Below are 57,671 nucleotides of genomic sequence, written 5' to 3' on the forward strand. Positions count from 1 at the left end.
CTTTGCGGCACTTTTTTTCTAAGGAGGAAATCATTTTTAAACTTCATCAGAACGTGACAGTGGTATCTTCATTGGTAATTAGTTGAATAACATGAGCCAAAAATTTTTCAGGATCTTCTCCTGTTAATTTTTCCTCACGTTTCCCATCGAGTAAATGATACATCTTTTGATCATCTTGTAAGAGATAGTAGTCATTTTCACCTTCAATATGGAATGCTTGAAGATCATCTGGAAATTCAATATGGATGTCAATTACGCTGATACCACCCAAACGACTGGTCAAATAATCTTCTACTTCTTTTGCTGTTACAGTTTTCATATTTTTCGCCTCTTTGTTTTAATAATTTTATTATATACCTATCAAAAAAGATTGGGGTAAAAAACGTCTTGCTGAAATTGAAGCATAATGATCAACGAAGTTCATCTGTTATGCTAAACTATGAAACAGTACGAAGAAGAAAGGACGTAATCGTGATGAAGACATTAGTAATTGTCAGCCATCCCAATCTTCAAGAATCATTGAATCAACAATTTTTTAAAGAGGCATCCAAATCGCTTGCGATTACATGGCATCATTTAGAATCTGTCTATCCAACCGGAGAAATCAACTTAAATGACGAATTAGCGTTGTTAGCGATGCATGATCGAATCATCTTTCAATTTCCTCTTTATTGGTATAGCGCGCCTGCACACTTAAAAATATGGCAAGACACAGTTTTGGCTAAAGCAAGCAAAGTATTGAAAGGGAAAGAATTTGGTGTCGTAGTAACGACTGGTGTGGCGGAAAAAGAATATCAAGCAGGTGGTAAAGAAGAGTTCACCTTGTCTGAATTTTTGCGCCCGTATCAGCGAATTGCTCACAAATTTCAAATGAACTATTTACCTCCATTTATGTTAGCACAATTTATGTATCAGACTTCTGAGGTACGATTTGAACGCTTGATTGCTTATCAGCAATATCTTTCTTTAACTAGAAAACCAAGTCTTGTTCAGCGAATCAACTGGTTTCTTGAGCAGATAGAAAAAAAATCGTATTTTTCAGAACCGCAAAAGTCCTATCTCCTAGATGGCTTAAAAGAACAACAAGAAATGATCGAAGACTTGACTTTCACACTGAGGGAATTAAAGGAGGAAAATGAATGAATAGTGAGTGGTTACAACAACAAATTGATGAGCTCAATGAAAAAAATGTTCATTATGAAGATGCTGCTTTGTTATTTGAATTGAAAAAATTAGTCAAAGAAAGCGATGAGCGTATCACTCAACTTCAGGGAGAAATTGATGGGAAATCATGGAATCATCGTGAATGGTAAAAACGATTAGAAAATTTTAAGAAAAAAATGTGCATAACTATTGTTATTTGTTACAATGAAGATAAGGCATAACACTATTTTTAACATAAATTATTGGTGGTGAACTTATTGAAAAATAAAAATGAACGAGAAGAAAATGTTCGGATGTCTAGAAGACGTCAGCAAAAGCAACGAATGCAAAAAAGATTATTGATTATTGGTGCTTGTTTGGCAGCAGTCTTGGTGATTGGTGGCTCAGTTTGGGGATTGACGCAGTTCGGAAAATCAAATTCTAGTGCCAAAGAAACGCTTGAAACAACTGTTTCTTCGACGCCAAAAAATGAAAAAAAAGAGAAGAAAAAACAAACCAAACAAGCGACAAAAACAACGGATAGTTCAACAAAAGTATCAACAGGAACAAGTAGTACAGGCAAAGAGTCAGCTGATGAACTACAAACGATTCTAACGACTTACTCAAAAAAATTAGCGGAACAAACACCGATCTTGATTGATGAATACCAAACAGAAATCCAATCAAATCAAAATGGGGTTGCAGGATTATCTTCGATTGCGAATCAGAAAGCATTAGCGCTGCAAGCAATTTCAAATGAAGGAATCAGCAAATTAAAAGCTGCACACCAAGCAGATACTTCTTCAACTGTCGATATCAATGCTTTAGTTGATCAATTATCAAGTAAATACACAACTGAAGTAGCAAAAATATCAGATATTTATTTACGGACAAGTAGCGCGCTACAAGCTGAAGAAGCGAACAAGCAAGAAACAAGTAGTTCAACTTCAGAAGAAACAATGACTTCAGCAGACGAACCGACGGCTGAAACAATAAATAGTCAAACGACCGATACCTCAGAGACTGGGACAAGTCAAGCTGCAACAACTGTTGTCTTAGCCGGTGAAGGCCCTAATCAAGTCGCACAACGTACGGGTGTACCAGTGGAAACGATCTTAGCGCTGAATGGGATGACGATGGATGATTACTTCTTAACTCCGGGCGCTGTCCTTCAACTGCAATAAGTAAAAAAACTGCGAGATGTTACTACCTCTAGAAAATTTCTTTTCAAGAGTAGAACAGACTCGCAGTTTTTTTGTTTAAGCTTTCTTCACTCGTTTTTCACGAAGAAAGTAATGAATCGTCATGAAAAATAAAAAGGCTAAACCAATCAGCAAGGAAATTCTTGTTTCAGGATTGATGAACATAAAACAAAGAATAATAGCTAAAAACAATAAAGTTAAATAATTGGTATAAGGGGATAACGGCATTTTAAATGGATGCTCAGTCATCTGTTCCGCATGGATTTTACGGAATTTGATTTCACTGATCAAAATGACAATCCAAGGAATCATTCCTGGTAAAATACTTGAACTATAAACAAAGACAAAAATATTTTCAGAGTGAGTAACAAACATTGGTAGCAAATAATTGATGACCAAGCCAATCAAGATACCTCCTGAAATTGCAACAACTGGGTAAAAGGGAACTCCATGTCGAGACAATTTTAAGAAACGTTTAGACATTTTTCCATTAACTGCTAAGGTGTAAATCATGCGACTTGCGCTGAAAATGCCTGAGTTACAACCAGACAAGGCAGCAGTTATTACAACAAAGTTGATCAATCCAGCGGCAAAAGTGATCCCAATTTTCGCGAATGTTTGAACAAAGGGAGACCCAATCTCACCAAGTTGATTCCATGGATAGATACTTACAATAATAAAAATAGCACCGATATAAAAAATAAGAATGCGTCCAATTGTAGATTGAACAGCTTCAACGATTGTTTTTTGTGGATTTTTTGCTTCACCAGCAGTCATCCCAATTAATTCAATTCCTTGATAAGAAGCAATCACGATGGATAAAGCAAAAAAGAAACCTTTCACGCCACCGGTAAAGAAGCCACCATTTTTCCAAAGATTTGAAATACCAATAGGTTGACCGTGATTACCAAAACCAAAGAAGATAACGCCTAAACCAGCAACAATCATTAAAATGATCGTTACGACTTTGATCATCGAAAACCAAAATTCTAATTCACCGAAGGCTTTTACTGAAAACAAGTTAGCTAACATCAAGAAAAGTATCACAGTGATACCAGGAATGATGGTTGGTAAATTCGGCCACCAATAATTCATATACTCACCAACGGCAATGACTTCACTAATTCCAACTACGACATATTGAAAAATATTGCTCCAAGCCGTTAAATAACCAGCAACTGGATGGATATAATCACTTGCGTAATTAGCAAATGAACCTGTAGAAGGGTCGACATAAAGCATCTCGCCCAGTGCACGCATGATCAAGTATAGGAACAATCCGGCAACAGCATAAGCAATCATTACAGAGGGGCCAGTCCAGCGAATGGTTGAAGAGGCACCCATAAACAATCCAACGCCGATTGTCCCTCCCAACGCAATCATTCGAATATGACGTGCGCTAAGACTTCGATTTAATTTTCCTTCTTCCATACAAAAACTCCTTTCATAATTTAGAGAATAAGCCAATATATTTGATTAGATTTATCAGTTAAAAAAATAAATTATTGATAAATAAAAACAGTTATTAAATTAATCTCTTGATGTGATTTTACAGAAAGGATTCAAAAAACGCGAGAAGAATTTTAATTTAACCACAAATTTTTTTGTTGAAAATGTTTTCTTAATAGGTTAAACTATCTTTAAATAAAAAGTTAGGTAAACCTAAAAAAGGAGTGCTTGGAATGGTGAAACCAACAATCAGCGTACAAAATCTTTCCGTGGCCTATCAAGGAAAGATTGCTTTGAAAAATATATCTTTAACAATTCAATCAGAAAAAATGACAGGAATCATTGGACCAAATGGTGCGGGAAAATCAACTTTTATGAAATCTTTATTAGAATTGATTCCCAAATCTTCTGGCACTGTGACGTTTTCAGGAAAATCAGTAAAAGAAGTACGAAAAAAAATTGCTTATGTAGAGCAACGAAGTGCAATGGATCTATCCTTTCCGATTGATGTTTTTGGGGTTGTGTTACTTGGAACATATCCTTCGTTAAGAATTGGAAAAAGACCCGGAAAACGAGAAAAAGAGCGAGCAGCACAGGCGTTAGTCAAAGTAGGTATGGAAAAATATGCTGATCGACAAATCAGCGAATTATCTGGTGGCCAATTACAACGAGTATTTATTGCACGAGCGTTAACACAAGGTGCGGAATGGATTTTTTTAGATGAGCCATTTGTGGGAATCGATGCTGTTAGCGAGAAAAAGATTTTTTCAATTTTACAAGAATTGCGTGCAGAAGGTAAAACGATTTTGATCGTTCATCATGATTTGCATAAAGTAAATGAATATTTCGATGAAGTGATTTTATTAAATCGTGAGCTAATTGCGGCTGGGACGGTCCAAGAGACCTTTACTTCAAATAATCTGCAGCTAGCTTATGGTGAAGTAATTGGTCAATTGGTAAAGGGGGAGTAAGCATGATTCAATCGTTTGTTGATGGTGTGTTAAACTATCAGTTTTTACAATATGCACTGATTACATCTATTTTAGTCGGATTAGCTTCAGGAGTGATTGGTTCATTTATTATTTTACGTGGGATGTCTCTGATGGGTGATGCGATTTCTCACGCAGTTTTACCCGGAGTGGCAATTTCTTATATGTTTGGGTTTAGTTATATTTTGGGTGCAACTGCTTTTGGGGTGCTGACTGCCGCATTGATTGGTTTCGTCACACAAAAGAGTCGCTTAAAAAATGATACGGCAATCGGAATTGTTTTTAGTTCATTTTTTGCACTAGGGATCATTCTTATCTCTTTTGCTCAAAGTGCAACTGATCTTTACCATATTCTATTTGGTAATGTTTTAGCTGTTCGCGAGAGTGATTTATACCTCACGGCAATCGTTAGTGCTGTTGTCTTATTATTTATTTTTGTTTTTTATAAGGAGTTGAAAATTACTTCCTTTGATCCAATGATGGCAAAAGCCTATGGATTAAATACAACATTTATTCATTACGCATTGATGTTCTTCTTAACGTTAGTTGCTGTAGTAAGTCTTCAGACAGTAGGAACGATTTTAGTGATTGCCATGTTGATCACACCAGCTGCAACAGCGTACTTGTTAACGAATCGTTTATCAACAATGATTGCTTTATCTGCGAGTTTTGGTGTGTTGAGTGCAATCGTTGGTGTATTTTTCAGTTACAGTTATAACTTACCTTCAGGGGCAACTATCGTGTTAGCATCAGCTGTCTTTTTTGCCCTAGCGTTTTTATTTTCACCAGCAAAAGGTATTTTGTTTCAAAGAAAGGAGCAGACAAATGAAAAAATCTAAATTACTAATCTTGTTATTCGCACTAGGGATTTTCCTGGTAGGTTGCTCAACAAAGAGCGAAAAAGCAGAACAAACAAAAGAAGGAAAATTGACGGTTGTTGCGACAAATTCCATTCTGGCAGACATGGCAAAAGAAGTTGGCAAAGACAAAGTAACGATTCATAGTATCGTACCCGTGGGAACTGACCCACATGAATATGAAGTTTTGCCAGAAGATATCAAAAAAGCCAGTGATGCAAAAGTTATCTTGTATAATGGGCTGAATTTAGAAACAGGCAATGGTTGGTTCAATAATTTGATGGAAACAGCTAAAAAAGTCGAAGAGGAAGATTATTTTGCTGTTAGCCGTGAAGTAGAGCCACTTTATTTAACAAGTACTGGTCAAGAAACACAGGCAGACCCACACGCATGGCTAGATTTGTCTAATGGAATCAAATATGTTGAAGAAATTACTCGGATTTTGAGCGAAAAAGACCCAGAGAATAAAGAAGTGTATGAAAAAAATAGTCAAGAATATCGCCAAAAACTTGAATCATTAGACCAGCAAGCAAAAGAGTCATTTGCTACGATCAGTGAAGAGAAAAAGTTATTAGTCACCAGTGAAGGCGCATTTAAATACTTTTCCAAAGCGTATCAATTACCAGCGGCTTACATTTGGGAAATCAACACAGAAAGTCAAGGAACGCCTGATCAAATGACCGCAATTATTGACCAAGTCAAAGCGTCAAAAGTCCCCGGTTTGTTTGTAGAATCGAGTGTGGATCCTCGAAGCATGGAACGTGTATCGAAAGAAACTGGTGTCCCGATTGCTGAAAAATTATTTACAGACTCAGTCGCTAAAGCAGGTGAAGAAGGCGATTCGTACTATGGAATGATGAAATGGAATATTGACGCAATCCATAAAGGTTTATCAAAATAAATGGATCTCAAAGTTGGGCTGAAACATTCTTTTGTTTTGGTTCAACTTTTTTCTATTTTTCTGAATTAGTTGTTAAAATAATGTGTCGATAGCAGACAACGAGTTGAAATAAAAAATGTCTTACAAAAAATGTATTTTTAATTCAATGAGATGATTATTTGAGAGCATAATTTTTCACGTTTTTTTAGGCTAATAATGTTTTTTTGTTTCGATTTCCGTTATAGTTAAAGGTAAGAAGGAGAGGTGTAGCTATGAATTTCACACGTAAAGATAAGCAACAAATAAAAGAAGAAGTCTTTCGTTTGCTTGACCAACAAGAAGCAACTGAAAAAGACCAAGACCTTCAATTTCTTGAAACTGAGATGGCAAAATTATTCATAGCGAATGCAGCAGATGATGTAGTTGAACCAGAACGTTATGTTGGAAAGTGGATTTTTGATGAGTTTCAGCCGCTAGATGAAATGACTGGAATTGGTTACTTTGTTTTCATTTCTGCAGTTGGATTCATACCGGGAGTCTTAGTTAAACAGAATCAAGAAATTCAAACTAAAGCTTGGCCAGCACTTTTTTCTGTCATTGGAACTGAAAATGTTATTCAGAAAATCCAAGCAGCTTATTACAAGAGCTCATTTATTGCCCACAGTAAATTAATGAATAGCTATTATAATCAGTTGATGTTAGTGGCACGACCAGGAAAAATCCCACAAACATTTACTTATACACAACAAAAAAATTTACATGAAGATGTTTTATACTCTCGAGATTTATCGGAACTTTCTCAAACAGAGCAAGTACGTTTGCATCAATTGTTGAATACAAAACCAGTTTCTTGGAACTTTTTTCAAGCGTTGGATGATAAGAAAAAGCTGATTTCAACGAATTATTGGGAAGTTTTTGTCACTCGTAATCGTTGGTTAAAGGAAAAGAAAGTCGCCGATCAACAAATTGAGTTTGTTCAATTGAAAAAAGATAAATTATATTATGGGTTATATAGTCGGTAATCTTGATACCAATAACCTATTACTTATTTACAATAGAAGAAAAATGAAATAAGCGAGGCAATTTATGACTTTAAAGGAAGAAATCATTCGCGAAAGTAAACGACTAGGCATTGATAAAATCGGGTTCACGACTGCGGAACCGTTTGATCATTTAAAGGAATCTCTGGAAGAACAAAAAGCCGCAGGTCATACTTCGGGCTTTGAACATCCAGTGATTGAAGAACGACTTTACCCAGAAAAAACATTTGATCACCCCCAATCAATTATTTCCATTGCCTTAGCATATCCTACAAAAATTCATGAGGAAATTCCAAAAGATGAAAAAAGAGGACAGTTTGCCCGTGCTTCTTGGGGAATCGATTATCATGATATTTTACGAGATCGTCTAAATCGTTTGATTGAATTTATTACGACCCGTGGGAAACAGTGGCAAACGGAGGAAGAGTGGCGCTTTGCTCCACAAGTGGACACGGGAGAATTGATTGATGTAGCAGTCGCACAGCGGGCAGGTTTGGGTTTTATTGGGCGCAATGGTCTATTGATTACGGAGGAGTTTGGCTCTTTTGTTTATTTAGGCGAAATTGTTACAAATATCGTTTTCGAACCGGATGAACCTGGTGTATTTGGTTGTGGCGACTGCACCCGTTGTATCGACGGGTGCCCCACGAAAGCATTGCTTGGTGATGGACGAATGAATGCCCAAAGATGCTTGTCTTATCAGACCCAGACAAAAGGGATGATGCCAGAAGAGTATCGAAAAAAAATGCGTAATGTCATTTATGGTTGCGATATTTGTCAGTTAGTTTGCCCATATAATAGAGGTAAAGATTTTCATTTCCATGAAGAAATGGAGCCGAAAGTTGATGAAGTATACCCAAAACTAAAACCAATGCTTTCCATTTCGAATAAAGAATTCAATCAGCAATTTGGACATCTAGCTGGCTCGTGGCGTGGGAAAAAGCCACTTCAAAGAAATGCACTGATTGCCTTGGCGAATCTAGGGGATCGAGAGTCATTACCAGAAATTGCTAATTGTCTAAAAGATATTCGTCCTGTGATTCGTGGGACAGCGGCTTGGGCAATTGGACGCTTAGGTGCAAGAGACCCAGAAGAATGGCTAACTATTCTGCAAGACGCATTGGTGAAAGAAATAGATGAAGAAGCGAAGCTAGAATTTGAAAAAGCAATTGAAACTTTACAAACGAAACAAAGAAAAAAACGGAGATAGCTAAAAAGTGTAAGGTTTTTCCTAATTTTTGCTAATTCACTCATTTTTAGTCAGTAATTGTTGTAACAATTGCTGACTTTTTTGCTGCTTTTGGGCTTTTTTGACTGAAATTTGTTATTTAAGCAAAAAAAAATCGTGTTTTTCTTCTAGATTTTTTGTTCTAATGTTACAAAATGTCAATTTTTTGTGAAAAAACATATTACTTGTTGAAAATGTTTTCTCCTTTGACGCCAAAGGTTTCTACGACTTTAGACTGAGATGATAGACTGGTGAAATGTTACAAATATTAAAAAAATTGTCATTTTGTCATCAAATGTCATCATTCTTTTACCTATGAAATATTTTCAAATGTTAAAGTTAATGACGTTGAAAGAAACTAAGAGGACATGAGGGAGTTTAATATATGAATTCAATGAAGAAAATCGTTTTAGGAACAACTTTTGCTGCAGGTGCTGCAATGTTTGTGGGAGCTACAGAAGCTCATGCTGACGAAACTTACACAGTTAAATCAGGTGATACTTTATCTACAATTTCACAACAATTTGCAGGTGACAATACTTTAATTGACACAATTGCAGAAAAAAATTCTATTTCTGATATTAATCGTATCTACGTTGGTGAAGAATTAACAATCCCAACATCAGGCGAAGTTTCAACTAAAGCAGAAGTAAAAACTGAAACTAAACAAGAAACAGCAACAACTGAACAAGCAACTCAACAATATACATACGTTGCACCAGTTGAAACTGTTGAACCAGTAGTTGCAACACCAGCAACTCCTGCAGCTTCAACAAGTGATGCAAAAGAATGGATCGCTCAAAGAGAATCAAGCGGTTCTTATACAGCTACTAACGGACGTTATATCGGACGTTACCAATTAGATTCATCATACTTAAATGGTGACTACTCAGCTGCCAACCAAGAACGTGTTGCTGATGAATATGTATCATCACGCTACGGTTCATGGGACGCTGCTAAAACATTCTGGTTAGCAAACGGCTGGTACTAAGCCGAGCAACCAACTGAAACCAAAATAGTTGAATCCAAGAAGATCACTTTTGAGTGATTTTCTTGGATTTTTTTTTAAAATTGTAAATTTCTCATATCAATTGCTGTAGAAGAATCGATAAGGGATGCCGTAAGACAAAAAAATAGTGCTGAGATATAATATTTATAAAGCGTTCTCTATTTTTTGACTTAAAAGGAAGGTGAGCGAATGAGTACGATATCAGGACATTCACAAGCGACAATCAACTTGAATAACAATTTATTTTCGAGTATTCGAGTAATTATTGAAACAGCATTTTATGGTAATAATGTACAATTGATTGATCATTTAGCACAGGCATATCAGTTAGCAACCAAGAGTCCTGGAACGATTGTCACAGATTTAGCTGTATCTCATACCGAAGAGTTAAAACTACCAAAGGATAGTAAAGTATTAGTTTTTAATGATGGTGAAATCATTGGACGAACAGCGGCAGCTCGTAGAGTGATCGGTGAACCAGGAATTAGTCAAGTGAAGTATGAAAAAATTTTGCGGGAAGCAATTTATCAAAGTAGAATACGTCAGTTTTACCATGGCAAAGTCATAGTTGGATTGGATCAGGAATTTTCGGTGAAAGCACATGTGTTGGTTCCAGAAGGATTTGAGAATAATTTATACTCTTATTTATTAAATTTTGAAGTGCTAACAGCAGAGAGTGAAACTGACTATCAGCATTCGCAAACATATAATGAGGGGGATCTGTACATTTTTGCTGATCCAGAATGGCAGCATCCAGCGTTTCCTGATGGTCTGGTGTTGATTGATGCTATGCATAATGTTGCAGCTGTTTTGGGTCTGCGTTACTTTGGTGAGCTAAAAAAAGCTACGTTGACTCTTGCTTGGGCGTTAGCCAATCGGAATGGTTTCATTGCATGTCATGGAGGATTGAAGCAATATCAATTTCCAACACATCGTTACACAATGGCAGTTTTTGGCCTATCTGGTTCTGGGAAATCAACGATCACTTTAGCGAGAAGTGCAGATGATGTAGTCACTGTATTGCATGATGATGCATTTGTCATCTCAAAAAAGAAGGGATCGACCACAGCATTAGAACCAGCATATTTTGACAAAACACAAGACTATGCTTCAAATGATCCAACAGTTTCATCATTTTTAACTTGTCAAAATGTAGGCGTTACGTTGAATGACTCTGGGGAAAAAGTATTAGTGACTGAAGATATTCGGAATGGCAACGGTCGAGCAATCAAATCAAGGTTTGTTACGCCAAATCGTGTGGATCATTTGGACGATAAAATCGATGCAGTTTTTTGGATTATGAAAGATGATGTTTTTCCACCGGTTGTTAAAATCAATGATCCTATCTTAGCTGCAATTTTTGGTGCAACTTTAGCGACAAAACGGTCAAGTGCAGAAAATATCCGGAAGGAAGAGGTCGATCAATTAGTATATGTTCCATATGCTAATCCGTTTAGAGTATATCCATTAGCTGAGGACTATCAGGCTTTTAAAGAACTATTTGAAAAACAAGATACTGATTGCTATATTTTAAATACAGGATATTTTGACCAAAAAAAAATTACGCCTGAAGTCACTTTGAAAAGTGTAGAGGCTATAGCTAAAAAACAAGCGCAATTTCTGCCACTAGGAAAGCTATCAGAGCTGTCTTATTTGCCGGTGACTGGGTTTCCTGAGCCATTCAATGAAGCAACTTATCAAGAATGTTTGTATCAGCGGTTGACTTCAAGATATCAATTCATTCTGGAACAAGAAGAATTGTTGAGTGGTTATCATGAACTTCCTGCTGAAGCAATAAAATCATTGAAAGGATTGCTAAAAAAGTTGAAGAAATAAAGGATGTTGATAAGAACCAAAAAGTTATTTTTAGTGTGAAGACAGTGATTCACAGATAATGTATTCAGGCGAACTATTTCCAACAGCTTTTTTCGGTGGGAGGAAAGTTAAATAATCGATCAAATGAAAAAAGAGCGAGACAGAAGTCCGCTCTTTTTTGTGTTTACAATCAACCAACCGTCTTTGAAAGATAAGTTTTTATTTCTTTTTGATATTTTTTTTTCGACCAATTTCCTGTGTTTAGGTAATCTGCTAACAAATACCCGATGTAAGGACCAGTTGTTAAACCGGATGATCCTAGTCCGCTTGCCACTAGTAAAGTAGGATCATCTGGTACTAAGCCAAAAAATGGTGAAAAATCAGACGTATAAGCACGAGTACCCACACGGAAATGGTAACGCCAAGCGGTAAGTTGTTCTGGATTGGCTAGAAAATCTTTCGTGTGAGTAGTAAGCATTTCATAAGCAGTTTCGGTAGGGGATAAGTCCCAACCACCATCGTTTTCGTGTGTTGCACCAATCAAAATTTTACCAGACATGAATGGAATAAAATCGGCTTCGCCATCCAGCATCGCTACGGGCCATTTGCTACTATTTTGATAAGGAGAATCAAAAACTAGAAGTTGTCCTTTTTGAGGTCGAATATCAACTGTATAGCCAATAGTTTCCAGCAAAGGTTTTAATGCGGGGCCAGGTGTAAGGATGATTCGATCAACTAGTTTTTCGCCAAACGCACCTTGAACCAACCATGCATCACCTTTTGGCTGAAACGCAACACGGTCATTGATGATTGCTACTTGCTGATGTGTTAAACGTTTTGCTAGTTGTGTTAAATAAGCTTTGCCATCAAGCTTTCCACCACCACTAATGTGAAGTGAAGGTGCTGGTTTAAGTAGTTCAAGTTTAGCAGTTGTTTGAGCGGGTGTTAATAGTTCAATGTTACCGATTTCTGGTGCTTCTTTTTTACGCTCCTCCGCTAGTTCGGCAAGTGAAATCAATTCATCTTGCGGTCGTAATAAAAGTGTTCCTGAACGATCATAAATGGTTGAATCTAATTGGAAATCTTGAATCAATTTATCGAAGAAAGCAGCACCATCTTTAGCTAGTTGATACCACTGTTTGTTTCGTCTTTTTGAAAGCCAAGGAGAAATAATTCCCGCACTGGCTTTGGTTGCTTGACCAGTGGAGTCATCAAATAATGTGACTTCAAACTTGGTTGTATCTAAATAATTTGCAAGGGTCATACCGATGATGCCACCGCCAATAATGGCAATTTTTTCCATAAAAGAGCCTCCTTTTTCGTTTTCATTCTTACACAAAAAGAAGATGGATGCAAACACCCATCTTCTTTTTGTTTATTGTTGTTTTTTCTTTAAATAGTAAGGCATAAACTGGGCAAAGCTAATAATCAGTAAGATAAGTAAAACACCCAATGCTGCTTTTGAACCTAAAGTAGTAGCTGCTTCGTAGTGCAACGTGGAGTGGTCTTGCACAAGGTTGATAATGATCGCTACTAGCGAGGTGGCAATCGCACCAGAAAACTGTTGAAGCGTGTTGAATAGTGCATTTCCATCGCCTTGGAACTCTTCGCTTAATGCATTCATTCCAGTAGTCATCATATTACTGTAAGAAAGACCAATACCAATCATGTAGAAAACATGACAAGCTACTAACCAAATCAAGGATGCATGACCAATCAATAAAACGAGAGCTAGCCAACCAATCGTCGATAAGATTAAACCAGCTAAGATTGGTTTTTTAGGTCCATGTTGATCGAGTAATTTTCCGGAGAAAGGAGACAAAATCGCACCAATTGCGGCTCCCGGAAGCATGGACAAACCAGCAATAAATGCGGTATCTCCTTGAACGATTTGAATGAAGTTTGGCAAGACAAATGAAACACCGAGTAGTAAAAATTGATAAACTAAGAAACTAAATAAAAATAATCGGAAGGTTTTATTAGATAGAATCGATAAGCGAATCAAGGGTTGATCAATTGTTTTTGAACGTTGATAGAACACTAAGAAACCAATGATTGCAATAATCAAAGAAACCCAGCTAATTAGTTGACCAATCGTGCTCAGGAATGTTAAAGCACCACTGAAAAGTAAGCATAACCCTAATACGCTAAGTAAATCTAAATGACCACCCTTTGCTACATTTGTTTCAGGGATGGCAAATAGACCAATCACTAGTGATACCAGTAAGACTGGCACAAGAAATAAGAAAATATGATTCCAAGTAAAAGCGGAGGTCAAAATCCCACCATAGGTTGGTCCAATAGCTGGCGCAATCGCTGTAGTCAATGTTCCGACACCAATCATCGCACCGCGACGATTCATAGGTGCATACGTCAAAATGATATGAAACATCAATGGAAGTGCGATACCAGTTGCAATCCCTTGTAATAGTCGTCCCATTAGAAGAAACATGAAAGTTGGTGAGAAGAAATCAACTAAGATGCCGGCAAGAAACAGAAGATTTGAAAACAAAAATAATTTTCGAATACTAAAATTGCGGTTTAGATAGGTTGATAATGGTACGATGATTGAAATCATCAATAAGTAAATCGTTGTTACCCATTGGACTTGAGCAGTTGTCAAATCAAATTGCTTAATCAACGTTGGGAAAGTTACATTCATCGCAGTTTCAATCAGAACACCTGCGAAGGACATGATCCCAGTCGCAATCACTGCGGGAACAAGTAGTAGTTCTTTTTGTTTTGTCATACATTTCACCTCTTAAAAATTTCGCAAAAAAAGAGAGAAGATTTCTATTGTCAATAGAAATCGCCTCTCTCTCGACACGCATTTACGTGTTATCTGTACGATTGTTTGCTGGAGTTATTTTAGCATAGACTCAAATTTTATGTCAATAAAATTAGTCAAGACATCTCAAAAAGGTTATGATTAAATGGAGTTTAAAAATGGAAATAAAACAAGAAAAAATCGTAAATATATAAATAGGCTAGGAGAAAAAGAAAATGGATAAAATTGAATGGCGTAAAGCTGAATCTGGCTATCGAGTAACAAAAAAACCACAGATTTTAGAATTGCCAGCACAAAATTTTTTTACGATCAAAGGTGTAGGTGATCCAAATCAAGAGGATTTCCAAAGACGCATTGGAGTGTTATACCCAGTGAGTTATGCAATCAAAATGTCACCGAAAAATAATTGGGCTATTCCTGGTTACCAACCATACACAGTTTACCCACTAGAAGGTCAGTGGGGATTACAAGAAAAATATTTGCAGGAAAAAGTGATGTTGAAGGAACACTTTGCTTATCAACTGATGATTAAACAGCCTGATTTCGTGACACCGGAGATTGCCCAACTTGCAATGAAGCGTTCAGCAAAAAAGATTCCTGAAGAGTTACTTGCACAATTACAATTTGAGACAATCGAGGAAGGATTAGTTGGACAAATTTTACACATTGGTTCTTACGATGAGGAGCAAAAGAGTTTTGATAAATTAGCAGTCTTTCTCGGAGAAGAAGGATATCAGCGGATAGGAAAAGAGCACAAAGAAATTTATTTAAGTGATCCTAGAAGAGTAGCGCCAGAGAAACGAAAAACAATTTTACGTGTGCGCATTGCCAAAAAGTAAAGGATCAAAAGTAATTTTCAAAGTAAACACGCCAATAATTGAGTAAATTTGTTATAATTATGGATGAGAGAGGTGTCCAGGATGAAAAAAAGTCAACGACAGGCATTGATTCGCCAAATAATTACAGAATATCCAATTAGTACACAAGAAGAATTACTTGCACGCTTAGAAGAAGCAGGTGTTAGTGCAACTCAAGCAACAATTTCTCGAGATATTCGTGAAATGAAAGTAATCAAGGTTCAAGATGAAGAGCAACGAGTTCGTTACTCTCTTTTTAGTCAACCATCTGTTTCATTGAATGAACAACGTTTGCGTTCAGCTGTTAAGCGGGAAGTTTTACGAATTGAGACCGTTCAATTTATGGTTGTGGTGTTGACTGAAAAAAATGGCGCAGACGTGGTGACAAACTGGTTAGATGAAGTTGCTTATCCAGAAGTTGCAGCGACAATTGCAGGTTTTGATACATTTATCGTTGTTTGTCGTTCAGAAAGTGAAGCTCAAGCATTCGCGGAAAAATTAGAAAGTATGCGCGAATAAATAATTAGTGAATAGCTAAGACTGTTTTTAACACAAGGATTGTGGATTTGGATTTTTGGTAGTTATTTACAGAATCCATTTATGAAAGCGTTCTACAAAGAACCTGAGTTGCTGAAAGTTCTATCTGAGTGTTATGGTAAGTATAAAGTCAAGAACGGGGAAGTTTCGTAGTTTTCCAGTAATGGAGGAGGAAGAATGATGACGGGAATGATTATTTTTTTAACTGTGTTGGTGTATGGAGTAAATTTTTTAGTATATATGTATCTTAAAATCAATAAGATCAAAGATTATTTAGAAAAAATAGCTATTTATTTTGGAACAAATATGACGCTGTTATTTACAAGTGGCATTTTTATGTTTTTTGGTAAATTAGTTGAAGATGGTATTTTAGTATTTGAATGAGCAGATTCTTTGAATAAACCGCTCCACTAGGCTTACACTAGAAATGTAGTAAGAAAGTCGAAAGGAGTAGTACAATGAAAAAATTATACGAAACAGCGATGATTAACCACGGCGGACGAGAAGGTTCAGTCGAAGCACCAAATGGTTCGATGCACATGAAAATTACACCACCAGGAATCCATGCGGAGGGAACTAATCCTGAACAATTATTTGCAGCAGGATACGCTTCATGTTTTAATGGTGCATTACAACATATGGTCAAAGAAGCAGGCTTAGATGCTGACTCAACAGTTAAAGCACGCGTTTCACTTTACACATTAGATGACGGTGGCTACCAGATTGGTGTCATTCTAGAAGCTCATGTCGAAGGCGTTAGTGAAGAAGAAGCACGAAAATTAGTTGATGATGCACATGAATTCTGTCCGTATTCTAAAGCAACTAAAGGAAATATCGAAGTACAAGTAGACCTTGTCTAAAAATACAATGAAGTAATACTTAAGCGTAAGAGCTGACTTAGCTGTCAGTTTTTACGCTTTTTATTTTTGTTCTAGACAAACATTTATAATCAATTATAAAGAAAAGGAAACCATAGTTGTCATGGGCTGTGGGGTTTGCTATTGTAGATGCAAGAAGAAAAACTAGGAGGAGCAGTCGATGGCAAAAATCATGGTAGTAGAAGACGAAGAAGTCATCCGTCAACTAATTATGGAAGAGTTAGACAAGTGGCAATTTGAAACATTTGGAACAACTGATTTCAATCAGGTCTTTTCAGATTTTGAAGAAGAAGCACCGCAATTAGTGTTGTTAGATATCAATCTTCCAGTTTTTGATGGGTATTATTGGTGTCAAAAAATTCGCGAAGTATCAAAAGTACCAATTATTTTTATCTCAAGCCGCAATACAAATATGGACATGATCATGGCAATGAATATGGGAGCAGATGACTTCGTAACCAAGCCCTTTCAAGTAGATGTCTTGATTGCTAAAATCAATGCCCTATTGCGTCGTTCATATAATTATACAGAACTTTCTAGTGAGATGATGAGTCATAATGGAATCACGCTAAATGTAGATAATGGAAGCATGGAGATTGATGGAGAAATCATTGATCTAAGTAAAAATGAGTACCGACTATTGTTCATTTTGATGAAGCAACATGGAAAAATTTTGAGTCGTGAAAAGCTATTACGTGCTTTGTGGGATGATGAACGTTTTGTGGATGATAATACATTAACGGTGAATATCAATCGCTTGCGAAGAAAAATCGAGCAAGCTGGGATCATGGGATACATCGAAACAAAAGTTGGACAAGGATATATCGTTCCTTAGAAAGGGCGGAAAATAGCCAATGAATTTTTTTAGGTATTTAAAAGATCAATGGTCTTTGATTTTAGGCTGGCTTTTTTTTGTAGTATTAACGGCTTTTGTTATGTGGTTAGCCCCTAATATAGAAGTAGATTGGGAAACGATTGCTTATTTAGCTGTTATCCAGAGTGTTTTTCTAGCTTTTTATTTACTGGGTGGTTATCTTGGAAAACGTCGTTGGTGGGCACACTTGGCAAATGTGAAAGAGCATTCTCCATTGCAAAGTTATTTGGAGGGTGGTCATACGGAAGAAGAAAAGCTGGTTGAAGAATATATCAATCAACTGATCCGAGAACATCAGGAACTGATGCAACAAGCAATCAGTAATCAACAAGATCAAAAAGATTATATTGATTCATGGGTGCATGAAATCAAAGTGCCATTAGCAGCTTCAGAATTGTTAGTACGTTCGATTGAATTTGATATTGATGACAAAAAATATATGTTGTTAGAAAATGAACTGTCAAAAATCGATGAGTATGTCGAACAAGTTTTATATTATGCACGCTTAGATAGTTTTTCGAGAGATTATTTAATTCAAGAGTACAGTCTAAAAGGAATCATCCAACCGGTGATTCGTAGTCAAGCTAATTATTTTATTCAGAAACAAATCCATTATGAGATCGTTGGCGAAGATGCGATGGTATTAACCGACGCAAAATGGGTTGCTTTTATTTTTAAACAATTATTAAGCAATGCAATCAAATACACATCAAGTTATGGGGAAATCATCATTTTAATTGAAGCGACAAATCAAGGAGTAACTTTAGCTGTGAAAGATTCAGGTATCGGGATTCCTGTCGAAGATGTGAAGCGAATTTTTGATAAGGGCTTTACAGGAATCAATGGGCGATTGACACAGCAGCATTCAACTGGGTTAGGCTTGTACTTGGCAAAGAATCTAGCAGAAAAATTAGGACTGAAGTTAACAGCAGAATCAATCCAAAATCAAGGTACAACAATGACTATATTATTTCCAACTTTAAATTTCTACAATGAAGAACGTTAGAAAACCGTTAGAAAAGAAAAAATTTGCTTGTGTTGTTAACGTTTTCCCTGATAAGTTTCTTTACATGTGAAATAAAAGGAGAAAAGTTATGGAAATATTAATAGCATTAATCCCTATGCTTGCTTGGGGAAGTATCGGCTTAGTCAGCGGGAAAATTGGTGGCGATGCCAATCAACAAACGTTAGGAATGACAATCGGTGCATTCTTGTTTTCTTTAGTCTTGTTTTTTGTAGTAAACCCAGTAATCACCCCTTGGATTTTCTTGATTGGATTTTTATCCGGTTTAGCATGGAGTGTTGGACAAAATGGTCAGTTCCATGGAATGAAATTCATGGGTGTATCCGTAGGGCTACCATTATCAACAGGTTTTCAGTTGATTTTGAATACGATTGCGGGTGCGGTGTTCTTCCATGAATGGACACAAACAAAAGATTTTATTTACGGTTTCATTGCTTTAGCATTACTTGTAAGCGGTGCTTATTTGACTGCTCGTCAAGATGAAGACGGAAAAGTAAATACAGATAATAAAATGCTTGATTTTGGAAAGGGTTTTAGAGCGCTAATCTATTCAACACTAGGTTACGGCGTCTACACCATCATTATCACTTGGGCGCATCTTGACGCATGGTCGATCATCTTGCCACAAAGTGTAGGGATGATCTTAGGTGCAAGCTTTTTTGCCTTCAAAAAAGTTAAAGTCGATCAATTTGTTTGGAAAAACATGATTTCTGGTTTACTTTGGGGAATCGGAAATATTTGTATGTTGTTAACAGTTAAATCACTTGGTTTAGCAGTAGGATTTTCTTTATCACAAATGGGGATCATCATCTCAACTTTAGGTGGTATTTTCATTTTGGGTGAACACAAAACCAAAAAAGAAATGGTTTATGTGATTGTTGGTTGCCTTCTAGTCATTTTAGGTGGTATCCTTTTAGGGTATATGAAAACAGTTTAACCACTGTTTTCCAACCTAAAATGGGGAGGAACTTCAATGGATTTATTTCGTAAGAAAAAGATCGAGCTCAATCAAACGAGTGGTATGAAAAAAGAATTAAAAACAACGGATTTGATTATGCTAGGTATTGGTGCAATCATCGGAACCGGGATATTTGTAGTGACAGGAGTTGCGGCCAATCAAAATGCAGGCCCGGCGCTGTCACTTTCGTTCGTTCTAGCGGCAGTTGTTGTCATTTTGTCAGGATTAAGCTTTGCTGAATTCGCGTCACGTGTGCCAATTCTTGGTGGACCGTATGCATATCTATATGTTGTATTCGGTGAATTTATCGCATGGTTGACTGGTTGGTTACTGATTAGTGAATTTCTATTAGCTGTTTCATCCGTTGCATCTGGTTGGTCTGGATACGTTCAAGGATTTTTAGCTAGTCTGGGTGTAGAGTTACCTACAGCGTTGACTGGAGGATATAATCGTGAAAATGGCACCTATCTGGATTTAATTGCAGTCTTGGTTGTTGTGTTTGTAACGTATATCGTTTCACTAGAAGCAAAGAAAGCTTTGCGTTTAAATAACGTGATGGTATTTGTTAAATTTGGAATTATTGCTTTATTTATTATTGTAGGGATCTTTTTTGTGAAACCTGCAAACTGGACACCGTTTACGCCATTTGGTTTTTCAGGAGTCCTTGATGGTGCAGCATTGGTTTTCTTTGCCTTCTTAGGTTTTGATGCGGTAGCGATGGCAGCAGAAGAAGTGAAAAATCCGCAAAAAGATGTACCAAGAGGAATTATTGGTTCGATTTTGATTGCGACTGTTTTATACATTGTAGTGACGTTGATTTTGACTGGAATCGTACCATTCACAAAGTTAGGTGTAAGTGATCCGGTAGCTTTTGCAATGCGTTATGTAGGCCATGGAACTGTCGGAGCGGTTATTGCAGTTGGAGCGATTTTAACGTTATTAACAGTGACCATTTCAATGATGTATTCTTTGGCACGCTTATTGTTTGCAATTAGTAAAGACGGCTTATTGCCAAAATACATGACGAAGATTGATGAAAAACATCGGACGCCTAAAAAAGCAACTTACACAGCTGGTGTGGTAGCAGTCTTTTTTGCGGGGGCGTTTCCACTTGATGTTTTAGCTGAGCTGACAAATATCACCGCATTAACGTACTTGATTTTGGTGAGTTTAGGGTTATTGAAATTAAGAAAGCAATTTGGACAACCAAAAGCGGGTGAATTCAAAGTACCGTTTGTGCCAGTTCTACCGATTATCTCTATTTTGACTTGTGTCATATTGATGTTACGTTTACAGGCGATTACGTGGATCGTTTTTGTAATCGTTATGCTGATTGGACTGATCATTTACTTCACGTATGGTTATAAAAATAGTGTCATGAATCAAAAACAGGGTGAATCACATTTAAAATAAGTACGAAATAAAAGCTAGAACAAATAGATTACTATTTGTTCTAGCTTTTTTGATTTTATTGAGTTAGATCAAGTAATTTTTGTTTTAAGTCTTCTTCCATATTCGACAATTCAAGTTCGGCATGACGACGTTTTTCTTTACCTTCTTGTTGGATACGCAAGGTTTCTTGAATTGTTTCAACAAGGTCATTTTGTGTTTTTTGCAATGTTTCGATGTCCACGATTCCTCGTTCGTTTTCTTTCGCTGTTTCAATAGCAGAAATTTTCAACATTTCTGAGTTTTTCTTCAATAAGTCATTGGTTGTTTCAGAAACTTGGCGTTGCGCAGTGACTGCGTCCTTTTGACGAAGCAACGTCAACGCAATAACAACTTGGTTTTTCCATAAAGGGATCGCTGTTGCAACCGAAGCTTGGATTTTTTCCGCCAGTGCTTGGTTCGTGTTTTGGATCAACCGAATTTGTGGTGCTTGCTGAATCGTAATTTGTCGGGCTAAACGTAAATCATGCGTACGTTTATCTAAACGATCTAAAAATTGGGTGTAGTCGTTCGCAATTTGAACATCCATTTGATCGCCTGTTTCTTCAGCTTTTTTCATTGCTTCAGGAATCGTCGTTTTTTGCAATTCTTCCATTTTTAGTTCGCCAGCGGCAATATAAATGTTTAAAGCATCAAAGTAGTCTTTATTTTTTTGATAAAGTTGCTCAAGCATTAAATTATCTTTTAATAATCCATCCTTTTCCTTATCTAATTTGACAGCAATTTTGTCGATCTGTGCACCTATTTTTTGATATTTTGCGGTTACTTCATAAATGGATTGTTTTACTTTACCAAAAACACGTTGGAAAATATTTCCTTCGCCAGCTCGTAGCTCGTCGGGATTTGCTTCTTGTAAACGGTACATCAACTCTGTTAACGAATCTCCAACCGGACCAATATCTTGTACTTGCACATGATTCAGCATAGATTGTGAAAATTCACTTAGCTTAGTTTGCGCAGCAGAACCATAGCTGATAACAGATTGTGCATCGGTAGCATCAATCTTTCCGGCAAGCTGTTTTGCTTGTTCTTGTCTTTCTGGGGGTAATTTGTCAATCAAACGTGCGGCTACTTGTTGTTCTTGTAAAGCATTGATTTCTGCTTGTTGTGTTTGAGTTAAAGTATCTGTCGGTGTTGAAAAAGGATTGTTTAACAGGTCGTCTAACGTACTATCTACAGGTGTAACATTTTTTAGTTCATTTGGATTGTTCTTGTCCATCTGAATTCCTCCTTAGGGCTTGTGGTGAACTTTATAAAAAATCTGAGAGACAAAAAATGTGCAGCTAATTTTGAAAATAACTCGAAGCACACCGAAAAAGCGGCAACTGCTTCGAGTCATTAGCTGACAATTTAAGTGACTCAGAAAAGATTAGTTTTCTTCACTTCTATTATCACGTTTTAAGTTTTGTTTCGCAACTGATATCTCTAAATCTAAGTCATCTAGATCATCTGCTACAAATTGTTGATAATCTTGTGTAATCAAGCTAGCAAGTTGATCGATGATTTGCGCACTTTCTTCTAGTTTGGCATAAGTCTGCTTATTTTTGATTTCATGGTCATTGATCTCAATATATTTATCTGTCAAATCAATGAGGTTTGGCAGGTGTGTGTAAAGAAAGTGACTCGCATCATGTAAGCGATGTGGTTCTTTGACTAATTCTTTAAAGAGTGCCTTGGCAGCTTTAACTGTGTCATGACGAAGATCAATTGCTTTTAGTTTTGCTGTTTGATTTAAGTTTACTTGAAGTCGATTGATTTGTGTTTTTGTGTGATTCATTGTTTCTCGGAAAAAATTGATTTCGCTCGGCGTCATGCCAACTTCTGTATAGTGAACTTTTAAATCATCTGATAGTTCAGGAATTTCTTTTGAACGTTTCTTATTCTTTCCAGAACTAAATAGTTTCCATAAGACTAATAAAATTCCGGCTAAGATGATGATGCTACTAATTAGTGAAGAATCTCCACTAAATGAAACAAACATCAGGATTAGTCCGATTCCTAAAATCCATGGCCATTTTCGTTTTTTCATAATATGCCCTCCAGATCGTTCTTTCCATTGAGTATCTATCATTGTTTCTGTTGTCTCGGCTCAGTTCCCGTTTACATCTTTTATTTTAGCATATCCAACTTAAGAAAGAGTATCGGGCTAAGGATGGATTTTCATATTTTAGGAAAATTCTAAGGTTTTTCTATGGTAAACTAATAAGGAGTTTTTAGGAAAATTGAAAAAATAAAAAAAAGCGGTTATTATTACAAAAGAAAGCAGGGAGCAGAATGCTTAGTTATGACCAATTTGAAGAAAAAACAATGACGCGTAAAGAAATTTTTCATGGAAAAATTATTGACGTCGCTTTAGATGAAGTTCGTTTACCTGATGGAAAAACTGCTCAACGTGAATTAGTTTTTCATCCGGGTGGTGTAGGAATCATTGCCTTTGATGAACAAGAACGTTTATTGTTAGTCAAACAATTTAGAAAGCCACTCGAAAAAGTGATTTTAGAAATTCCTGCTGGGAAAATTGATCCGGGAGAAGGGCAAAAACCTGAACTGACTGCACGCAGAGAACTCGAAGAAGAAACAGGTTATCGTGCGCAGGATATGATTCACGTCACTTCAATGTATTTATCACCAGGATTTGCTAATGAATTGTTGCATGTTTATCACGCAACAAACATCGAAAAAGTTGTAAATCCACTAGCCCAAGATGAAGATGAAGTATTAGAACTTTATGCGTTGACGATGGCAGAGGCAAAACAAGCAATGACGGATGGAATCATTTGTGATGCAAAAACCATTTTTGCGATTCAGTATTGGGCATTATTTTCTAAAGGAAAGTAGAGGGATCGGCTGATGGCCAAGGGACCGCTGATTACGCGTTCAGAATTACGAAAACGACAAAAAGAACGGATGAGAGAACCAGTTGATGAAGCCAATTATCAGATAAGCAATCAGAGTGAGCCAGAGCCGGCTAACAGCTCAAATTTTTATCGTAAAGTAAGTAAGAATAAACAAAAGACAACCAAGACTCGAACAAGTGAGCGAGAAAAAACACATAAATGGAACGTTTTTTTGATGAAAGCATTAGGGATTGTGATCTTGTTGCTTTGCGTTGTGATCTTAGCAATCATATTTATTTAAGAGAGAAGGAAATTTTATGAAAATCGGTATTATCGGAGCAATGGAAGAAGAAGTAAAAATTTTGCGAGAAAACTTAAGTGAGCCTCTATCTTGGGAACGTGCTGGGGCATTGTTTATTTCTGGATCACTAGGGAAACACGAAGTTATTGTTGTTCGTTCAGGCATTGGCAAAGTATTAGCATCTGTCACAACTAGTTTGTTGATTCAACAATATGGTGTGAATATGGTTATCAATACTGGCTCTGCTGGTGGTATTGGTGAGGGCTTAGCTGTTGGTGATATTGTCATTTCAGATAAAGTTGCTTACTTTGATGCAGATGCCACAGGATTTGGTTATAAACCGGGACAATTACCAGGAATGCCTCTTTATTATGAAGCAAGCACTTATTTACGTTCAGAAATGGTGAAGGCAGCAAATGCAACGAATCTGAATGTAAAAGAAGGTCTGATTGTGACTGGTGATACTTTCGTAGATTCTCCAACAAAAGTACAAGAAATCTTAACGAACTTTCCAGAAGCACTAGCATGTGAGATGGAAGGGGCAGCGGTAGGGCAAACTGCACGTCAATTCAATATTCCTTTCTTGATTGTACGTGCAATGAGTGATACAGCAGATCATTCAGCTACACAAACATTTGATGAATTTATTGAAGATGCAGGTAAACGCTCAGCAGAAATGGTTATCCAATTTGTTAAACATCTTGTTTAAGGAGGAAACACATGAAAGCATTAGTGTCGATTGATTATACAAATGACTTCGTTGCAACTGATGGTAAATTGACAACGGGTGCCGCTGGACAAGCGATTGAAACAGCAATTACATCACATACCCGTGAATTTATGGAAGAAAATGAGTATGTGGTATTCGCAATTGATGCCCACGATCCAAAAGATTTATTTCATCCAGAGAATCATTTGTTTCCACCTCATAATGTGATTGGAACTGATGGTCGGAAATTGTTTGGGAAATTAGCACTGCTTTATCAAAAATACCAAGAACGGAAAAATATTTACTGGATCGATAAAAGACATTATTCTGCTTTTAGTGGGACAGATCTGGACATTCGTTTGAGAGAAAGAAAGATTACAGACGTATATTTAACAGGTGTTTGTACTGATATTTGTGTTTTGCACACAGCTGTTGATGCGTATAATTTAGGCTATAACTTATTTATTTATAAGGATGCTGTGGCAAGCTTTGATGAAATTGGTCATGAGTGGGCACTCAGACATTTTGAAAAGACGTTGGGGGCAACGATTATCTGAAAGTTTGTGAAAGAAGTGCTCAGCTCCTCTAGGGGTTACGCAATAAATAGTCAACTTTGAATGGATAATAAAAAGTTACGCTCACCAAGAAAAACAAAAAAGAGGACTGTTCAATCAGTCCTCTTTTTTTATTCTTTCGTTACCAAATATGCACACGTTTTTCTGGGGCACGATACATAGCATCATCTGGAGTAACGTCGAACGTAGCATAAAATTCTTCCAAATTTTGTGGTTGGATATTTGCACGAAGTTTTGCTGGTGCATGAACATCTACTTGCAATAGCAGTTGTTGATATTCTTTTTTTGCTTTGGTACGCCAAATGGTTGCCCAGTTAATAAAGAAAGCTTCTAACGAAAGATCTTCTTCGCCTTTTGCGGCTTCCAAAGCACAGCTTAGCCCGCCAGCATCCGCGATATTTTCTGAAACAGTGAGTTTTCCATTCACAGCGCCATCTGCAAATTCAATTCCATCAAATTCTTCGATCATTGCTTTTGCTTTTTCTTGGAAATGAGCCAAGTCGTCGTCTGTCCACCAATTGTTCAAATTTCCATACTCATCAAAAAGTGCACCGTTATTATCAAAGGCATGCGAAATTTCGTGTGCAATGACAGCCCCGATGCCCCCAAAGTTTGCAGAACTTGATTGGTCCAAACTATAAAAAGGTGCTTGCAAAATCGCTGCTGGGAAAACAATGATATTTCTAAATGGATGATAATAAGCATTGACTGTGTCAGCACTCATTTCCCATTCTGTTCGATCAACTGGTTTGTTCCATTTGCTGAAACGGTCAATCAACACTTTTCTACTAAAATCAAAGGCATTTGAAAGCAGCGTACCGCCTTCTTCAGAGGAGACTGTTTGGAATTGATCAAAAATCGCTGGGATTTTATCAGGATAACCAACTTGAATACCTAATTTGTTTAATTTAATGATTGCTTTTTCACGCGTTTCGTCACTAAGCCAATTGTTTTCTTCTAATCGTTTTTGATAAACAGCGATCATTTTTTCTACCATTTGTTCAACATCTTTTTTGGCAGCCTCACCAAAATATTTTTTGCCGTAATAATCTCCTATGACTTGGTCGAATTGACCAGAAGCTAAATAGAAGGCTGCCTTCTTTTGTGGCATTGCTTCATCAGCGCCAGAAAGGGTACGAGAATAGATGCTACCGATTTGTCGAAAGTCTTCTGAAAGATAGCCACTTAAAGAACGTACCGTTTTAACCAATAACCAACTTTTCAATAATGAAAAATGGGTATCAGTTAGTAACTCATTCAAATGTTCAAAGTAAACGGGATCCGTTACGATTACTTTATCTGGCTGTGTGCCAAGCAAACCAATTGTCAATTTTTCTAAGTCTAATTTTTCGCTGTAACCGATAAATGTTTCAAATGATTTTGGATTATACATTTTGCTGTAATCGGCATTTTCTTCTGCACTTTTTACGTGTGGAGCAATCAGTTTATCAAATTGGATAGCTTGTTCCACGATTGCTTCGGCCTGTTGTTTTTCTTTACCAGTAAGCTCTAATAATTGAACCATCATGTCAAAAAATACCGACAAAAGTTGTGCACCGTTTGGATGTTCAGGTGTGTAATAGGTTTTATCAGGCAAAAATAATGAAGGAGAATAAGCAAAATAAGCATTTGTTTGTGCATTTTTCATATCTGCATCAACATCAACTGTGAATGGCAACGCAAAGCCTTCCAACGTCCAATCAGGAAACAACGCATTTAAATCAGAATAAGAATGGAGAGCTTCGATTTTTTCTAACAAAGGCAAGAGTGGCGTTGCGCCTAAGTCGTTTCGTTTGGCATAATCGTTTGCCAGTTGATAGTAGGCTAGAAAGTTTCTCATTTTTTCGGAAGAAACTTTTTTAGGATGTGCGAGCAAGTCGTCTACTTCCCCCATCAAAAGCTGATCGATTCCTTCGACTAAATCTTGAAATCCACCTGTAGCAGGTTTGTCAGCTGGGATTTTTGCTGTCTTGAGCCAGTCCTCATTGACTGCTTCAAAGAAATCTTGTTTCAATCGTTCTTTATTCATTCTTCAGTCACTCCTTTTTTCTCGTGAACTCATTATCTAACAAAAAGTTTTTTTAAACAAATACTATGGTATGTATCGATTTTTTTTGTGAGAAGTGAACAATCAAAGTCATTTGTTTTTTAGTTGGCATCTATTATAATGAAAAAAAGGAGGCGAAGACGACTGAAATCAGAAATGAAAGAGTTTTCTTTAGCTGGAGCAACCAATCAAACAATGAAAGATCAGTGGGTTGGTTTGCCAGAAGAACGTTTTGAGAAGTACCAGAATTGGAAAACCCCATCAGGCTATTTATGTGGGACTTATGCGGCGGCAGTTTTGCTAGCTTATTATCAAGATTACCGACAAGACTTCACATTGCCGGAACGGATTCGTGTCAAAGAAAGCCCAGATGAAACTATACTAATTGATTTATTACGCGCCTATATCCAACCACTAGGAATGCCGACAATTCCATTACAAGTTAGTCATGGACTCTCTCAGTTTTTTAAAGCAATGGGAAAAGATCAGCGTGCTAGAGGAACCTTGCTTGGATCATGGCAACGTGCCACCAAACGGATTCGCCAAGGAAAACCAGTACTAGTTGGCTTGTTGAAAGGACTAGGGAGTACCTACGGAAACCATTGGGTGGTTGCTTACGCATATTTTGAGTCATCAACGGGAAAACGTTATTATAAAGTGCATGATAATTGGGGAAATACGAAAAAAATCATACCAGCAAACTGGACGAATGGAACTGTTTCACTTTCGTAACAATTTGCTGAAATTACCAGAAAATATGTTGAAAGTATGTTAAACTAACGTGGAATAGAAGTTTTAGGGAGGCCTACATGAGTAAAAAGTATCAGGATGACACGCTGAAAATATTTAGCTTGAATGGAAATCGGCCATTAGCTGAAAAAATTGCAAAAGTGTTTGGGACAGAACTAGGAAAAAGTGTAGTAAAACAATTTAGTGATGGCGAGATCGCAATCAATATTGAAGAAAGTATTCGTGGGGATCATGTTTACATCGTTCAATCGACGAATGCGCCGGTAAATGATTATTACATGGAACTATTGATCATGATTGATGCAATGAAACGTGCAAGTGCTAAAACAATCAATGTTGTTTTACCTTATTATGGCTACGCACGTCAAGATCGGACAGCAAAGCCTCATGAACCAATCACAGCAAAGTTGATCGCTAATTTAATTGAGGAAGCTGGAGCAACACGTGTTTTAACATTAGATTTACACACAGTTCAAGTACAAGGATTCTTTGATATTCCTGTAGATAATTTATTTACGATGCCGCTTTTTGCACATTACTATCGCGAACTCGGCTTGACAGGTGATGATATTGTCGTTGTGTCTCCGAAAAACAGTGGCGTCCAACGCGCACGTAGTCTTTCTGAATACTTGGATAGTACTTTGGCAATTGTTGATCATGCAGACGACGCTGACTTAGATAGCGGCTATGTGATTGGTGATGTTGAAGGAAAAACATGCATCATGGTCGATGATATCTTAAACACAGGTGCGACATTTGCACGCGCTGCGAATATTTTGAAAGAAAATGGGGCGAAAGATATTTATGCTTGTGCTTCTCATGGATTACTTTCAGTACCTGCAAAATCCATTTTAGATGGCGCACCGATCAAAGATATTTGTATCACTGATTCTGTTTGGACGAAGGACGAGTTCCATCCAGAAAACTTGACGATCATTACTTGTTCGGAACTAATGGGTGAAGCCGTGAAACGAATTCACGAAAACACACCAATGAGTCCATTGTTCAAGTTAGAAGAAAAAGCTTTTGACTAAATCAATCGAAAGGTTGCTAATCAAAATGTGAGAAAAGTGAGTAGTTTCCTCAAGTTGTTTGAGGCACTACTCGCTTTTTTTATTCAGAGAACTGGGCGCCTTTTGCGAGAAAAAAGGATTTATTTTTGGTAAGTAAGCTATTCTGTGCTAGAATGTGCCTAGTTATAAGTGGAAGGGATGAAACAAGGTGGAAAACATTTATTTGGATCATGCGGCGACAACACCGATGCATCCTCAAGTAGTCAAAGCAATGACTGACATCATGAATGAAACATTTGGCAATCCTTCAAGTATTCATGGCTTCGGAAGAGTCGCACACGAAAAACTTGAAACAGCACGTCAAATGATTGCGGACACATTGCAAGTGAAGTCGCACGAAATTATCTTTAATAGTGGTGGAACTGAAGGCGATAATACAGCAATTCTTGAAACAGCTTTTGCAAGACAAAATGAAGGAAAACATTTGATTACCACTGCAATCGAGCATCCTGCAGTATTGAATACGATGAAATATTTAGAAACGCAAGGATTTGAAGTGACTTATTTGCCTGTTGATGAAAACGGGAATCTTTCAATCATTGACTTCCAACAAGCGTTACGTGAAGATACAATTTTAGTTTCAATTATGTATGGGAATAATGAAATTGGAAATTTAATGCCAATCAAAGAAATCGGTGAGTTGTTGGCAGATCATCCTGCTTATTTTCACACTGATGCTGTCCAAGCCTACGGAAATCAAACGATTCGTCCCGAAGCTTTGGGAGTGGATTTGTTAAGTGTTTCTGCACATAAAATCAATGGACCAAAAGGTGTCGGGTTCTTGTACAAACGTGATGGTGTAATGATTCCAGCCTTGCTTTTAGGAGGAGAACAAGAAGAAAAACGACGCGCAGGAACAGAAAATCTAGCAGGTATCTGGGGCATGGCAACAGCTGCAACGATTTTAGATGAGGAAGAACGCCAAGTTAGAAGTGAAAAATATCAAACATTCCAACAAATGATTTTAACAGCGTTAGGAGATCACGGAATCGCGTATCAAGTGAATGGTGATTTAGCGAATAAATTACCTCATGTTTTGAATTTGAGATTACCCGGTGTGACGAATGATTTGTTGCTCATGAAGTTGGATCTTAGAGGAATCGCTATTTCAACAGGATCGGCATGTACAGCAGGAAATATTGAACCTTCTCACGTGTTAGAAGCAATGTATGGCGAAAACACACCGATTTTAAAAGAATCCATTCGAATCAGCTTTGGTTTTGGGAATACGGAAGAAGAGATTCAATACTTTATCGAACAATTGATTTCAATTTTAGCAAAATAAAAAAAGGACGGAAAACGGGAGTTCGTTTGACCGTCCTTTTCTTCTTTGCTCTTTTGTAAATATTTTGTCAAAGAAGCTAGTAAATTAATTTAGAACCTTTTATAATTGAGATAGAAAATAATTTTATCGAGGTGAAAAACATGGCATTTGAAAAGACAGCGACAGTTCTTGGTGCAAAAACTAGTTATCGCATAGCACCAAGTGCAAAACGATATACACTGAGAGATAATGGTTTTATTGAAACAAATGGGGGAAACTACCAATTGATCCGCCCTTTAGATGCAACTCCACAAAGTAAAGAAGGATTTAAATTAAAAATAACTGTCTCAAAGGACATTCAAACGTTAAAGATGTCGATCACGACAGCTAATGGTTTAAAGGCTGTGAATATTTTTAAAGATCCGAAGCAAAAAATGAGTCAAGATAAGTTTTACTTCTTGATGGACGGAATGATTAGCCGAGGCCTATTTGAAAAAATTGAAGATTAAAAAAAGAAATAACTCACCTCTTAGATGAATGAGAGGCGAGTTATTTCTTTTTTTATAACAAACATATCTATAATTAGATTATTCTACCCTATTTACAAAGCTTGGATACTCAATATTTATCTAGAAAAATAATTTACGTATTTTTGGTAAAAAAACACCCCAATTTTTTGTGGTTTTTATGTTTTTCTTGACTACTGGATACGCTATCAGTATTATAAGTGGCAGATAGAAACAGCCAAATAAAAAAGGCACCTCAGCAAATGGTGGCAGCCAAATGCTGAGGCCTTGAATCAGTCAACCAAACGGACCAATCAAGTTTGCCATAGTCAACGCAATGCATCGACCTCGTTCATTGTAACGAATCTGGAAGTATAAATCTAGTTTTTTTAGAGAAATTTTCGAGGGAATGTATTCGTTTTATTTGCTATGTTGAAAGGTATTGGACTGATTGGTGTCCGATGCCTTTTCTTTTGTCTTAAAATACGCGTAAGAGACAAAAACGACTAAGACATAGCATGATTTTTGCTACAAAATTACAGTAGTGAAGATTTTTTTATGATTTTGTTGTCTTTTTTCATTATTTGGAATATAGTCTGCGTATTAATTTACGAAGGCGCATTTCAATGTGGCTGTTTCTGTCATAAAAAGGAGGCATGCAGGTGCAAGTGATTTTGATATTGAATCATAATGCAGTCGTTGCAAAATCGAAGAAAGGAGAGTGGGTGCTCATTAGACGAGAAATCGGATTTGGTAAGAAGATCGGTGATATCGTCGAACCGAAGAATGTGGAATGTATGTACCAAAAAATATCAACATGAAATCTAGGGGAGTTACTGTCTGGCAGGCTTGACCCATTCCAAAGTTTGGAGTGAGTCAGGTCTATTTTTTTTTAGGAGGATGATTGGTTGGAAGCACTTGATATTCGGGAAATTATTCATAAAGACTTACTTGTTGTAGATTCAAAAGCAACGACCAAAGGGCAGATTCTGAAAGAACTTGCTGATTTGCTAGAACGTAAAGGCTACGTAGCAAGTTCAGAAATCTTTTTAACAGATGTTTACCAGAGAGAAGCAGAGGGCACTACCGGTATTGGGCAGGGAATCGCGATACCTCATGGCAAATCAACTACTGTTAACCAAACTGTAATTATCATCGCTACTTTAGCACAACCAATTCCTTGGGAAACACTTGATGCTCAAGATGTCAAAGTTGTTCTTTTATTTGCAGTAAAAGCGGAAGATGCCAATCTTAAACATCTGCGTTTATTACAAAAAATTGCCAGTTTGCTTGCAGATAATGAATTTATCAATGAATTAAAAGAAGTAGAAACAGTTGAAGCTTTATATCAATTAATGATTAACAAATAAAAAGGAGTGTCGATCAATATGTTAGTAACAGGAAAAGAAATTTTAGCAGTGGCAAAAGAAAAAGGATTTGCAGTACCAGCATTCAATGCGGGCTCTGGTCAGTTGTTGAATGCAGTGATGGAAGCTTGTGAAGAAGCAAATGCACCTGTCATGATTGCGATTCACCCAGAGGAATTACGTTTTTTAACAGATAGCTTTGTTTCACAAGTAAAATATCTAGCAGAAAAAGCAACGATTCCTGTTTGTATCCATCTGGATCACGGAGCTAGTTTTGAGCAGGTCATCCATGCAATTCAATTAGGATTCACATCTGTAATGATTGATGCCTCCCATCATTCGTTTGAGGAAAATGTAGCGATTTCTCAAAAAGTTGTGGAAGCAGCACATGCAGTGGGCGTCTCAGTTGAAGCAGAATTAGGGACGATCGGTGATACAGGGAACACTGTTGAAGGTGGTGTTAGCGAAATCATTTATACAGATCCAAAAGTTGCACAGAAATTTATTGAAGAAACAGGTGTAGATAGTTTAGCTGTGGCAATCGGAACAGCCCATGGAATTTATCCGAAAGATGTTGATCCAGAGTTACGTTTAGATATTTTAGAAGAGATTGAATATTTGACGGATGTACCATTGGTTTTACATGGTGGTTCAAGTAATCCGGATGATGAAATTGCAAAAGCTGTAGTTATGGGAGTCAATAAAATCAATATTTCTAGTGACATCAAAATTGTTTTCGCAGACAAACTACGTGAAATCTTAAATGAAGGAAATCTAGAAATTCGTGAACCAAATGTTTTGTTCCCACCATGTATGGAAGCTACAAAAAAAGTTGTATTACAAAAAATCCACTTATTTAAAGCTGACAATAAAGCTAAATACTACACTATATCTAAATAGGAGAGGAGCTTAGTCTATGAAGATTGTTGGGATTGCTGCATGTACAGCGGGAATTGCGCACACTTATATTGCCCAAGAAAAATTACTCAAAGCTGCTAAGGAACGAGGTCATGAGATCCATGTGGAAACACAAGGATTGGCTGGGACGCAAGATGCCTTGCTAGCAAAAGATATCGAAGCTGCCGACATTGTATTGATTGCTGCAGATATCAAGGTAAGCGGTCGTAGTCGTTTCACAGGAAAACGTATCGTTGATGTGCCTACAAGTTTAGTGGTCAAATCACCAAATAAACTGATAGAAAAACTAGAAGAGATGCTCAAATAAATTTCAGGAGGACAAAATGGATAAAATCAAGACTTTAGGCATCAAAAAACATTTGATGACTGCAATTTCATTCTTTTTACCAATCGTTGTTGCTTCAGGTTTTTTATTGGCAATTGGGAATATGTTAGATGGTGTTTCCATTGAAAATTTTTCCGAGGGCTTTGAATTTGCAGATACCTTGACCTCAATGGGGAATTATGGGTTAGGTTTGCTGCCAATGATTGTTGCTTGCGCAATTTCTTATTCTATTGCTGACAAACCGGGAATCGCCCCTGGTTTGATTATTGGGATGGTTGCAAAAGGAATTGGCGCTGGTTTTCTAGGAGGAATGCTTGGTGGATATGTCTCGGGAATCATCGTAGTACTTTTGACGGCGGGGATCAAAGTACCTAAATGGATGGAAGGGCTGATGCCAACGCTTGTTTTACCATTTCTTAGTTCATTGATTGCGGGTTTAGTGATGTACTATGGGATTGGCACGCCGATCAATTGGTTTACGAATTTGATTACGAACTATTTGACTGGCTTAGATACTTCTTCACTTTTCTTATATGGTGCAGTAATTGGCGTGCTTTCTGCCATTGATTATGGCGGAGCAATCAATAAGGTCGTCTTTGCTTTTGTTTTTGCTTTATTCTCAGAAGGAATCTATGAACCAGTAACCGTTCTGATTTTAGCATCAATGGTAACTCCTTTTGGTTTGACGATGGCATTTTTCCTTGGAAAGATCATTCAAAAAGAAATTTTTAACCGTCAAGAAATCGAAACGTTAAAAACCGCTTTTCCGATGGGCATTTGTCAAATTACAGAAGGTTGTTTCCCTATTGTGTTGAATGATTTAGTCCGAAATGTTATTGCTACTGGTGTTGGTGGTGGAATCGGTGGCGGATTAAGTATGTTATGGGGAGCTGATAGCCATATTCCTGCTTCTGGGATGTTCGCTGTCGCTACGATGACTAGACCTTGGGCGTTCATAGGTGCATTAGTGATAGGTTCGTTTGCTACGGCTGTGACGATTTTGGTTTTGAAGAAACGTGTGGATCCAAATGCAGAAGTTATAGTAGTCGAAAAAGCAGAAGAAGAAATTTCTTGGGATGATCTGACAATCAATTGAGGAGAATAATGATGGACTATCAAACAAAAGTAAAGCAACTTTTTTTGGATTCCGGAATGGTTTTTACAAATAAAGAGCTAGAAACAATTGAATTTGTTGACTTTGGCTTAGGTGCTATCGAAATTGAAGGACTAAACTTATTTGTATATGAAAATAATGAGCGGTATTGTGGGAAAGAATTAGCTTTGTTACCTTATCAAACGTGTCCAGAGCATCGACATCCGCCGAGAAAAAATGATCTTGGTAAAAGAGAAACTTTTCGGTGTCGGAAAGGAATCGTTTATTTATATGTCGAAGGAGACGGACCAGAAGTTCTATCATGCAAATTGCCTGAAAACAGTCAAGCAACTTATACAGTAAGAAAAGAAATTGTTTTATACCCTGGTGATCAGTATACGATTGAGCCCAATATCAAACATTGGTTTCAAGCAGGTGAGACCGGGGCTGTAGTAACGGAATTTTCTTCTAGTAGCGATGATGCGAGTGATATTTTCACTAATCCGCTGATTCAACGGTAGTAAAAGGGAAAACCAAAATACTTGAAGAATGAAAAGATAGTTAGTTTCTTTTGTCAAAAAAAGATGGAAGAGGTCTAGAATTTTTCTGGCCTCTTTTTTTGCGTTTTGCGAAACATATTTATTTGGTGAAACATAACAAATAAAAAAATTTTTAGAGAAAAATTTGAACATAGGTTAATCAAGTGGAAGAGACGAAACAACCTGTGTTTTAAAAAAATGTGTTATTCTTTCACACAAGATAATAAATAAGCGAATGGGAAAGAAAGTCATTTCAATTATCTGTAAATATGTTATTTTTTTATCTTTTTCATGAAAAAGATAAAATAAAAGTTTTATAAACGAAGCACTATATATAGTGTGTTTTTTACTATATACCACTAAAAATGCACAAAATCTAGTCTTTTATTTTAAAAAAACAAGAGTAGAATGAAGATAGATTTTAAAGCGAGGAAGTGTTTTTTTGAAACTGACTGTTTTTTGCGGTTCCCGTTTTGGCGAAAAAGAAAGTTACAAATTTATTGCCCAAACGTTAGGAAAATATATGGCACAAGAAGAAATAGAGCTGGTTTATGGTGGTTCAAATGCGGGAATTATGGGAATCATTAGCCAAACTGTGCTGGAAAATGATGGAAAAGTTACTGGAATCTATCCAACTGGTTTATTCAAAGCAGAAACGCCAGCCGAAGAAGTAACAACGTTCATCTCAACAGAAACAATTGATGAACGAAAAGAGTTATTGTTTAGTGAGGGTGACGCTGTTTTAGTGTTTCCAGGAGGATTAGGCACACTAGAAGAATTTTCTCAACTGCTTTCTTGGATCGCTATCGGATTAGTGCCAGAAAAACCAATCGGAATTTTGGATATTGGTGGGTATTATGCAGGATTAGAGCAGCTATTGAAGAATTTTGCCAAAGAAGGATTTATGGAAGAAAAATGGCTGGATCAAGTCGTTTTTTCAAATAACCCATTAAAGTTAGTTGATTTATTAAGAGGGACGCATCATGAGAAACGTCCTTTAGTGAAGGAGATTTATTAATGAGCCAGATTTATTTAGCAGGACCATTTTTTTCAGAGGATCAAGTTGAACGTATTCAACGAATCGAACAAGCACTAGAAAACAATACAACCATTTCAACCTTTTATTCGCCACGACATCATCAAGAAAGCAATTATGAAATGTTTAGTGCAGGATGGGCACAGGAAGTGTATCAACGAGATATGACGGAAGTAACCGATGCTCAAATCGTAGTGGCTATTTTGGATTTTGAATATCAAACGATTGATCCTGGTACTGCTTATGAGCTAGGCGTTGCGACAATGTTAAACAAACCAATAATTATTTTTCAAGAAGAAACAGTATCAGTGAATTTGATGGTTACAGAAAGCCTTCATGCTTATTTAAAAACTGTCGAAGAAATTCAGCAATATGATTTTGAAAAAATGCCGAAACAAGCATATATTGGTGAGTATTTATAGAAAAGGAAGGGTTGTATGTCAGTGATTTTAATTTCAGGAACGATTGGTGCAGGAAAAAGTAGTTTAACAGATATGCTTGCAACTGAAATCCGCTCAAAACCATTTTATGAAAGTGTAGAAGATAACGAGGTGTTACCACTTTTTTATTCCAATCCAGAGCAGTACGCATTTTTATTGCAAATATTCTTTTTGAATAAACGATTTTTGGCGATGAAAAACGCGTTGATCAATGATGATAATGTTCTTGATCGTTCAATTTATGAAGATAGTTTATTGTTTCATCTAAATGCAGATCTTGGTCGTGTGACGGATATCGAAGTACAGCAGTATGATAACTTATTGGATACGATGTTGAATGAGTTAGATGACGTAGCACCTAAAAAGCGTCCTGATCTAATGGTTCATATCAAAGTTTCTTTGGACACGATGTTAAGTCGAATCAAAAAACGTGGTCGTGATTATGAACAATTAGAAAGTGATGAAACATTATACGATTATTATCAACAATTGAATGAACGTTATAACCAATGGTACGAAAACTTCGATGTGTGTCCTAAGATCCAAATTGATGGGGATCAATTTGATTTTGTTGAAAAACCAGAGCATGCGAAAGAAGTCATTGAACAAATCAAACAAAAATTGATTGATTTAGAGGGAGCGCCTGCTGGAAGTTATTACACAGATAATCATTTAGCAAAAGGACAAGAATTAGGATAAATAAAAGAGACATCGTGATTTTCTCACGATGTCTCTTAATCAATTATTGTGGCTTATTGCTCACTTTTTGAATGTTATCTGTAACATACGCATCAAAAGATTTGAACGAGTCTTGAATCAGTTTATGGCAGTTATCACAAATGCTTAAACTTCCTTGATCGCTAAATTCTGTATGGATATTTTTATTACTGGTGCATGTACAATAGTCATGACTATCAAATATATTCATTTTTTTCTCCTTAGTAACCAATCTAACTTTCCCAATATAACAGAAAAAAAGAAAATAAGGAGAAAAATTAAGATAATTTAACGTGTTATAGCTTTTTATTTTTTTATAAAAAAAGCAATGACGAATTATGGATTGTCATTGCAAATCATATGCTGGAACATTATTGTTCAAATACTATAAACGTTTCCATCTTCATCTTTTATCTGATAGTTACCAATTTTAGTAAAGACAATGGAAACTTCTTTTTTGTCTGCCATCCCAGTAATTGTGTAAGTGTCCCCTTTTGTGTCAATCTTAATGGATGTTAATATAATGTTTTCGCTGGACTCAGAAGAAGTTGTACTGTCTTCATTGTAGGTGCGTAACCATTCCATCTTATCCTCGGTAAACGTGATTTTCCCACTAACTAAATTCATGTTTTTACGCACTTTCAAAGAATAAACACTATTTGAAATATCAGTTTTTTCTGCTTTAAGCGTAGAAGATTCGGTGGTTTCGTTCGTTGATTGGTTTGATCCACCCAGCATATTACAGCCAGTTAAGGTAAAAAGTACCAGTCCTAGAGTAAATATAGCCAATAGTTTCTTCAAAATACTGCCTCCGTCTAATAGGATAAAGAAATTATACCATTTGAATGAAAAACAGGAAACTAAGGATTGCAAAAATGTTTTTAAAGAAAACGCTTAGAAAATAGTTGCAACTTAGAAAAGTGTTTGTTATATTGTTTTTGAACCGGTTCAAAAATCGGCAAACAAATGAATATACTTCACTAAAAAAAGAGGTGAACAGGTTGAGTTCAATTCGTGAAGTAGCCAAATTAGCAGGCGTTTCTACAGGTAGCGTCTCACGTTACCTGAATGGTCAGACACTAAAAGTAGCCAATATGGAAAAGATTGCTGCAGCAATCGATCAATTGAATTACAAAGAGAATATTATTGCTAAGGGGTTAAAAAACAATCGAAGTTTTTCAGTCGGATTGTTAATGAATAATTTATCAAGTCGGCTAAGTGCGGATATCGTAGCAAGTATTGAAGCATTGATGGAAGCCAATGGCTACAGTTTATTTTTAAGTTGTTTCAATGGTGAAGCACAATTAGTTTCACAAAAAATCGACTATCTACTTTCACATGCTATTGATGGACTGATTCTTTTTGAAGTAGACGAAACTTGGCCGGGAATGGAAAAACTAGCAGAGCTGACGATTCCAATCATTTCATTAAATACACCTAATCAGTTGGAAAATGTGGATTCGATTTTGGTCAATGATCGCAAAAGTGTACGCGAAACAATTGAACAAATGATTGTGATGGGACATCAGTCAATTGGTATTATCGCAGCACCACAAACAGAATATGTAGCCAGAGAGCGATTAGCTGGAGCTTTGGAAGCCAAAAAATATAGCGCAAAAGAAATAACTATTAACGTATACACTGGCGATTATTCACGATTGAGTGGTTTTGATGGTGCAAAAGAATTGCTAGCAAAAAACATAACAGCCTTATTTGTTTGTAACTATAATATGTCTATTGGAGCACTTGAATATTTTAACAAAAGTGATCAACAAATTGACCAAGAAATTTGTTTTGCACACTACGACTACCTAGATGAACTGCAAACAGTATTACCAGAACGAATGATCATCCAACAGCCCGCTGCAATGATTGGCGAATTATGTGGGAAGCGTTTGATTGAAAGAATGGAATACCCGCGTACAAGTGGTAAAACGATTCTTTTAGAAAATAAAATTTATGGAATGACCAAAAATAATAAAAAAAAGAGGACGAGCAAATGACAAACTATCAATTTCCTGAAAACTTCTGGTGGGGTTCAGCTGCAAGTGGACCACAAACAGAAGGACGCGTAGCAAACGATGGTAAAGGTGATAATATTTTTGATTATTGGTATGCACAAGAGCCAGAAAAATTTTTTGATGAAGTAGGACCAGGTACAACATCACAAGTTTATACCAAGTACAAAGAAGATGTTCAATTAATGAAGCAGACAGGACACAATTCTTTCCGAACATCGATTCAATGGAGTCGCTTGTTACCAGATGAATCTGGCGAAATAAACCAAAAAGCGGTTGATTTTTATAATAGTTACTTTGACGAGTTAATTGCAAATGGTATCGAACCGTTTGTAAATCTGTATCACTTTGATATGCCGATGTACCTTCAAGAAAAAGGTGGCTGGTTAAATCGTGAAACTGTTGAGGCTTATGAACGATATGCAACGATTTGTTTTGAGTTATTTGGACAAAAAATCAAGAAATGGTTTACTCACAACGAACCAATCGTTCCTGTTGAAGCCGGCTACTTGTATCGTTGGCACTACCCTGAAGAAGCAAACATGAAACATGCGGTGCAAGTTGGTTATCACGAAGCTTTATCGTCTGCGCTTGCAATCAAAGCATATCATTCGTTAGCTTTACCTGGAAAAATCGGGATTATTTTGAATCTGACACCTAGTTATCCACGTGATGAGAATAATCAGGAAGATGTCAAGGCAGCAAAATTAGCCGATGCATTCTTTAATCGATCATTCCTTGATCCAGCTGTTAAAGGTGAGTTTCCACAAGAACTGATTGACGTATTAAAACAATTAGATTTGTTACCTGAAGTCAAAGAAGGTGACAAAGAAATTATCAAAGAAAATACAGTTGATATTTTAGGAATCAATTATTATCAACCACGTCGAATCAAAGCAAAAGAAACACCAATTGATGAAGCTCTCTCTCCGATGCCAGAAGATTTCTTTGATAACTATGAAATGCCTGGTAGAAAGATGAATCCTTATCGTGGATGGGAAATCTATGAAAAAGGAATCTATGATATCTTGATCAACGTTCGTGACAATTACGGAAACATTGACTGCTTCATTTCTGAAAATGGCATGGGTGTTGAAGATGAAGCAAGATTCATTCAAGAAGACGGTATGATCCATGATGACTATCGAATTGAATTTGTAACCGATCACTTGAAGTATGTGCACCAAGCAATTCAAGAAGGAGCCAATTGTTTAGGATATCATATGTGGACATGTATGGATAACTGGTCTTGGACGAATGCTTACAAAAATCGTTACGGGTTTATTTCCGTTGATTTAGCTAAGGATGGCGAGCGTACGATTAAAAAATCAGGTCATTGGTTCAAACAAGTTTCTGACCAAAATGGATTTGATGCGTAAGAGATATGAATAAAATTTGTTTGCATTGTCAAAAATAAAATAAAAACTGTGTTTAAATCACATAAAGATTTAAACACAGTTTTTTTATTAGGGAAAGTGTTATTGATTACAATGAAATTTTACAGGCACGTTGCCTTGTTAATGATAGTTTGCTTATTAAAAAAATAACTTGTTATTTTTTGTTTTTTTACAGCTTTTTTACCTTTAGGTTTCATTTTTTGTATATAATAGAACAGGTAAATTCAAATAGGAGTGGAAGAAGGTATGAGAAAGAAACGTCCCGTTCTTCTCTTTTGGTTAATTGGTTTTTTCCTTTTACTTACTTTATCTGTAACAATTTCTGGACGAATGACAACAGAAATCGTTCATACAAAAACGGAAAAAATCGTTGCAAGTAAAGAATCAGTAGATAAATTTAGAAAAGAATTCTCAACGTATTGGTGGGAAGACTATAAATTTGAAGCCGACTATGATCAAGGCGAGTTAATGATTTATTTACCAAAAGGAAAAGAAGAAAACCAGTTTACAAATATCGATGATGTTTTAAGTGCAATCTCTTTGAGACAATATCAGTTTAAAGATGAGCGACTCACAGTGTTACTATTATCAAATTCGGGAGATCAACTAGCCCGATTAAAAAATGGAAAAGTGATAGAAGAATATTCTGACAAGGTAGATAAAACAGTAGTAGCCAGTCGTTTAGCAGAATGGAAAAAAACAAACACGCCAACGAAAACCAGTGATTCAAGTCATCAAAAAACAAAGACAACTGACTCAACAAATACACTAGTATCAACAAATTCATCTGAAAGCGCAGCTACAAGTAATCATCTTTCTGGAACAAGTCAGTAATCAAAAATAGCGAAAAAAGTTGTGACAGCTGTCGCAACTTTTTTTTAGAAAAGAGGGATAAAATGATTTCGTATCTGAAAACTAAAGAGTTAACACAACAACAATTATTTGAGTTATATGAAGACGTTGGCTGGACAGCTTATACGAAAGATATTGAGCAATTGCAGCAAGCAGTTCAACATTCCTTATCTGTTATTACTGCGTGGAAAAAGAACGAACTAGTTGGTTTGATTCGAGTCATTGGCGATGGGTTAACGATTATTTATATCCAAGACCTTCTAGTCAAAAAAGAAGTTCAAAACCAAGGAATCGGTTTTGAATTGATGCAGCAAATATTATTAGAATATCAAACAGTTCGCCAAATAGTCTTGTTGACAGAAGAGGCGCCAGCTATACGTCATTTTTATGAAAAATGTGGGTTTACTTCGGCAGATAAAGGCGATACAGTCGCTTTTATCAATCTATCTTAAACTATAAAAATTTATTAAAAAAAATCATCTTTTAGCTTATTCTCATTTTTGAAGTTCAAAATGTACGAAAAAAGTGAATAGAGAGAAGTGATGGTCGTGACTCCAATCAAAAAGTGGTGTCAAAATCGTTTGTTTATTGTTATTTTAGCAGGTGTATTTTTTTGGTTAAAAACTCTTTTAGCCTATTATGTTGATTTTTCTTTAGGTGTTGAAGGAATTGTCCAAACATTTATTCTATGGATTAATCCAGTTGCAACAACGTTGTTATTATTTGGGCTATCTTTGTATGTGAAAAAAGCGAAAACAGCACTATTTTTGCTATTTTTTGTAGATGTATTGAATACAACTTTATTATATTGCAATATTATTTTTTATCGAGAATTTACTGACTTCATCACAGTTAAATCAGTTCTAGGTTTTTCAAAAGTATCACAAGGACTGTCAGGAAGTTCCTTTTCTTTAATGAAACCTCACGACATTTTGTATTGGTTGGACATTCTGATCTTTCTTGGCTTGCTAATTTGGATAATTGTCAAAAATGTCCCCGTTAAAAGCCAGCCAGTGAGGAAACCAATGGCAATTGCAATAAGCTGTCTTGCTGCGTTTATTTTTTCTGGAAACTTAGCATTGAGTGAAGCGAATCGTCCGCAATTATTACAGAGAACCTTCGATCGCTCTTACATTGTTAAGTATTTAGGTATTGACGCGTACACGATTTACGATGGAATCAAAACCGGAATGACAAGCAGTGTTCGTGCGCATGCAAGTAGTAACGGAATCACTGAGGTCTTAGATTACACGAAAGACCATTATGCGGAACCTGATACAAGTATGTTTGGAATAGCAAAAGGAAAAAATATTATTGTGCTCCATTTGGAAAGCTTTCAACAATTTTTGATCAACATGAAGGTTGATGGAGAAGAAGTGACACCCTTTCTTAATAGTATTTTTGATAATCAAGCAACCATTAGTTTTGATAATTTCTTCCATGAAGTGGGACAAGGAAAAACAAGTGATGCGGAAAATATGCTAGAAACTGGTACATTTGGTCTGCCTCAAGGATCATTGTTTACTGAACTAGGTTCTGATAATGTTTTTCAAGCAGCGCCAGCTATTCTAAAGCAAAGCCAAGGCTACACAAGCGCTGTGTTCCACGGAAATGTTGCTAGTTTTTGGAATCGAGATCATGTGTACAAAAATTTAGGTTATGACAATTTCTTTGACCGTTCTTACTTCGAAGATACAGATGAAACTTTGGGCTATGGTATTTTAGATAAAAATCTATTCAGCGAGTCGGTCGGCTATCTTGAACATTTACAACAGCCATTTTATACAAAATTCTTATCTGTAACAAACCACACGCCGTATTATACTGATGATAAGAACTTTGATTTTCCAGGATTAAATACTGGTAACAGTACAGTAGATAATTACGTACGCACAGCTCATTATCTTGATCAATCATTGGAACAATTTTTCACTTATTTGAAAGCTTCGGGTATTTATCAAAATTCAATGTTTGTTATTTATGGTGATCATTTTGGAATTTCAAATTCTGATAACAAAGATCTAGCGGCAGCACTGGGCAAAGATGCGAATACTTGGAATGAATTTGATGATGCTCAAATGCAACGTGTTCCACTGATGATTCATATTCCAGGGTATACAAACGGAAAAGTTAGTCACACATATGGTGGAGAGATTGATGTTTTACCAACATTACTTCATTTAGTTGGTGTAGACGATAAAAATTACGTTCATTTTGGGACAGATTTATTGTCTGCTAAACATGATCAGGTCGTTGCGTTTAGAAATGGTAATTTTGTTACTCCAAATTACACTGTTTTGGGGAATAAAACATATGATAATAAATCAGGAGAGATTCTAGATACTGAGGCTCTGGGCATTCAAAAAGAAATCACGAAAGATCAAGAGAAAGTGAAAAAAGCGTTAAGTTTATCGGATAAATTGAATCAAGAAAACTTATTACGTTTTTATGTACCAAATGGATTTACGACGGTGGATCCACAAAAAATCGATTATCAAAAAGAAGCAGAAAAAAATGAAACAATTGAACAGCGAAAAGGAAAAGAATCAACTAGTGTCTATTCCAAAAATGGAAATAAAACGACTAAAAATCTATATCCTAAAATTACAGACTCTACTGTGAATTAAATGGCCAATTTGAACTTCTGAAAAACAAATTTTTGTTTTTCAGAAGTTTTTTTTATGTTTTAATATTTTTCTCCTTTTTTACGTATGTAAATAGTGAACCCAGTACTTTTTTTATTACACGTATCAGAAAAATTGATAAATTTGGTAGCCATTTTTTACCGACAGTACATTAATTTAAGGAGGAACACAGCAATGCATGACGGGAGATTGATCAGAAGCCTACGAATCAGTAAAAAATTAACTCAAGCCGAATTGGCAGAGGGGATTTGTTCGAAAACATCATTAGTAGGACTGGAAAAAGGAACAGTAAGGAAAATTGCATTTACGACTTTACAAGCAATCTTAGCTCGCCTAAATGTGTCTTTAGCAGAGTACGAAGTTTTGCGCCATCGATTTGAAGAGCCAAAGAAAAGTAGAAGAACGAGACGTTTATTAAGCAAGGTGCAAGAAGAAAATTTCGATCCATATAAGGAAGTGGGAAACAATCGAAAACGATTCAAGCAAACGGGAGATTTGTATTACTTAGTGTTGAATATTCACATGTTTTTAAAAACTGATAGCCAATTGCAAAAAGAATTACAATTTGAATTTTTACGTTACGAATGTAAAAAAATTGAAGACTATTTTATGCGAATACAAGAATACAGTCAGTTTGAGATGACAATTCTAGCTGAGCTACCTTTTTTATTTAGTGAGTCCTTCATCGAAAATAACTACGTGAAAATCAAAAAAAAATTGCGGAATTTTTCTTTAACAAATAATCCTGATCAGTATATGGATTTATTTTTATTAAACTTAACTAATCATTATATTAAGAAAAAACGATTTAAAAAAGCGCGGAATGTCAATGATGATTTATCAAGGAGTCTTGCGGCAAAAGCAAAAAATTTAATTATTTATGAAACATTAATGATGAATTATCAAAAACAGATGATCCTTGTTGGATTGGGCGAGTTAATTGATGAGGACGAGTGCGACCAACTGTTTTCTGTTTTGGAATATAGTTTGGGCAAACAGCAGCGTAAGCAGTTGGAAGAACAGTTTCGCGTACTTTTACCCTGAGAAAAAGGCCGTGTAAGAAATGTCTCGTTCAACAAATAATAATATAATTCCAGAAATTACTTCCCAGATTTTTGAATAATTTAAATGAGTTTGTAAGGGCTTTTTTGAAGCACAGTGGATAAAGGGTGTGGCGCAAAGCGCCTAGCTTAAAGTAATAAGGATGTTTTTCTAAAAATAGTTTTTCATGTTTTTATGAAAAGAGGATCTATTGCTAAAGAAGTTGCTTTGGGAATACCGTAGATAAGGTTGAGGCTCTAAGAGCTATCTTTTGAAGTAAGGTAAATGATCAGTAGAAAGAATATTTGGATAACCAGAAAAGGATGGCAATGATTCAAAAAAGTTACTTAATAGATTATTTTGACAGATTTTCTTTGAAAGAAGTGGGTTGTTGAATTGCGATGTTCGGGAACTAGTTGGGACAAAAAAAAGCTAGGAGTGGAATATCCTAGCTTTTGGTAGTGTGTTTTAAGATGGAGAACTGCTACTTTCTAGCAAATCCTTCTGTTCGTATTGATAAGGTGTTGATGGGAAAAATCGAGCAATCTCATTTTTTGAAGCATCACGAGAGTCTGAAGCATGAATGATGTTTGCTGTTCCAGGAAGTGCAAAATCTCCACGAATCGTGCCGGGCATTGCATCTACAGCCTTCGTAGCGCCTACCATTTTTCGGACAATATCAATAACGTCATCACCCTCTAGTACAAGATAAACGACAGGACCAGAGATCATGTAGTCAATCAATTCTTGGAAAAAACTACGACCAGCTAAGTGTTGATAGTGTTCTTTTGCAAGCTCAGGAGTCATTGTTGCTAGTTTCATGTCAACGATTGTTAACCCTTTTTCTTCGAATCGTTGAATAATACGACCAATTAGATGTCGGCGGACACCATCTGGCTTGATAATCACAAGCGTGTGTTCCATAAGATCACTCCTTTTATCCATTACTATAGTTTCATTATAGTAATGAAAAGCTTTTATGACAAATGAAATTCAAAAAAACATAGTTTATTGTTAAATGATCCATGAAAATAAATGTGCTTCATTTGTGAAAAAGCAAAAAATTTGAAAATAGATTTGACATTTCTGTCAATCGTTGTTACAGTAACCACTGGAAAACTAAATAAGATTTGTTAGGTGAGGCTCCTATACAAACACAGGCTACTGCCCAAAAATGTCGAGAGACGCCAATGGGTAGAACAGGAATTGTCGATCTAAGGCTTTTCATAAGGTAGCTAAAGGCAAAGGTATTTGCTTTTTACGTTGTATAGTGTCAAAACTCAACGATGAGATCGAAATAGCTTCTTTTTGCTGTGCTTATTTCAACCTTTCGCTGAGTTTTTGGCGAAAGGTTTTTTGTTGTCAACCTAACAGCTTAAATGTTAGTAATCCAAAAATTAAGGGAGCTGATTTTTGTTGGGACATTGATGTGGCAAGTACGAGCAGATTTTTGTAAAGAAAAAGAACAGATTTATGAAAGCGTAAGGGAGATGAGAACAAATGGATGACAGTTTACCGAAACCAAAGGGACAAGAGAAAAGTAACAGTTTGCTGAAACTATTATCTATCTGTTTTCAGCTCACTTATGTAAAAATACTTCTCTCTTGACCCGAAAAATAGGAAAAACAGTACAGTAAATGTCTGTTTTTCTGATACAAGGGAGAGATTGACAATGGAAAAAAAGAAAGATACGCAAAAATTATATGCAAGTTTTGCACAAAAAAGCGAACGTGCATTATTCGACTTATTCCATAGCAGCGAAAAAGGAATGGGTACAGAACAAATTGAACAATCAAAAGCACTCTACGGAGATAATACGATTTCATATGGAAAGAAAACACCTTTTTTAATTGAAGTATTGAAAGCTTATATTACACCATTTACTTTAGTACTAATTGCTTTAGGGATTATTTCGTTTATTACAGAATATTTATTACCAGCTCCAGGTGAGAAGGATTTATTCGGCGTAATTATTATTTTTAGTATGGTAATTGTGAGTGGGACAATGACCTTGATTCAGTCAGTTCGTTCAAATCAAGCAGCTGAGAAATTAAAATCATTAGTAAAAGTGACAGCCGCTGTCAAGCGACAAGGTAAATACCAAGAGATTCCAATGGAAGAAATCGTTTGTGGTGACTTGGTACGATTATCTGCGGGTGATATGATTCCTGCAGACATGCGATTACTCTCTGCAAAAGATTTATTTATTTCTCAAGCAGCTTTGACAGGCGAAAGTTATCCTGTCGAAAAAAATGCGTTAGTTGCAACGGACGGGAGTAAAAATGAAACAAGTTATGAAAATCTAGCGTTTATGGGAAGTAATGTAATTAGTGGAAGTGCCACAGGAATTATCGTAGCCGTGGGAAACCAAACGTTGTTTGGTCATGTAGCACAAACGTTATCTGAAAAACCAATCAAATCAAATTTTGAATTGGGTATCCACAAAACATCAATGCTATTGATTAAGTTTATGGCATTGATGGCCCCAACTGTGATTGTCATCAATGGATTGACTAAAGGAGATTGGCTAGAAGCGTTCTTATTTGGACTATCTGTTGCAGTTGGTTTAACACCAGAGATGTTGCCAATGATCGTGACAACCAATTTGGTTAAGGGCGCTAGCGTGATGGCAAAAAAAGGAACAGTTATCAAAAATTTGAGTGCAATTCAAAACTTTGGCGCGATCGATATTTTATGTACAGATAAAACAGGAACATTAACTCAAGATAAAATTATCTTAGAATATCACATGAATTGTGAAGGTGCTGAAGACGACCGAGTGTTGCGTCATGCATATTTAAATAGTTATTATCAAACGGGTTTGAAAAATTTGCTTGATGTCGCAATTATTGATGAAGCTGAAGAAACACTTGATACAACCAATACTCGTTACAGAAAAATAGATGAAATCCCATTCGATTTTGAACGTCGTCGAATGAGTGTTGTTGTAGAAGATATAACAGGCAAGACACAGATGATTACCAAAGGCGCGATTGAAGAAATGTTGAGTATTTCTAAATTTATCGATTTAGAAGGAGACGTTACACCTTTAACGAAGGAAAGAAAACAGGAAGTTTTGGAAAAGGTAACAGCTCTTAATGAAGATGGATTACGCGTAATTGGTGTGGCACAAAAAACAAATCCAAGTGTAGTTGGAGAATTCTCGGTTAAAGATGAATCAGATATGGTGTTGATTGGTTACTTAGCATTCCTTGACCCACCAAAAGAAACAACGAAACAAGCACTACAAGCATTGAAGGATCACGGAGTAGCTGTTAAAGTGTTAACTGGAGATAACGAACTAGTAACACGCTCTGTTTGTCGCCAAGTTGGTTTAGAAATCGATGAGCTAATTACCGGTGAAAAAATTGCTTCTATGGATGATCACCAACTTTCACAAGTCGTTGATGAAAATGATGTTTTTGTAAAACTAAACCCACAACAAAAAGCACGCTTAACTACAGCGCTTAGAAATAATGGACACACAGTTGGGTTCTTGGGAGATGGCATTAATGACGCCCCTGCGATGAAAGTAGCAGATATTGGTATTTCAGTTGATACAGCTGTTGATATTGCAAAAGAATCAGCAGATGTCATCTTATTAGAAAAAGACTTGATGATTTTAGAACGTGGACTTTTAGCTGGTCGCGAAACATTTGGTAATATTATGAAGTATATCAAAGCGACGGCTAGCTCAAATTTTGGAAATATGTTTTCTGTTTTGATTGCTAGCACCTTTTTGCCATTCTTACCAATGTTACCTTTACAAATTTTATTCTTGAATTTAATCTATGATGTTTCTTGTATTTCATTACCATGGGATAAAATGGATCCTGAATATTTAGTAAAACCTAAAAAATGGGAAGCTTCAAGTATTGGCAAGTTCATGGTGTATTTTGGTCCAACAAGTTCTGTCTTTGATATCACAACGTATTTATTGATGTATTTTGTTATTTGTCCAGCAGTTGTTGGAGGAGATTTCCATACATTGAATGGCGCACAACAAGTAGTATTCATCGCCTTGTTCCATGCAGGTTGGTTTGTGGAGTCACTTTGGTCACAAACTTTAGTATTACATGCGTTACGTACACCAAAATTACCGTTTATCCAAAGCAACGCAACTTTTGCTATGACAGCAATCACTACGTTAGGAATTGTCGTGGGTTCTGTTTTGCCATTCACAAGTTTTGGCGCAGAATTAGGTTTGATGCCATTACCAGGTAGTTATTGGATTTGGTTAATCGTAACTGTCTTAGCTTACTTAACACTGGTTACGGTAGTTAAGAAATATTATATCCATAAATTTGGCGAATTGTTGTAATTCAAAAATTAAGAAAAGCACAAGCATGTGGAACAGTTTTTCTCAAGAAAAATTTCTACAACTGCTTGTGTTTTTTTAATTTCAATCAAGTTACAAAACGTTACTGGAATGTATCATTTTTAAAATTCCCTTAAGACGAGTATATTTTTTTGTTAAAATAAAAGTTAGTTGATACATACATCAAATAAAAATACGCGGGAAAAAGGAGAAAAAATGAAAAAAACAAATTTTTTACTTAGTGTAATAGTACTAGGCGGAATCGTTTCAACTGCTACTCCTGTGAGTTTTGCAGATGAAACTGGAGTGAGCAATGAAACAGTCGTTCAATCAACAATTAACACATATGAGGATGCGATTGCTACAACTGAGACACAAAACAGCACAGCCACAACTCAAACAAGTCCTATCACAGGTACCACTGAATCAACTACTGTGGAATCAAGTGAAGTAGTTGATTCCACAGTGGAGGAAACAACACCCGAATCAGAAGAACCATCTACTGAAACACCAGAAGCTACGGAAACGGTGGAGAATCAGTTGGATGATGGAGAGGTACTTGTTCACACCACCCAAACAGATCTTTCGCAATTTGAAGTTTCTGTTGCTTCACGCTTTGCACGTTCATCATCAACTACACAACAGCAATTCATTGATAGCATAGCACCTTCTGCAAGAACGCTAGCAAGCCAAAATGATTTGTATGCTTCTGTTATGATTGCTCAAGCGATTGTGGAAAGTGGTTGGGGAAAGAGTCAATTAGCTTCGGCACCAAATTATAATTTATTTGGAATCAAAGGTAGCTATAATGGGCAATCTGTTACCTTTCCAACAGCGGAATTTGTGAACGGTCAGTGGATTACAGTAAATGCTGCATTTAGAAAATATCCATCCTACAAACAATCATTAGAAGATAATGTTCATATTTTAAAAACAACTTCTTTCCAAGCAGGAACTTATTATTATTCTGGTGCGTGGAAAAGCAATACAAAATCTTACAAAGATGCGACTGCTTGGTTAACAGGACGTTATGCGACAGCACCAAATTATGCGTCCACTTTGAACAACGTGATTGAAACATACAATTTAACGCAATATGATGAAAACCAAGCACAAGTTACTACCTCACCAATGTATCGTTTATATAACCCAAATACCGGTGAACACTTGTATTCATTAAACGAAGGTGAAAAAAATAATTTGCCAAAATATGGCTGGAAATATGAAGGTGTAGCTTGGTTGGCACCAAATAGCGGCACAAAAGTTTATCGTATGTACAATCCATACAGTGGCGATCATCACTACACGGCTGCTCAATCAGAAATCAATTTCTTGAAGAAACTAGGCTGGCGCTATGAAGGGCTAAGTTTTTATTCTGGTGGTTCAAAGGCTATCTTGCGTTTGTTCAATCCAAATGAAAAAACAGGAACGCATCATTACACCATGAGCACGAAAGAAAGAGATTACTTAGTGAAATTAGGTTGGCGCTATGAAGGAATTGGATTTTACGGTAATTAATAATTAGGTAATCAGGCAGAGAATTTCATGAACAAAGAAATGGCTTTGCACGTCTTGGACAAATAAAAAGTAATAAGAAATCATTGCTTAGAGATAGAGTGCGTAAGTGCTCTGTCTTTTTTTGATTTGAAATGAAAAAAATAGAATAATTTTCGTGAAACTTACAAGCGTTCGATGATTTTATCAATAAATCATGCTAAACTAAGGTTATTGTTTTTTGAAAGGAAACGTGGGGAAATGAAAGGCGCAATATTTGATTTAGATGGATTATTAGTTGATAGTGAAAGAGCTTATCGTGATGGTTGGGTTTGGGGCTTTGCACAATTTGGGATAGAGGTTCCACGAGAAATCGTTAATGCTTGGGGTGGAAAAAACTGGAAACAAAGTTTTGATATTTTAGTTCAATTAGCTGGTAGCCCAGAAAAAGTGCAAGAAGTACGAGCAAAACGAGAAGAATTTTTTTATGAAAAACTAACGACTGGAGAAATCCAGCTTAAACCATATGCCAAAGAAGCATTGAGTTATTTAAAAGAACAGAATTTTAAACTTGGTTTAGCAACGACAACTGTTACTAAAAGAGCGACAGCTATTTTAAATCAATTTGAACTAATGGATTATTTTGATACTTTTACTTTTGGAGATGAAGTATCAGAAAATAAGCCTTCACCAGTACCTTATTTAACCGCATTGGAACGAACTGCATTAGCAGCAGATGAAGCTTTTGCAGTTGAAGATTCATTAGTGGGTGCCACTTCAGCATCGCGTGCGGGCATGGGGGTGTTTCTGATACCTGATTCAAGTTTTGAGCGGAATTATTCGGAAAAAGACAAAGAAAACTTACGAATTATCGAGCAAGGAACAGATTTGAAAGTTGTTATTGATTTTGTGGAAAAAAAAACAGCAGAAAACTCTTAGAAAAAAAGAATGAATTTTATGCTTGACTTTCATTTATTCATCCTGTAAATTAGTCGTCAACAACCAAATATTTTTTTCGATGAAAAGGAAAGTAAACTTGAAGACTGCGTAGAGAGACTCTGGCTGGTGAAAAGAGTTCAGTATAAGAAAAGTTGAAAATGGCCTTGGAGAAAAATTTGTCGACAAGTAGGCAAATTCGGATTCGTTCGACCGTTAAAACGAACACCAATCTCTCATTACAGATGAGACGTTGGGCTGAGGGAAGGAAACTTCCGAATAAAGGTGGTAACACGATACGTCGTCCTTTTACTAGCATTTGCTAGTAAAAGGACTTTTTTTATATATTTTTCGCGATGAAATGGTAAGTACATTTGTAAAATCTTTAACAGAGAGCTTCAGCATGCTGAGAAGAAGCAAGATTAAACTTTTGGAAAATGGCCATTGAGCGATTCACCCCGAGCAAGTTGTAAGGCGGTGACGGCTGCGTCCGATAGCACGCTAGAGTATGTTTGTACTTGAAGAGGAACTGTGTGTGAATGCAGTTCGAACATGAGGTGGTAACACGCAAAAAGCGTCCTCAAGTAAGCGACACTAGTCGTTTGCTTGAGGATGCTTTTTTTTAGTATCGATAAGGGAGGAGAAAGAATGATTGATTTACGAAATATCTCTGTCACTTTTCAACAAAAGGGGCAGGAGATCCATGCAGTAGATTCCGTTAATCTAACGATTGATGAGGGGGATGTTTTTGGTATTGTTGGCTATTCTGGGGCTGGGAAAAGTACGTTGGTTCGGGTAATTAATTTACTTCAATCACCAAGTAATGGCGAAGTTTGGATGAACGATGTGGAGCTAACCAAGCTCTCACCCAAAAAATTACGTGAAAAAAGAAGAAAAATCGGGATGATTTTTCAACATTTTAATTTGATGAATAGTCGGACAATTTTTGATAACGTTGATTTTTCGTTGAAATACACAGGAAAATCCAAACAGGAACGTCAACAAAAAGTGACCGAATTATTAGATTTGGTAGGACTTTCAGACAAAGTCAACGCGTATCCAAATCAATTATCAGGAGGTCAAAAACAACGTGTGGCAATTGCCAGAGCACTAGCCAATGATCCTGAAATTTTATTATGTGATGAGGCAACTAGTGCTTTGGATCCAAAGACGACGCTTCAAATTTTAGCTTTATTGAAACAACTAAACCAAAAATTGGGTTTGACCATTGTCTTGATTACTCACGAAATGCAAGTAGTCAAAGAAGTTTGTAACAAAGTAGCAGTGATGGAAGAGGGGAAAATCATTGAACAAGGAAGTAGCATCCAGATATTTAGTCGTCCGAAACAAGCGTTAACAAAAGATTTTATTCGAACAGCCACACATATCGATCAGGCATTGGAAACAATTACTGCATATCCTGATTTTGCTGAGCAAATAAATGACAAATGGCTAGTGGAATTGTCTTATGTGGGAGAGCAAACTAATGAGCCATTAATTGCACAACTTTACAGTAAGTATCAAGTAACGACCAATATTCTTTATGGAAATGTTGAACTGCTTCAAGATGTCCCGTTAGGAAGTTTGATCGTGACTCTAGCCGGTGAATTAAATCAACGTCAAAAAGCTTTAGACTATTTATTTGAACAAGGTGTGACAGTTCATGTATTAAAGAAAAATGAACGCAGTGAACAAATAAAAGTGATTGAGGGAGGAAGATAGCATGACCAAATTCCTAGAAACATATTTACCAAATGCTTCTGCGATTCCTGATGAATTTATTGAAGCAACAAAGCAGACATTGTATATGTCATTTTGGACAGCATTAATTTCTGGAATTATTGGTATCACGCTAGGTGTGATCCTAGTTGTGACTCGACCGAATGGATTATTAGCGCATCGATTATTCTATGAAATTTTAGATAAAACAATCAATGTTATTCGTTCGATTCCGTTTATTATTTTATTGTCGCTTTTAGCACTTACTACGCGCTTTTTGGTTGGGACGACAATCGGTGCTAAAGCAGCGTTGGTTCCACTAATCGTTGGTGTTGTACCATTTTTTGCTAGACAAATTGAAAATGCTTTGTTAGAGGTTGATCCTGGAGTAATCGAGGCCGCAGAGTCAATGGGGACGAGCCCATTTGGAATCATCGTGCGTGTTTATTTATTAGAAGGATTACCAGGGATTGTCAGAGTATCTGCTTTGACGATTATCAATGTTATTGGATTGACCACGATGGCAGGTGCGGTTGGTGCCGGAGGGCTAGGTAATTTAGCCATTTCTCGAGGGTATAATCGATTCCAAACAGATGTCACGATTGTTGCGACCTTATTGATTTTGCTTTTGGTATTTTTAAGTCAATTTATTAGTAATCAAATTATTAAAAAAATTAGTCATTAATTGGGGGAAAAAGAGATGAAAAAAATTATTCGTTTAGTAGCAGTTGCACTTATTGCTGTAGTTTGGTTAGCAGGATGTAGTAAAGGGTCAGCTGAAACCACTGATAAATCAAAGGAAACAACAGTTAAACTAGGTGTGATTGGCGAAGACACCGATGTTCGGGATGACGTGAAAGATCGTTTGAAAAAAGAAAATATCAATTTGGAATATGTTAAATTTACTGACTATAACCAACCAAATGCAGCATTAGCAGATGGTTCAGTCGATCTGAATGCTTTTCAACATCAATTCTTTTTGGATAACTACAATGAAGAGCATGGAACAGATTTAGTTTCCATTGGAAATACAGTCAATGCACCATTAGGTATTTACTCAAATTCACTCAAAAAAATAACAGAATTGAAAGATGGCGCAAAGGTTGCTATTCCCAATGATGTGACCAACGGTGGCCGTGCATTATTGTTATTACAAACGGCTGGCTTAATCAAAGTAGATGACTCAAAAGGACCAGCACCGACTGTTTCTGATATTACTGAAAACAAAAAAAATCTAGTGATTTCTGAATTAGATGCTTCACAAACGGCACGTGCATTATCTGATGTAGATATTTCTGTCATCAATAGTGGTGTCGCAGTCGATGCAGGATTTAATCCAACGAGTGATGCTATTTTCTTAGAACCTGTTGATGAAAATGCCCGTCCTTATGTCAATATCATTGTTGCAAGAAAAGAAGATGAAAACAATAAAACATATCAAAAAATTGTCGATGCGTACCAAACAGAAGATACAGCTAAAGTAATCGAAAAAACATCAAAAGGCTCAAGTGTTCCTGCATGGAAAACATTTGGGCGTAAATAAACCAGCCAAGACTAAGGGAGGAATTTTTTATGAGTACAACACAAACGACAACATCTGTGAAAGAATTTATTGCTGAAAGATTACCAGAATATCAAGAGCTAGCCTTAACAATCCACGATCATCCAGAAGTTAGCAACTATGAATTTTTTTCTTCAGAAGCATTGATTAAACAACTGGAAAAAGAAGGATTTACTGTTGAAAAAGAAGTCGCGGGTCATCGAACAGGTTTCGATGCTCGTTATGCTTCAGGAAAACCTGGGCCAACTCTTGCTTTCTTAGCTGAATTTGACGCATTGCCAGGCATTGGTCATGCATGTGGACACAACTTATTTGGAACGTATTCAGTATTAGCGGCTAGCGCAGTAAAAGAATGGATTAACGAATTTGGCGGAGAGATTCGAGTCTATGGGACACCTGGCGAAGAAGGCGGCGAAAATGGCTCAGCGAAAGGAAGTTTTGTTCGCGAAGGACTTTTTGAAGATGTGGATGCTGCGCTTTGTGTTCATCCAGCCTATCGTTATGGAAAAACTACTGAATCTTTAGCAAATGATCCAGTTGATATTAAATTTTACGGGGTTGCTTCCCACGCTGCAGGAGCACCGGAAAAAGGGATCAATGCACTTGAAGCGTTGATTCAAGTATTCAACGGGATCAACGGGTTAAGGTTGCATTTGCCAAAGGATGTCAATATTCATGGCATTATTACAGACGGCGGAGTTGCCGCTAATGTTGTACCTGAATATGCAGCTGGACGCTTCTACTTGCGAGCAGCTAACCGTGAAACGTTGAATGAAGTCTATCAAAAAGTTGAAAATATCGTGAAAGGTGCGGCACTCAGCACTGGAACTTCTTATGAATTTGGATTGTTCCAAAATGCAGTAGATGATGTGGTGGTCACTCCTTCGTTTGATGCTCTCTTTTTTGATCATCTTCAAGAATTGGAGATTCCAGATGAAGAGATTGAAACACAACAACGTACAAGCTTAGGTTCATCTGATGTTGGAAATGTTAGTCAGGTAATCCCGACAATTCAACCAACAGTCTCTATTTCTGATTCGTATATTGCAGGGCATTCAACTGAATTTAAAGCAGCAGCAAGAAGCGAAAAGGGACTAGCATCGATTGCGATTGCAGCAGAACTTTTAGCGAAGACAGCACTTGATTTGCTTCAACAACCAGAAACATTAGCCAGAATAAAAAAAGAGCATCAAGAACAGCTTGCGAAGAAGAAAGAACAGGGATCTTCTTTCTAAACTGTTATCTTTTATTTTGAGTGAAGAAAAATAAATCAGATTTTTTTGTTGACAAATTTTTCTTGAGGATGTAAACTTCATGAAAGTCATCTTTTCAACAGTAGTAGCAGAGGTGTTTTGTTCAGAAAGTCGGTGGTTGCTGCGAACCGATCAAGCCTTGTTAACGAATTACATGAAAAGTTCAAACAATAAAATATGTTATTTAAAGTGAAAAACAGATCTGTTTTTAATTAAGGTGGTACCGCGGAGCAATTCGTCCTTAGTTGAAAACGGGTCTTTTTATTTTTAGTCAGAGGAGGAAGCCAAAATGAATTGTGGCGGGATGATTCGATATTATTTCTTTTTTAGTACCTAATATTTTTAACTAAAAAAGGAGAAATTATCATGGAGAAAAAAGCAAATCCGAGTTTTGTAGAAGCAACATTAGTATTAGCAGTCGTCGTATTGAGCATTGCAGTTGGGGTCGTGGGATTGAAAATCTCACCAAATATTGCCATTTTAGCAGCTATCGGGATGGTCATGATTTACGCTGTTGTAAAGAAATACCCTTCAGAATGGTTGCATGAGGGAATTATTAATGGAATCAAGCCAGGAATTATTCCGATTTTTATTTTTATTTTAGTTGGTTCATTGATCGCAGTTTGGATTCAAGCGGGCATTATCCCAACCTTGATGGTGATTGGGTTTGATTTGATCAGTGTTCAATGGTTTGTCCCATCTGTCTTTGTCGTTTGTGCGATTGTAGGGAGTGCAGTTGGTAGTGCTTTTACAGTTATGTCAACGATTGGTATTGCCTTTTTCGGTATCGGAACAACGCTAGGTCTAAGTCCAGCTTTAGTCGTGGGAGCCATTGTTTCTGGTTCTGTCTTTGGAGATAAGATGTCTCCGTTGTCAGAATCAACGAACTTGGCAGCAGCGATTGTCGATGCAGATTTATTTAAACATATCAAACATATGATGTGGTCAACTGTTCCGGCATTC

The 57,671-nt window shown here is 36.5% G+C and carries 58 protein-coding genes, 1 pseudogene, 1 riboswitch and 2 other annotated features (1 of these 62 running past the window's edge); of the genes and pseudogenes, 49 read left to right on the forward strand and 10 right to left on the reverse strand.

Features of this window, described 5'->3' with window-relative positions; all coding sequences use genetic code 11:
• Nucleotides 1-46 precede the first annotated feature (46 nt).
• On the reverse strand, nucleotides 47-319 hold the full coding sequence (locus DOK81_RS10070; RefSeq protein WP_206910487.1) for a hypothetical protein: 273 nt from the start codon (nucleotides 317-319) through the stop codon (nucleotides 47-49).
• Nucleotides 320-474: 155 nt separating this feature from the next.
• On the opposite strand from DOK81_RS10070, the gene DOK81_RS10075 reads away from it, so the two are divergent.
• The 3 genes from DOK81_RS10075 (at nucleotide 475) to DOK81_RS10085 (ending at nucleotide 2,327) form a co-directional block, all read left to right on the forward strand.
• Entirely contained in the window at nucleotides 475-1,143 is a 669-nt protein-coding gene (locus DOK81_RS10075) for an NAD(P)H-dependent oxidoreductase (RefSeq protein WP_206910490.1), read from the forward strand.
• Nucleotides 1,140-1,313, forward strand: a complete 174-nt coding sequence (locus DOK81_RS10080; RefSeq protein ID WP_206910491.1) for a hypothetical protein — start codon at nucleotides 1,140-1,142, stop codon at nucleotides 1,311-1,313. The genes DOK81_RS10075 and DOK81_RS10080 overlap by 4 nt, the downstream gene beginning before the upstream one ends.
• 108 nt (nucleotides 1,314-1,421) lie before the next feature.
• A complete protein-coding gene (locus DOK81_RS10085; RefSeq protein ID WP_206910492.1) occupies nucleotides 1,422-2,327 on the forward strand; it encodes a peptidoglycan-binding protein LysM in 906 nt (301 codons plus the stop codon).
• 75 nt (nucleotides 2,328-2,402) lie between these two features.
• Here the strand turns inward: DOK81_RS10085 and DOK81_RS10090 are convergent, their stop codons facing one another.
• Complete coding sequence (locus DOK81_RS10090) at nucleotides 2,403-3,776, reverse strand: amino acid permease (RefSeq protein ID WP_206910493.1); 1,374 nt, start codon at nucleotides 3,774-3,776, stop codon at nucleotides 2,403-2,405.
• A 251-nt stretch (nucleotides 3,777-4,027) separates the two neighbouring features.
• On the opposite strand from DOK81_RS10090, the gene DOK81_RS10095 reads away from it, so the two are divergent.
• From DOK81_RS10095 to DOK81_RS10125, 7 genes are all read left to right on the forward strand, one after another.
• Nucleotides 4,028-4,765, forward strand: coding sequence for a metal ABC transporter ATP-binding protein (locus DOK81_RS10095; protein ID WP_206910495.1), 738 nt, complete (start codon nucleotides 4,028-4,030; stop codon nucleotides 4,763-4,765).
• Nucleotides 4,766-4,767: 2 nt separating this feature from the next.
• Nucleotides 4,768-5,622 carry a metal ABC transporter permease gene (locus DOK81_RS10100; RefSeq protein ID WP_206910497.1) on the forward strand — a complete coding sequence of 285 codons (855 nt, stop codon included), beginning with the start codon at nucleotides 4,768-4,770 and terminating at the stop codon, nucleotides 5,620-5,622.
• Entirely contained in the window at nucleotides 5,609-6,541 is a 933-nt protein-coding gene (locus tag DOK81_RS10105; RefSeq protein ID WP_242589987.1) for a metal ABC transporter substrate-binding protein, read from the forward strand. Before DOK81_RS10100 ends, DOK81_RS10105 begins: the two co-directional genes overlap by 14 nt.
• A gap of 251 nt (nucleotides 6,542-6,792) precedes the next feature.
• Entirely contained in the window at nucleotides 6,793-7,542 is a 750-nt protein-coding gene (locus DOK81_RS10110) for a hypothetical protein (RefSeq protein WP_206910500.1), read from the forward strand.
• Between the two features lie 64 nt (nucleotides 7,543-7,606).
• Nucleotides 7,607-8,770 carry a tRNA epoxyqueuosine(34) reductase QueG gene (gene queG / locus DOK81_RS10115; RefSeq protein WP_206910502.1) on the forward strand — a complete coding sequence of 388 codons (1,164 nt, stop codon included), beginning with the start codon at nucleotides 7,607-7,609 and terminating at the stop codon, nucleotides 8,768-8,770.
• Between the two features lie 403 nt (nucleotides 8,771-9,173).
• A complete protein-coding gene (locus DOK81_RS10120) occupies nucleotides 9,174-9,779 on the forward strand; it encodes a LysM peptidoglycan-binding domain-containing protein (RefSeq protein ID WP_206910504.1) in 606 nt (201 codons plus the stop codon).
• Nucleotides 9,780-9,986: 207 nt separating this feature from the next.
• Nucleotides 9,987-11,633, forward strand: coding sequence for a phosphoenolpyruvate carboxykinase (ATP) (locus DOK81_RS10125; RefSeq protein ID WP_206910506.1), 1,647 nt, complete (start codon nucleotides 9,987-9,989; stop codon nucleotides 11,631-11,633).
• A 169-nt stretch (nucleotides 11,634-11,802) separates the two neighbouring features.
• Here the strand turns inward: DOK81_RS10125 and DOK81_RS10130 are convergent, their stop codons facing one another.
• Both DOK81_RS10130 and DOK81_RS10135 read right to left on the reverse strand, forming a co-directional pair.
• The gene (locus DOK81_RS10130) at nucleotides 11,803-12,915 is read right to left on the reverse strand and encodes an FAD-dependent oxidoreductase (RefSeq protein WP_206910507.1); all 1,113 of its coding nucleotides are present in this window, start codon (nucleotides 12,913-12,915) and stop codon (nucleotides 11,803-11,805) included.
• 72 nt (nucleotides 12,916-12,987) lie between these two features.
• The gene (locus DOK81_RS10135) at nucleotides 12,988-14,361 is read right to left on the reverse strand and encodes an MFS transporter (RefSeq protein WP_206910508.1); all 1,374 of its coding nucleotides are present in this window, start codon (nucleotides 14,359-14,361) and stop codon (nucleotides 12,988-12,990) included.
• 254 nt (nucleotides 14,362-14,615) lie between these two features.
• Here DOK81_RS10135 and DOK81_RS10140 point away from each other — a divergent pair, with 254 nt between their 5' ends.
• From DOK81_RS10140 to DOK81_RS10175, 8 genes are all read left to right on the forward strand, one after another.
• Nucleotides 14,616-15,239 (forward strand): GyrI-like domain-containing protein, encoded by a 624-nt coding sequence (locus DOK81_RS10140; RefSeq protein WP_206910509.1) that lies wholly within the window; start codon nucleotides 14,616-14,618, stop codon nucleotides 15,237-15,239.
• Between the two features lie 81 nt (nucleotides 15,240-15,320).
• Nucleotides 15,321-15,776: an ArgR family transcriptional regulator gene (locus DOK81_RS10145; protein ID WP_206898625.1), complete on the forward strand. Its 456-nt coding sequence runs from the start codon at nucleotides 15,321-15,323 to the stop codon at nucleotides 15,774-15,776.
• A 195-nt stretch (nucleotides 15,777-15,971) separates the two neighbouring features.
• A complete protein-coding gene (locus DOK81_RS10150; RefSeq protein WP_206898626.1) occupies nucleotides 15,972-16,178 on the forward strand; it encodes a hypothetical protein in 207 nt (68 codons plus the stop codon).
• 74 nt (nucleotides 16,179-16,252) lie between these two features.
• Nucleotides 16,253-16,654, forward strand: coding sequence for an organic hydroperoxide resistance protein (locus DOK81_RS10155; RefSeq protein WP_206910511.1), 402 nt, complete (start codon nucleotides 16,253-16,255; stop codon nucleotides 16,652-16,654).
• A 178-nt stretch (nucleotides 16,655-16,832) separates the two neighbouring features.
• On the forward strand, nucleotides 16,833-17,507 hold the full coding sequence (locus tag DOK81_RS10160) for a response regulator transcription factor (RefSeq protein ID WP_206910513.1): 675 nt from the start codon (nucleotides 16,833-16,835) through the stop codon (nucleotides 17,505-17,507).
• A gap of 19 nt (nucleotides 17,508-17,526) precedes the next feature.
• Nucleotides 17,527-18,552: a sensor histidine kinase gene (locus DOK81_RS10165; RefSeq protein ID WP_206910517.1), complete on the forward strand. Its 1,026-nt coding sequence runs from the start codon at nucleotides 17,527-17,529 to the stop codon at nucleotides 18,550-18,552.
• A gap of 88 nt (nucleotides 18,553-18,640) precedes the next feature.
• Nucleotides 18,641-19,507, forward strand: a complete 867-nt coding sequence (locus tag DOK81_RS10170; protein ID WP_206898628.1) for a GRP family sugar transporter — start codon at nucleotides 18,641-18,643, stop codon at nucleotides 19,505-19,507.
• 36 nt (nucleotides 19,508-19,543) lie between these two features.
• On the forward strand, nucleotides 19,544-20,941 hold the full coding sequence (locus DOK81_RS10175; protein WP_206910520.1) for an amino acid permease: 1,398 nt from the start codon (nucleotides 19,544-19,546) through the stop codon (nucleotides 20,939-20,941).
• A 55-nt stretch (nucleotides 20,942-20,996) separates the two neighbouring features.
• Here DOK81_RS10175 and DOK81_RS10180 read toward each other — a convergent pair whose 3' ends face one another.
• Entirely contained in the window at nucleotides 20,997-22,196 is a 1,200-nt protein-coding gene (locus DOK81_RS10180) for a toxic anion resistance protein (protein ID WP_206898630.1), read from the reverse strand.
• A gap of 150 nt (nucleotides 22,197-22,346) precedes the next feature.
• A complete protein-coding gene (locus tag DOK81_RS10185; RefSeq protein WP_206910523.1) occupies nucleotides 22,347-23,006 on the reverse strand; it encodes a 5-bromo-4-chloroindolyl phosphate hydrolysis family protein in 660 nt (219 codons plus the stop codon).
• Between the two features lie 245 nt (nucleotides 23,007-23,251).
• Between DOK81_RS10185 and DOK81_RS10190 the strand changes: the two genes are divergently transcribed.
• Genes DOK81_RS10190 through DOK81_RS10205 form a run of 4 tightly spaced genes read left to right on the forward strand, consistent with a single transcriptional unit; the run spans nucleotide 23,252 to nucleotide 25,381 of the window.
• A complete protein-coding gene (locus DOK81_RS10190; protein WP_206910526.1) occupies nucleotides 23,252-23,815 on the forward strand; it encodes an NUDIX hydrolase in 564 nt (187 codons plus the stop codon).
• A 12-nt stretch (nucleotides 23,816-23,827) separates the two neighbouring features.
• A complete protein-coding gene (macP, locus tag DOK81_RS10195) occupies nucleotides 23,828-24,115 on the forward strand; it encodes a cell wall synthase accessory phosphoprotein MacP (protein WP_206910528.1) in 288 nt (95 codons plus the stop codon).
• Nucleotides 24,116-24,131: 16 nt separating this feature from the next.
• Complete coding sequence (locus DOK81_RS10200; protein ID WP_206910531.1) at nucleotides 24,132-24,824, forward strand: 5'-methylthioadenosine/adenosylhomocysteine nucleosidase; 693 nt, start codon at nucleotides 24,132-24,134, stop codon at nucleotides 24,822-24,824.
• Nucleotides 24,825-24,835: 11 nt separating this feature from the next.
• Nucleotides 24,836-25,381 carry an isochorismatase family cysteine hydrolase gene (locus tag DOK81_RS10205; protein WP_206910533.1) on the forward strand — a complete coding sequence of 182 codons (546 nt, stop codon included), beginning with the start codon at nucleotides 24,836-24,838 and terminating at the stop codon, nucleotides 25,379-25,381.
• Between the two features lie 139 nt (nucleotides 25,382-25,520).
• On the opposite strand, the gene DOK81_RS10210 is transcribed toward DOK81_RS10205, so the two are convergent.
• Complete coding sequence (locus tag DOK81_RS10210; protein WP_206910536.1) at nucleotides 25,521-27,428, reverse strand: M13-type metalloendopeptidase; 1,908 nt, start codon at nucleotides 27,426-27,428, stop codon at nucleotides 25,521-25,523.
• Nucleotides 27,429-27,629: 201 nt separating this feature from the next.
• Between DOK81_RS10210 and DOK81_RS10215 the strand changes: the two are divergent.
• From DOK81_RS10215 to DOK81_RS10275, 13 genes and pseudogenes are all read left to right on the forward strand, one after another.
• Nucleotides 27,630-28,178: pseudogene (locus DOK81_RS10215) on the forward strand (dihydrolipoamide dehydrogenase); the annotation flags it as partial.
• A 77-nt stretch (nucleotides 28,179-28,255) separates the two neighbouring features.
• Nucleotides 28,256-29,230 (forward strand): ribose-phosphate diphosphokinase, encoded by a 975-nt coding sequence (locus DOK81_RS10220; protein WP_206910538.1) that lies wholly within the window; start codon nucleotides 28,256-28,258, stop codon nucleotides 29,228-29,230.
• A gap of 187 nt (nucleotides 29,231-29,417) precedes the next feature.
• Nucleotides 29,418-30,554, forward strand: a complete 1,137-nt coding sequence (locus DOK81_RS10225; RefSeq protein ID WP_206910541.1) for a cysteine desulfurase family protein — start codon at nucleotides 29,418-29,420, stop codon at nucleotides 30,552-30,554.
• Between the two features lie 140 nt (nucleotides 30,555-30,694).
• Nucleotides 30,695-31,042, forward strand: coding sequence for a DUF1831 domain-containing protein (locus DOK81_RS10230; RefSeq protein ID WP_206910544.1), 348 nt, complete (start codon nucleotides 30,695-30,697; stop codon nucleotides 31,040-31,042).
• Nucleotides 31,043-31,695: 653 nt separating this feature from the next.
• The gene (locus DOK81_RS10235; RefSeq protein ID WP_242589989.1) at nucleotides 31,696-31,860 is read left to right on the forward strand and encodes a CAT RNA binding domain-containing protein; all 165 of its coding nucleotides are present in this window, start codon (nucleotides 31,696-31,698) and stop codon (nucleotides 31,858-31,860) included.
• Between the two features lie 87 nt (nucleotides 31,861-31,947).
• On the forward strand, nucleotides 31,948-32,409 hold the full coding sequence (locus DOK81_RS10240; RefSeq protein ID WP_242589990.1) for a fructose PTS transporter subunit IIA: 462 nt from the start codon (nucleotides 31,948-31,950) through the stop codon (nucleotides 32,407-32,409).
• An 18-nt stretch (nucleotides 32,410-32,427) separates the two neighbouring features.
• The gene (locus tag DOK81_RS10245) at nucleotides 32,428-33,306 is read left to right on the forward strand and encodes a ketose-bisphosphate aldolase (protein ID WP_206910546.1); all 879 of its coding nucleotides are present in this window, start codon (nucleotides 32,428-32,430) and stop codon (nucleotides 33,304-33,306) included.
• A gap of 16 nt (nucleotides 33,307-33,322) precedes the next feature.
• Nucleotides 33,323-33,631 carry a fructose PTS transporter subunit IIB gene (locus DOK81_RS10250; protein WP_206910547.1) on the forward strand — a complete coding sequence of 103 codons (309 nt, stop codon included), beginning with the start codon at nucleotides 33,323-33,325 and terminating at the stop codon, nucleotides 33,629-33,631.
• Nucleotides 33,632-33,647: 16 nt separating this feature from the next.
• Nucleotides 33,648-34,745, forward strand: a complete 1,098-nt coding sequence (locus DOK81_RS10255; protein WP_206910548.1) for a PTS fructose transporter subunit IIC — start codon at nucleotides 33,648-33,650, stop codon at nucleotides 34,743-34,745.
• Nucleotides 34,746-34,756: 11 nt separating this feature from the next.
• Nucleotides 34,757-35,263: a D-lyxose/D-mannose family sugar isomerase gene (locus tag DOK81_RS10260; protein WP_206910549.1), complete on the forward strand. Its 507-nt coding sequence runs from the start codon at nucleotides 34,757-34,759 to the stop codon at nucleotides 35,261-35,263.
• A 460-nt stretch (nucleotides 35,264-35,723) separates the two neighbouring features.
• A complete protein-coding gene (locus DOK81_RS10265) occupies nucleotides 35,724-36,299 on the forward strand; it encodes a TIGR00730 family Rossman fold protein (RefSeq protein ID WP_206910550.1) in 576 nt (191 codons plus the stop codon).
• Nucleotides 36,299-36,739, forward strand: a complete 441-nt coding sequence (locus DOK81_RS10270) for a nucleoside 2-deoxyribosyltransferase (protein ID WP_206910551.1) — start codon at nucleotides 36,299-36,301, stop codon at nucleotides 36,737-36,739. The genes DOK81_RS10265 and DOK81_RS10270 overlap by 1 nt, the downstream gene beginning before the upstream one ends.
• 15 nt (nucleotides 36,740-36,754) lie before the next feature.
• Nucleotides 36,755-37,456, forward strand: coding sequence for a deoxynucleoside kinase (locus DOK81_RS10275; protein ID WP_206910553.1), 702 nt, complete (start codon nucleotides 36,755-36,757; stop codon nucleotides 37,454-37,456).
• Between the two features lie 43 nt (nucleotides 37,457-37,499).
• Here DOK81_RS10275 and DOK81_RS10280 read toward each other — a convergent pair whose 3' ends face one another.
• Entirely contained in the window at nucleotides 37,500-37,679 is a 180-nt protein-coding gene (locus tag DOK81_RS10280; RefSeq protein WP_206910712.1) for a hypothetical protein, read from the reverse strand.
• A gap of 173 nt (nucleotides 37,680-37,852) precedes the next feature.
• Nucleotides 37,853-38,275, reverse strand: coding sequence for a hypothetical protein (locus DOK81_RS10285; RefSeq protein WP_206910556.1), 423 nt, complete (start codon nucleotides 38,273-38,275; stop codon nucleotides 37,853-37,855).
• A gap of 200 nt (nucleotides 38,276-38,475) precedes the next feature.
• On the opposite strand from DOK81_RS10285, the gene DOK81_RS10290 reads away from it, so the two are divergent.
• The 6 genes from DOK81_RS10290 to DOK81_RS10315 all read left to right on the forward strand — a co-directional run bounded on the left by DOK81_RS10290 (nucleotide 38,476) and on the right by DOK81_RS10315 (nucleotide 45,430).
• Nucleotides 38,476-39,477 carry a LacI family DNA-binding transcriptional regulator gene (locus tag DOK81_RS10290; protein WP_206910558.1) on the forward strand — a complete coding sequence of 334 codons (1,002 nt, stop codon included), beginning with the start codon at nucleotides 38,476-38,478 and terminating at the stop codon, nucleotides 39,475-39,477.
• The gene (locus DOK81_RS10295; protein ID WP_206910562.1) at nucleotides 39,474-40,871 is read left to right on the forward strand and encodes a glycoside hydrolase family 1 protein; all 1,398 of its coding nucleotides are present in this window, start codon (nucleotides 39,474-39,476) and stop codon (nucleotides 40,869-40,871) included. The genes DOK81_RS10290 and DOK81_RS10295 overlap by 4 nt, the downstream gene beginning before the upstream one ends.
• Before the next feature lie 264 nt (nucleotides 40,872-41,135).
• Nucleotides 41,136-41,723 carry a hypothetical protein gene (locus DOK81_RS10300; RefSeq protein ID WP_206910566.1) on the forward strand — a complete coding sequence of 196 codons (588 nt, stop codon included), beginning with the start codon at nucleotides 41,136-41,138 and terminating at the stop codon, nucleotides 41,721-41,723.
• 62 nt (nucleotides 41,724-41,785) lie between these two features.
• Nucleotides 41,786-42,193 carry a GNAT family N-acetyltransferase gene (locus DOK81_RS10305; RefSeq protein ID WP_206910571.1) on the forward strand — a complete coding sequence of 136 codons (408 nt, stop codon included), beginning with the start codon at nucleotides 41,786-41,788 and terminating at the stop codon, nucleotides 42,191-42,193.
• A 96-nt stretch (nucleotides 42,194-42,289) separates the two neighbouring features.
• The gene (locus DOK81_RS10310; RefSeq protein ID WP_206910574.1) at nucleotides 42,290-44,368 is read left to right on the forward strand and encodes an LTA synthase family protein; all 2,079 of its coding nucleotides are present in this window, start codon (nucleotides 42,290-42,292) and stop codon (nucleotides 44,366-44,368) included.
• Between the two features lie 192 nt (nucleotides 44,369-44,560).
• On the forward strand, nucleotides 44,561-45,430 hold the full coding sequence (locus DOK81_RS10315; RefSeq protein ID WP_206910576.1) for an Rgg/GadR/MutR family transcriptional regulator: 870 nt from the start codon (nucleotides 44,561-44,563) through the stop codon (nucleotides 45,428-45,430).
• A gap of 465 nt (nucleotides 45,431-45,895) precedes the next feature.
• Here the strand turns inward: DOK81_RS10315 and ndk are convergent, their stop codons facing one another.
• Nucleotides 45,896-46,351 carry a nucleoside-diphosphate kinase gene (gene ndk, locus DOK81_RS10320; RefSeq protein ID WP_206910579.1) on the reverse strand — a complete coding sequence of 152 codons (456 nt, stop codon included), beginning with the start codon at nucleotides 46,349-46,351 and terminating at the stop codon, nucleotides 45,896-45,898.
• A gap of 198 nt (nucleotides 46,352-46,549) precedes the next feature.
• Nucleotides 46,550-46,726: riboswitch (M-box (ykoK) riboswitch) on the forward strand.
• Nucleotides 46,727-47,099: 373 nt separating this feature from the next.
• Here ndk and mgtA point away from each other — a divergent pair.
• The 8 genes from mgtA to nhaC all read left to right on the forward strand — a co-directional run.
• Entirely contained in the window at nucleotides 47,100-49,748 is a 2,649-nt protein-coding gene (mgtA, locus tag DOK81_RS10325; RefSeq protein ID WP_206910582.1) for a magnesium-translocating P-type ATPase, read from the forward strand.
• A gap of 213 nt (nucleotides 49,749-49,961) precedes the next feature.
• Nucleotides 49,962-51,263 (forward strand): glycoside hydrolase family 73 protein, encoded by a 1,302-nt coding sequence (locus DOK81_RS10330; RefSeq protein WP_206910584.1) that lies wholly within the window; start codon nucleotides 49,962-49,964, stop codon nucleotides 51,261-51,263.
• A gap of 237 nt (nucleotides 51,264-51,500) precedes the next feature.
• Nucleotides 51,501-52,178 (forward strand): HAD family phosphatase, encoded by a 678-nt coding sequence (locus DOK81_RS10335; RefSeq protein WP_206910588.1) that lies wholly within the window; start codon nucleotides 51,501-51,503, stop codon nucleotides 52,176-52,178.
• Nucleotides 52,179-52,248: 70 nt separating this feature from the next.
• Nucleotides 52,249-52,487, forward strand: a binding site (T-box leader).
• Between the two features lie 35 nt (nucleotides 52,488-52,522).
• Nucleotides 52,523-52,760, forward strand: a binding site (T-box leader).
• 63 nt (nucleotides 52,761-52,823) lie between these two features.
• Nucleotides 52,824-53,897: an ATP-binding cassette domain-containing protein gene (locus tag DOK81_RS10340; protein WP_206910591.1), complete on the forward strand. Its 1,074-nt coding sequence runs from the start codon at nucleotides 52,824-52,826 to the stop codon at nucleotides 53,895-53,897.
• Between the two features lies 1 nt (nucleotide 53,898).
• Complete coding sequence (locus tag DOK81_RS10345; protein WP_206910592.1) at nucleotides 53,899-54,579, forward strand: methionine ABC transporter permease; 681 nt, start codon at nucleotides 53,899-53,901, stop codon at nucleotides 54,577-54,579.
• Nucleotides 54,580-54,594: 15 nt separating this feature from the next.
• On the forward strand, nucleotides 54,595-55,437 hold the full coding sequence (locus tag DOK81_RS10350; protein WP_206910593.1) for a MetQ/NlpA family ABC transporter substrate-binding protein: 843 nt from the start codon (nucleotides 54,595-54,597) through the stop codon (nucleotides 55,435-55,437).
• Nucleotides 55,438-55,466: 29 nt separating this feature from the next.
• Complete coding sequence (locus DOK81_RS10355) at nucleotides 55,467-56,690, forward strand: M20 family metallopeptidase (protein ID WP_206910594.1); 1,224 nt, start codon at nucleotides 55,467-55,469, stop codon at nucleotides 56,688-56,690.
• A gap of 384 nt (nucleotides 56,691-57,074) precedes the next feature.
• On the forward strand, nucleotides 57,075-57,671 hold the beginning of the coding sequence (gene nhaC / locus DOK81_RS10360; protein ID WP_206910595.1) for a Na+/H+ antiporter NhaC. The gene runs 807 nt beyond the window's last position; the window shows 597 of its 1,404 coding nt (coding positions 1-597); the start codon lies at nucleotides 57,075-57,077; its stop codon lies off the right edge, out of view.

Source organism: Enterococcus sp. DIV0660C (assembly GCF_017316125.1).
GTDB lineage: Bacteria > Bacillota > Bacilli > Lactobacillales > Enterococcaceae > Enterococcus_B.

Bases quoted from the DNA above. Each gene is read 5' to 3' on its own strand.
- DOK81_RS10070 (WP_206910487.1), bottom strand. From the start codon at position 319: ATGAAAACTGTAACAGCAAAAGAAGTAGAAGATTATTTGACCAGTCGT.
- DOK81_RS10075 (WP_206910490.1), top strand. From the start codon at position 475: ATGAAGACATTAGTAATTGTCAGCCATCCCAATCTTCAAGAATCATTG.
- DOK81_RS10080 (WP_206910491.1), top strand. From the start codon at position 1,140: ATGAATAGTGAGTGGTTACAACAACAAATTGATGAGCTCAATGAAAAA.
- DOK81_RS10090 (WP_206910493.1), bottom strand. From the start codon at position 3,776: ATGGAAGAAGGAAAATTAAATCGAAGTCTTAGCGCACGTCATATTCGA.
- DOK81_RS10095 (WP_206910495.1), top strand. From the start codon at position 4,028: ATGGTGAAACCAACAATCAGCGTACAAAATCTTTCCGTGGCCTATCAA.
- DOK81_RS10100 (WP_206910497.1), top strand. From the start codon at position 4,768: ATGATTCAATCGTTTGTTGATGGTGTGTTAAACTATCAGTTTTTACAA.
- DOK81_RS10105 (WP_242589987.1), top strand. From the start codon at position 5,609: ATGAAAAAATCTAAATTACTAATCTTGTTATTCGCACTAGGGATTTTC.
- DOK81_RS10110 (WP_206910500.1), top strand. From the start codon at position 6,793: ATGAATTTCACACGTAAAGATAAGCAACAAATAAAAGAAGAAGTCTTT.
- queG (WP_206910502.1), top strand. From the start codon at position 7,607: ATGACTTTAAAGGAAGAAATCATTCGCGAAAGTAAACGACTAGGCATT.
- DOK81_RS10120 (WP_206910504.1), top strand. From the start codon at position 9,174: ATGAATTCAATGAAGAAAATCGTTTTAGGAACAACTTTTGCTGCAGGT.
- DOK81_RS10125 (WP_206910506.1), top strand. From the start codon at position 9,987: ATGAGTACGATATCAGGACATTCACAAGCGACAATCAACTTGAATAAC.
- DOK81_RS10130 (WP_206910507.1), bottom strand. From the start codon at position 12,915: ATGGAAAAAATTGCCATTATTGGCGGTGGCATCATCGGTATGACCCTT.
- DOK81_RS10135 (WP_206910508.1), bottom strand. From the start codon at position 14,361: ATGACAAAACAAAAAGAACTACTACTTGTTCCCGCAGTGATTGCGACT.
- DOK81_RS10140 (WP_206910509.1), top strand. From the start codon at position 14,616: ATGGATAAAATTGAATGGCGTAAAGCTGAATCTGGCTATCGAGTAACA.
- DOK81_RS10145 (WP_206898625.1), top strand. From the start codon at position 15,321: ATGAAAAAAAGTCAACGACAGGCATTGATTCGCCAAATAATTACAGAA.
- DOK81_RS10150 (WP_206898626.1), top strand. From the start codon at position 15,972: ATGATGACGGGAATGATTATTTTTTTAACTGTGTTGGTGTATGGAGTA.
- DOK81_RS10155 (WP_206910511.1), top strand. From the start codon at position 16,253: ATGAAAAAATTATACGAAACAGCGATGATTAACCACGGCGGACGAGAA.
- DOK81_RS10160 (WP_206910513.1), top strand. From the start codon at position 16,833: ATGGCAAAAATCATGGTAGTAGAAGACGAAGAAGTCATCCGTCAACTA.
- DOK81_RS10165 (WP_206910517.1), top strand. From the start codon at position 17,527: ATGAATTTTTTTAGGTATTTAAAAGATCAATGGTCTTTGATTTTAGGC.
- DOK81_RS10170 (WP_206898628.1), top strand. From the start codon at position 18,641: ATGGAAATATTAATAGCATTAATCCCTATGCTTGCTTGGGGAAGTATC.
- DOK81_RS10175 (WP_206910520.1), top strand. From the start codon at position 19,544: ATGGATTTATTTCGTAAGAAAAAGATCGAGCTCAATCAAACGAGTGGT.
- DOK81_RS10180 (WP_206898630.1), bottom strand. From the start codon at position 22,196: ATGGACAAGAACAATCCAAATGAACTAAAAAATGTTACACCTGTAGAT.
- DOK81_RS10185 (WP_206910523.1), bottom strand. From the start codon at position 23,006: ATGAAAAAACGAAAATGGCCATGGATTTTAGGAATCGGACTAATCCTG.
- DOK81_RS10190 (WP_206910526.1), top strand. From the start codon at position 23,252: ATGCTTAGTTATGACCAATTTGAAGAAAAAACAATGACGCGTAAAGAA.
- macP (WP_206910528.1), top strand. From the start codon at position 23,828: ATGGCCAAGGGACCGCTGATTACGCGTTCAGAATTACGAAAACGACAA.
- DOK81_RS10200 (WP_206910531.1), top strand. From the start codon at position 24,132: ATGAAAATCGGTATTATCGGAGCAATGGAAGAAGAAGTAAAAATTTTG.
- DOK81_RS10205 (WP_206910533.1), top strand. From the start codon at position 24,836: ATGAAAGCATTAGTGTCGATTGATTATACAAATGACTTCGTTGCAACT.
- DOK81_RS10210 (WP_206910536.1), bottom strand. From the start codon at position 27,428: ATGAATAAAGAACGATTGAAACAAGATTTCTTTGAAGCAGTCAATGAG.
- DOK81_RS10220 (WP_206910538.1), top strand. From the start codon at position 28,256: ATGAGTAAAAAGTATCAGGATGACACGCTGAAAATATTTAGCTTGAAT.
- DOK81_RS10230 (WP_206910544.1), top strand. From the start codon at position 30,695: ATGGCATTTGAAAAGACAGCGACAGTTCTTGGTGCAAAAACTAGTTAT.
- DOK81_RS10235 (WP_242589989.1), top strand. From the start codon at position 31,696: ATGCAGGTGCAAGTGATTTTGATATTGAATCATAATGCAGTCGTTGCA.
- DOK81_RS10245 (WP_206910546.1), top strand. From the start codon at position 32,428: ATGTTAGTAACAGGAAAAGAAATTTTAGCAGTGGCAAAAGAAAAAGGA.
- DOK81_RS10250 (WP_206910547.1), top strand. From the start codon at position 33,323: ATGAAGATTGTTGGGATTGCTGCATGTACAGCGGGAATTGCGCACACT.
- DOK81_RS10255 (WP_206910548.1), top strand. From the start codon at position 33,648: ATGGATAAAATCAAGACTTTAGGCATCAAAAAACATTTGATGACTGCA.
- DOK81_RS10260 (WP_206910549.1), top strand. From the start codon at position 34,757: ATGGACTATCAAACAAAAGTAAAGCAACTTTTTTTGGATTCCGGAATG.
- DOK81_RS10270 (WP_206910551.1), top strand. From the start codon at position 36,299: ATGAGCCAGATTTATTTAGCAGGACCATTTTTTTCAGAGGATCAAGTT.
- DOK81_RS10275 (WP_206910553.1), top strand. From the start codon at position 36,755: ATGTCAGTGATTTTAATTTCAGGAACGATTGGTGCAGGAAAAAGTAGT.
- DOK81_RS10295 (WP_206910562.1), top strand. From the start codon at position 39,474: ATGACAAACTATCAATTTCCTGAAAACTTCTGGTGGGGTTCAGCTGCA.
- DOK81_RS10300 (WP_206910566.1), top strand. From the start codon at position 41,136: ATGAGAAAGAAACGTCCCGTTCTTCTCTTTTGGTTAATTGGTTTTTTC.
- DOK81_RS10305 (WP_206910571.1), top strand. From the start codon at position 41,786: ATGATTTCGTATCTGAAAACTAAAGAGTTAACACAACAACAATTATTT.
- DOK81_RS10315 (WP_206910576.1), top strand. From the start codon at position 44,561: ATGCATGACGGGAGATTGATCAGAAGCCTACGAATCAGTAAAAAATTA.
- ndk (WP_206910579.1), bottom strand. From the start codon at position 46,351: ATGGAACACACGCTTGTGATTATCAAGCCAGATGGTGTCCGCCGACAT.
- mgtA (WP_206910582.1), top strand. From the start codon at position 47,100: ATGGAAAAAAAGAAAGATACGCAAAAATTATATGCAAGTTTTGCACAA.
- DOK81_RS10330 (WP_206910584.1), top strand. From the start codon at position 49,962: ATGAAAAAAACAAATTTTTTACTTAGTGTAATAGTACTAGGCGGAATC.
- DOK81_RS10335 (WP_206910588.1), top strand. From the start codon at position 51,501: ATGAAAGGCGCAATATTTGATTTAGATGGATTATTAGTTGATAGTGAA.
- DOK81_RS10340 (WP_206910591.1), top strand. From the start codon at position 52,824: ATGATTGATTTACGAAATATCTCTGTCACTTTTCAACAAAAGGGGCAG.
- DOK81_RS10345 (WP_206910592.1), top strand. From the start codon at position 53,899: ATGACCAAATTCCTAGAAACATATTTACCAAATGCTTCTGCGATTCCT.
- DOK81_RS10350 (WP_206910593.1), top strand. From the start codon at position 54,595: ATGAAAAAAATTATTCGTTTAGTAGCAGTTGCACTTATTGCTGTAGTT.
- DOK81_RS10355 (WP_206910594.1), top strand. From the start codon at position 55,467: ATGAGTACAACACAAACGACAACATCTGTGAAAGAATTTATTGCTGAA.